51 protein-coding genes and 1 other RNA gene (2 of these 52 only partly in view) are annotated in these 56,820 nt (G+C 65.3%); 38 read left to right on the forward strand and 14 right to left on the reverse strand.

All coding sequences use genetic code 11. The features are described from left to right. A protein-coding gene (locus tag PU724_RS21805; RefSeq protein ID WP_127309669.1) for a lytic murein transglycosylase crosses the window boundary here: on the reverse strand, window positions 1-2 show a 2-nt sliver of it. Its footprint begins 1,177 nt before the window's first position; only 2 of the gene's 1,179 nt are visible here; the start codon is cut by the window's left edge — 2 of its three bases fall inside, at window positions 1-2; its stop codon lies beyond the left edge, outside the window. A 179-nt stretch (window positions 3-181) separates the two neighbouring features. Next, window positions 182-976, reverse strand: coding sequence for a glycoside hydrolase family 25 protein (locus tag PU724_RS21810; RefSeq protein WP_127285026.1), 795 nt, complete (start codon window positions 974-976; stop codon window positions 182-184). 223 nt (window positions 977-1,199) lie between these two features. Between PU724_RS21810 and PU724_RS21815 the strand changes: the two genes are divergently transcribed. Next, window positions 1,200-2,579 (forward strand): serine hydrolase domain-containing protein, encoded by a 1,380-nt coding sequence (locus PU724_RS21815; RefSeq protein ID WP_320320365.1) that lies wholly within the window; start codon window positions 1,200-1,202, stop codon window positions 2,577-2,579. Here the strand turns inward: PU724_RS21815 and PU724_RS21820 are convergent, their stop codons facing one another. From PU724_RS21820 to PU724_RS21830, 3 genes are all read right to left on the reverse strand, one after another. Next, window positions 2,580-3,245 carry a class I SAM-dependent methyltransferase gene (locus PU724_RS21820; RefSeq protein WP_320320364.1) on the reverse strand — a complete coding sequence of 222 codons (666 nt, stop codon included), beginning with the start codon at window positions 3,243-3,245 and terminating at the stop codon, window positions 2,580-2,582. After that, window positions 3,245-4,486 carry a BtaA family protein gene (locus PU724_RS21825; protein ID WP_320320363.1) on the reverse strand — a complete coding sequence of 414 codons (1,242 nt, stop codon included), beginning with the start codon at window positions 4,484-4,486 and terminating at the stop codon, window positions 3,245-3,247. The genes PU724_RS21820 and PU724_RS21825 overlap by 1 nt, the downstream gene beginning before the upstream one ends. Before the next feature lie 309 nt (window positions 4,487-4,795). Further along, window positions 4,796-8,407, reverse strand: coding sequence for a hydantoinase B/oxoprolinase family protein (locus tag PU724_RS21830; protein WP_354423709.1), 3,612 nt, complete (start codon window positions 8,405-8,407; stop codon window positions 4,796-4,798). Between the two features lie 189 nt (window positions 8,408-8,596). Between PU724_RS21830 and PU724_RS21835 the strand changes: the two genes are divergently transcribed. From PU724_RS21835 to rnpB, 5 genes are all read left to right on the forward strand, one after another. Beyond that, window positions 8,597-8,797, forward strand: coding sequence for a hypothetical protein (locus PU724_RS21835; protein WP_127285031.1), 201 nt, complete (start codon window positions 8,597-8,599; stop codon window positions 8,795-8,797). Window positions 8,798-8,942: 145 nt separating this feature from the next. Continuing rightward, entirely contained in the window at window positions 8,943-9,662 is a 720-nt protein-coding gene (locus PU724_RS21840) for a J domain-containing protein (protein WP_127311414.1), read from the forward strand. Next, window positions 9,659-10,426 carry an N-acetylmuramoyl-L-alanine amidase gene (locus PU724_RS21845; protein ID WP_354423706.1) on the forward strand — a complete coding sequence of 256 codons (768 nt, stop codon included), beginning with the start codon at window positions 9,659-9,661 and terminating at the stop codon, window positions 10,424-10,426. The genes PU724_RS21840 and PU724_RS21845 overlap by 4 nt, the downstream gene beginning before the upstream one ends. Before the next feature lie 186 nt (window positions 10,427-10,612). Next, window positions 10,613-11,326, forward strand: a complete 714-nt coding sequence (locus PU724_RS21850; RefSeq protein WP_127311416.1) for a lytic transglycosylase domain-containing protein — start codon at window positions 10,613-10,615, stop codon at window positions 11,324-11,326. Window positions 11,327-11,390: 64 nt separating this feature from the next. Continuing rightward, window positions 11,391-11,799, forward strand: an RNA gene (gene rnpB / locus PU724_RS21855) — RNase P RNA component class A. 68 nt (window positions 11,800-11,867) lie between these two features. On the opposite strand, the gene PU724_RS21860 is transcribed toward rnpB, so the two are convergent. Further along, window positions 11,868-12,983 carry a cystathionine gamma-lyase gene (locus PU724_RS21860; protein WP_354423704.1) on the reverse strand — a complete coding sequence of 372 codons (1,116 nt, stop codon included), beginning with the start codon at window positions 12,981-12,983 and terminating at the stop codon, window positions 11,868-11,870. 416 nt (window positions 12,984-13,399) lie between these two features. Here PU724_RS21860 and mraZ point away from each other — a divergent pair, with 416 nt between their 5' ends. From mraZ to PU724_RS21975, 23 genes are all read left to right on the forward strand, one after another. Beyond that, window positions 13,400-13,858 carry a division/cell wall cluster transcriptional repressor MraZ gene (mraZ, locus tag PU724_RS21865; protein ID WP_292105089.1) on the forward strand — a complete coding sequence of 153 codons (459 nt, stop codon included), beginning with the start codon at window positions 13,400-13,402 and terminating at the stop codon, window positions 13,856-13,858. After that, window positions 13,855-14,871: a 16S rRNA (cytosine(1402)-N(4))-methyltransferase RsmH gene (rsmH, locus tag PU724_RS21870; protein ID WP_128346608.1), complete on the forward strand. Its 1,017-nt coding sequence runs from the start codon at window positions 13,855-13,857 to the stop codon at window positions 14,869-14,871. Before mraZ ends, rsmH begins: the two co-directional genes overlap by 4 nt. 4 nt (window positions 14,872-14,875) lie before the next feature. Continuing rightward, a complete protein-coding gene (ftsL, locus tag PU724_RS21875; protein WP_127286716.1) occupies window positions 14,876-15,271 on the forward strand; it encodes a cell division protein FtsL in 396 nt (131 codons plus the stop codon). After that, entirely contained in the window at window positions 15,268-16,995 is a 1,728-nt protein-coding gene (locus tag PU724_RS21880) for a peptidoglycan D,D-transpeptidase FtsI family protein (RefSeq protein WP_127309915.1), read from the forward strand. The genes ftsL and PU724_RS21880 overlap by 4 nt, the downstream gene beginning before the upstream one ends. 54 nt (window positions 16,996-17,049) lie before the next feature. Beyond that, window positions 17,050-18,504, forward strand: a complete 1,455-nt coding sequence (locus PU724_RS21885) for a UDP-N-acetylmuramoyl-L-alanyl-D-glutamate--2,6-diaminopimelate ligase (RefSeq protein ID WP_354423702.1) — start codon at window positions 17,050-17,052, stop codon at window positions 18,502-18,504. Next, entirely contained in the window at window positions 18,501-19,934 is a 1,434-nt protein-coding gene (locus tag PU724_RS21890; RefSeq protein WP_127309913.1) for a UDP-N-acetylmuramoylalanyl-D-glutamyl-2,6-diaminopimelate--D-alanyl-D-alanine ligase, read from the forward strand. The genes PU724_RS21885 and PU724_RS21890 overlap by 4 nt, the downstream gene beginning before the upstream one ends. Window positions 19,935-19,960: 26 nt before the next feature. Continuing rightward, entirely contained in the window at window positions 19,961-21,043 is a 1,083-nt protein-coding gene (mraY, locus tag PU724_RS21895) for a phospho-N-acetylmuramoyl-pentapeptide-transferase (protein ID WP_127286005.1), read from the forward strand. Window positions 21,044-21,051: 8 nt separating this feature from the next. Then, window positions 21,052-22,452, forward strand: coding sequence for a UDP-N-acetylmuramoyl-L-alanine--D-glutamate ligase (murD, locus tag PU724_RS21900; protein ID WP_354423699.1), 1,401 nt, complete (start codon window positions 21,052-21,054; stop codon window positions 22,450-22,452). Beyond that, window positions 22,452-23,603, forward strand: coding sequence for a putative lipid II flippase FtsW (ftsW, locus tag PU724_RS21905; RefSeq protein WP_127286007.1), 1,152 nt, complete (start codon window positions 22,452-22,454; stop codon window positions 23,601-23,603). Before murD ends, ftsW begins: the two co-directional genes overlap by 1 nt. Before the next feature lies 1 nt (window position 23,604). Next, window positions 23,605-24,732 (forward strand): undecaprenyldiphospho-muramoylpentapeptide beta-N-acetylglucosaminyltransferase, encoded by a 1,128-nt coding sequence (murG, locus tag PU724_RS21910; protein WP_354423697.1) that lies wholly within the window; start codon window positions 23,605-23,607, stop codon window positions 24,730-24,732. After that, window positions 24,729-26,135 (forward strand): UDP-N-acetylmuramate--L-alanine ligase, encoded by a 1,407-nt coding sequence (murC, locus tag PU724_RS21915; protein WP_354423695.1) that lies wholly within the window; start codon window positions 24,729-24,731, stop codon window positions 26,133-26,135. Before murG ends, murC begins: the two co-directional genes overlap by 4 nt. Further along, window positions 26,132-27,097, forward strand: coding sequence for a UDP-N-acetylmuramate dehydrogenase (gene murB, locus PU724_RS21920; RefSeq protein WP_354423693.1), 966 nt, complete (start codon window positions 26,132-26,134; stop codon window positions 27,095-27,097). Before murC ends, murB begins: the two co-directional genes overlap by 4 nt. Window positions 27,098-27,468: 371 nt before the next feature. After that, window positions 27,469-28,395 carry a D-alanine--D-alanine ligase gene (locus PU724_RS21925; RefSeq protein WP_354423691.1) on the forward strand — a complete coding sequence of 309 codons (927 nt, stop codon included), beginning with the start codon at window positions 27,469-27,471 and terminating at the stop codon, window positions 28,393-28,395. Continuing rightward, entirely contained in the window at window positions 28,383-29,324 is a 942-nt protein-coding gene (locus PU724_RS21930) for a cell division protein FtsQ/DivIB (protein ID WP_354423689.1), read from the forward strand. The genes PU724_RS21925 and PU724_RS21930 overlap by 13 nt, the downstream gene beginning before the upstream one ends. Beyond that, complete coding sequence (gene ftsA, locus PU724_RS21935; RefSeq protein ID WP_127312041.1) at window positions 29,321-30,628, forward strand: cell division protein FtsA; 1,308 nt, start codon at window positions 29,321-29,323, stop codon at window positions 30,626-30,628. The genes PU724_RS21930 and ftsA overlap by 4 nt, the downstream gene beginning before the upstream one ends. Window positions 30,629-30,696: 68 nt before the next feature. Continuing rightward, the gene (ftsZ, locus tag PU724_RS21940; protein WP_354423687.1) at window positions 30,697-32,358 is read left to right on the forward strand and encodes a cell division protein FtsZ; all 1,662 of its coding nucleotides are present in this window, start codon (window positions 30,697-30,699) and stop codon (window positions 32,356-32,358) included. 338 nt (window positions 32,359-32,696) lie between these two features. After that, window positions 32,697-33,644, forward strand: coding sequence for a UDP-3-O-acyl-N-acetylglucosamine deacetylase (gene lpxC / locus PU724_RS21945; RefSeq protein ID WP_354423685.1), 948 nt, complete (start codon window positions 32,697-32,699; stop codon window positions 33,642-33,644). Window positions 33,645-33,860: 216 nt separating this feature from the next. Beyond that, entirely contained in the window at window positions 33,861-34,730 is an 870-nt protein-coding gene (locus tag PU724_RS21950) for an outer membrane protein assembly factor BamD (protein WP_354423683.1), read from the forward strand. Window positions 34,731-34,738: 8 nt separating this feature from the next. Continuing rightward, a complete protein-coding gene (gene recN, locus PU724_RS21955) occupies window positions 34,739-36,412 on the forward strand; it encodes a DNA repair protein RecN (protein WP_354423681.1) in 1,674 nt (557 codons plus the stop codon). Between the two features lie 285 nt (window positions 36,413-36,697). Beyond that, window positions 36,698-38,902 (forward strand): NAD-dependent DNA ligase LigA, encoded by a 2,205-nt coding sequence (gene ligA / locus PU724_RS21960; RefSeq protein WP_354423679.1) that lies wholly within the window; start codon window positions 36,698-36,700, stop codon window positions 38,900-38,902. Beyond that, on the forward strand, window positions 38,902-39,588 hold the full coding sequence (locus PU724_RS21965) for a DUF2461 domain-containing protein (RefSeq protein ID WP_127310970.1): 687 nt from the start codon (window positions 38,902-38,904) through the stop codon (window positions 39,586-39,588). The genes ligA and PU724_RS21965 overlap by 1 nt, the downstream gene beginning before the upstream one ends. Before the next feature lie 115 nt (window positions 39,589-39,703). Then, complete coding sequence (locus PU724_RS21970; RefSeq protein ID WP_354423677.1) at window positions 39,704-40,432, forward strand: AzlC family ABC transporter permease; 729 nt, start codon at window positions 39,704-39,706, stop codon at window positions 40,430-40,432. Continuing rightward, window positions 40,429-40,725, forward strand: a complete 297-nt coding sequence (locus tag PU724_RS21975) for an AzlD family protein (protein WP_127310966.1) — start codon at window positions 40,429-40,431, stop codon at window positions 40,723-40,725. Before PU724_RS21970 ends, PU724_RS21975 begins: the two co-directional genes overlap by 4 nt. Window positions 40,726-40,971: 246 nt before the next feature. On the opposite strand, the gene PU724_RS21980 is transcribed toward PU724_RS21975, so the two are convergent. The 3 genes from PU724_RS21980 to PU724_RS21990 all read right to left on the reverse strand — a co-directional run bounded on the left by PU724_RS21980 (window position 40,972) and on the right by PU724_RS21990 (window position 44,360). Continuing rightward, window positions 40,972-42,816, reverse strand: coding sequence for an aminopeptidase P family protein (locus PU724_RS21980; RefSeq protein ID WP_354423675.1), 1,845 nt, complete (start codon window positions 42,814-42,816; stop codon window positions 40,972-40,974). A gap of 83 nt (window positions 42,817-42,899) precedes the next feature. Further along, the gene (locus tag PU724_RS21985) at window positions 42,900-43,772 is read right to left on the reverse strand and encodes a 50S ribosomal protein L11 methyltransferase (RefSeq protein ID WP_354423673.1); all 873 of its coding nucleotides are present in this window, start codon (window positions 43,770-43,772) and stop codon (window positions 42,900-42,902) included. Between the two features lie 9 nt (window positions 43,773-43,781). Continuing rightward, window positions 43,782-44,360, reverse strand: a complete 579-nt coding sequence (locus PU724_RS21990) for an SCO family protein (protein ID WP_127392271.1) — start codon at window positions 44,358-44,360, stop codon at window positions 43,782-43,784. 188 nt (window positions 44,361-44,548) lie between these two features. On the opposite strand from PU724_RS21990, the gene PU724_RS21995 reads away from it, so the two are divergent. The 4 genes from PU724_RS21995 (at window position 44,549) to PU724_RS22010 (ending at window position 47,001) form a co-directional block, all read left to right on the forward strand. After that, window positions 44,549-45,046, forward strand: a complete 498-nt coding sequence (locus tag PU724_RS21995; protein ID WP_354423671.1) for a cytochrome b — start codon at window positions 44,549-44,551, stop codon at window positions 45,044-45,046. A 60-nt stretch (window positions 45,047-45,106) separates the two neighbouring features. Further along, entirely contained in the window at window positions 45,107-45,589 is a 483-nt protein-coding gene (locus tag PU724_RS22000) for a CreA family protein (protein ID WP_128274897.1), read from the forward strand. An 85-nt stretch (window positions 45,590-45,674) separates the two neighbouring features. Beyond that, entirely contained in the window at window positions 45,675-46,316 is a 642-nt protein-coding gene (locus tag PU724_RS22005; RefSeq protein ID WP_354423669.1) for a DapH/DapD/GlmU-related protein, read from the forward strand. A 253-nt stretch (window positions 46,317-46,569) separates the two neighbouring features. Next, the gene (locus PU724_RS22010; protein WP_187331272.1) at window positions 46,570-47,001 is read left to right on the forward strand and encodes a low affinity iron permease family protein; all 432 of its coding nucleotides are present in this window, start codon (window positions 46,570-46,572) and stop codon (window positions 46,999-47,001) included. Between the two features lie 9 nt (window positions 47,002-47,010). Here PU724_RS22010 and PU724_RS22015 read toward each other — a convergent pair whose 3' ends face one another. Beyond that, window positions 47,011-47,871 (reverse strand): SDR family NAD(P)-dependent oxidoreductase, encoded by an 861-nt coding sequence (locus tag PU724_RS22015; protein ID WP_354423666.1) that lies wholly within the window; start codon window positions 47,869-47,871, stop codon window positions 47,011-47,013. Between the two features lie 131 nt (window positions 47,872-48,002). Between PU724_RS22015 and PU724_RS22020 the strand changes: the two genes are divergently transcribed. Further along, window positions 48,003-48,284 carry a hypothetical protein gene (locus PU724_RS22020; protein WP_126053918.1) on the forward strand — a complete coding sequence of 94 codons (282 nt, stop codon included), beginning with the start codon at window positions 48,003-48,005 and terminating at the stop codon, window positions 48,282-48,284. 6 nt (window positions 48,285-48,290) lie between these two features. Here PU724_RS22020 and PU724_RS22025 read toward each other — a convergent pair whose 3' ends face one another. Then, on the reverse strand, window positions 48,291-48,866 hold the full coding sequence (locus PU724_RS22025; protein WP_127286176.1) for a TMEM175 family protein: 576 nt from the start codon (window positions 48,864-48,866) through the stop codon (window positions 48,291-48,293). A 146-nt stretch (window positions 48,867-49,012) separates the two neighbouring features. Between PU724_RS22025 and PU724_RS22030 the strand changes: the two genes are divergently transcribed. Beyond that, a complete protein-coding gene (locus tag PU724_RS22030) occupies window positions 49,013-50,221 on the forward strand; it encodes an MFS transporter (protein ID WP_354423664.1) in 1,209 nt (402 codons plus the stop codon). A 3-nt stretch (window positions 50,222-50,224) separates the two neighbouring features. Here PU724_RS22030 and PU724_RS22035 read toward each other — a convergent pair whose 3' ends face one another. Next, window positions 50,225-51,697: an MATE family efflux transporter gene (locus PU724_RS22035; protein ID WP_354423662.1), complete on the reverse strand. Its 1,473-nt coding sequence runs from the start codon at window positions 51,695-51,697 to the stop codon at window positions 50,225-50,227. Between the two features lie 186 nt (window positions 51,698-51,883). On the opposite strand from PU724_RS22035, the gene PU724_RS22040 reads away from it, so the two are divergent. Continuing rightward, complete coding sequence (locus PU724_RS22040; RefSeq protein WP_354423661.1) at window positions 51,884-52,675, forward strand: L,D-transpeptidase; 792 nt, start codon at window positions 51,884-51,886, stop codon at window positions 52,673-52,675. Between the two features lie 54 nt (window positions 52,676-52,729). On the opposite strand, the gene PU724_RS22045 is transcribed toward PU724_RS22040, so the two are convergent. Beyond that, entirely contained in the window at window positions 52,730-54,196 is a 1,467-nt protein-coding gene (locus tag PU724_RS22045; RefSeq protein WP_354423659.1) for an esterase-like activity of phytase family protein, read from the reverse strand. A gap of 212 nt (window positions 54,197-54,408) precedes the next feature. On the opposite strand from PU724_RS22045, the gene PU724_RS22050 reads away from it, so the two are divergent. Further along, on the forward strand, window positions 54,409-54,723 hold the full coding sequence (locus tag PU724_RS22050) for a ferritin family protein (protein WP_127286181.1): 315 nt from the start codon (window positions 54,409-54,411) through the stop codon (window positions 54,721-54,723). A gap of 27 nt (window positions 54,724-54,750) precedes the next feature. Here PU724_RS22050 and PU724_RS22055 read toward each other — a convergent pair whose 3' ends face one another. Beyond that, entirely contained in the window at window positions 54,751-55,776 is a 1,026-nt protein-coding gene (locus PU724_RS22055) for a LacI family DNA-binding transcriptional regulator (protein ID WP_354423657.1), read from the reverse strand. Between the two features lie 196 nt (window positions 55,777-55,972). Between PU724_RS22055 and PU724_RS22060 the strand changes: the two genes are divergently transcribed. Next, window positions 55,973-56,820: the 5' portion of a Gfo/Idh/MocA family protein gene (locus PU724_RS22060; protein WP_354423655.1), read on the forward strand. Its footprint extends 181 nt past the window's final position; only the first 848 of its 1,029 coding nucleotides appear in the window; its start codon is at window positions 55,973-55,975; its stop codon lies beyond the right edge, outside the window.

The following is a 56,820-nucleotide window of genomic DNA, read 5'->3' on the forward strand; positions in this document are numbered from 1 at the left end:
ATCGCTTCCCTTTCGAAACCGGCGCACGCCCCGCCGAACCCGAACCGGTTCTGGCCAGGACCATGCGTGAATTCAAAGCTCAGGAGCGTCCTCGGGCACCCGCCTGGTACGCCGCTCCGGACTGCCAGCAGCTCAATACATCGCCGCTGGTCGTGTCGAAAAGCAGGCAGGACGGCTTATGTCAACGGGTGTTCTGCCGCAGCCACCTGTTCCAGGCGGCTTCCGAGCCGTTGAAAACGTTGATATCGGATTTGCCGGTCATGCCCGGAACGATGCCGGTTCCGGTATATTGCCAGAAGGTGAAGGGGTGGCTGCCGTACTTCTGGCGCGGATGGCCGGCGACCGAGCGCAGCCAGTAAGGGTAGCCGCGGAAGTTCGCCAGGCCGTTGTCGTCGAAGAAGTCGATCGAGGTGTAGATGATCGGCTTCTTGCCGTAGTGCCGCTCGACCATTTCGAGGAAAGTCGTCATTTCCGCGCGCACGGTGGCCGGGTCGGGACGCAGCCGGCAGGTCGGCGATTTCGGGTTCCATTCCATGTCCAGCACCGGCGGCATCGCGGAACGGTCTTTCGGGACATTGGCGATGAACCAGCGCGCCTGGGTGGCGGCGGGCGTGCAGAAATAGAAGAAATGATAGGCGGCGCGCGGAATCGCCGAGGCCTTGGTGCGCGCCCAATGCTCGTTGAAATACTCGTCGAAGCGGTCGCCGCCTTCGGTCGCCTTGATGAACGCGAAGGAAATGCCGCTCGCCTTGGCCGCCGGCCAGTCCACGGATGTCTGGTATTTGGAGACATCGGTGCCGTGGATGGCGTAGTTCCACGGCGCGCCGCTGTCCCACTCGTGCGGCTTGGAGTCCTCGAAGCGCGGCGCGCGCACCGCAACCATCGGACTGCTCGAGGACATCACCGGCGTGAGGTCGTCGACGGTCGAGCAGGCGCCCAGCAGCGTCAGCATGATGAGAGCCGCAAGACGGCGCATCGCTACTCCTGAGCCGGGTTCAGCCGGCCGCTGATGGGTCGTTGCAGATGGCCCCCTTTGTCAGGCCCGCCGGACGATCGCCCCACAGGATCGTCCAGCCCTCTCCGTTGATCGCCGATCATGGTTGATATTCGGTTGACGGCGCTCGACAACAGCCGCGATTTTGAGGCAGCAATGGCGGCAAATCGATGGCATAAATCGGGCGCCACACGCAGGGGGTGAGATGCGGATCGTCGTCAAGATCGTCAAATGGCTGTTCGGCCTGGTCGTGCTGGCGATAGTCGCGCTGGTCGCCTGGCTCTATGTCGCGCCGCCCGAATTGATCCGCGTCGGTTCCGGCTATTCGGCCAAGATCGTGTGCTCGAACGTCTTCATCGCCGGGCGCGACGCCAACGAGGTGCTCGCCGTCGACGTCCAGGCGCCGGGTCATCCGCTGCTCAGGCTGATGAAGGTGTCGGTCGACAAGGAACGCGGCATGGTGTCGGCAGGCCTGTTCGGCGTGCTCGGCAAAAGTGTCGCCGTCGCGCGCGACGGACTGGGCTGCGCCGCGGTCCCAGACGGCAACACCGGCAAGGCGAGGCAGACGGCGATCTACGCCGAGCCGGCCGCCACCAGGCAGGGTGCGCTGTGGCCGGAGGGTGAGCGGGTGGACGCCTCGCAGAATCCAGAAATCGCGAAGATCGTCGACGACGCGGCCATGGCCGGCGCCGGCATGCGCGCCGTGGTCGTGGTGAAGAACGGCCATATCGTCGCCGAGCGCTATGGCGAGGGCTTTTCGGCAAAGACGCCGCTGCTCGGCTGGTCGATGACCAAGACGGTCAATGCCGCGATCGTCGGCACGCTGGTCAAGGACGGCAAGATGGCGATCGACAACAAGGGCCTGTTCGCGCCGTGGAAGGCGGACGGCCGCGACGCCATCAGCCTTGCCGATTTGATGGCGATGTCGAGCGGGCTGGAGTTCAACGAGGATTACGGCGACGTCGCCGATGTGACGCGCATGCTCTATCTCGAACCCGACATGGCCGGTTTCGCCGAGGCCAAGCCGCTGACGGGCGAGGTGGGCAAGGTGTTTTCCTATTCGAGCGGCACGGCGGTGATGCTGTCGCGGCTGTGGCAGGACGCCGTCGGCGACAAGGCGAAGGCGCTAACCTGGCCGCGGAAGGCGCTGTTCGAGCCGATCGGCATGCACAGCGCCGTGCTCGAGACCGACGAGCAGGGCAGCTTTGTCGGCTCGTCCTATCTCTACGCCACGGCGCATGACTGGGCGCGCTTCGGCCAGTTCCTGCTGCAGGGCGGGGCCTGGAACGGCAATCAGCTCCTGCCCGCCGGCTTCGTCGACTGGATGCGGGAGCCGGCGGCGGCTTCGAAGGTCTACGGCAAGGGCCAGGTATGGATCGAAGGGCCGGGCGATGAGGAGAACCCCGGAGCCGGCGCTGCGGCCGGCCTGCCCAAGGACACTTACTGGATGGAAGGCCATGACGGGCAGACGGTCGCCATCATTCCGTCGGAGCAGTTGGTGGTGGTGCGGCTTGGCCTGACGCCGGCCAAGCTTGGCTATCGACCGCAGGCGATGCTGGGAGCGCTGGTCAAGGCGCTGCACTGACTACTTGGCTGCGCCGATCACCCCAAGCCAGGCGTAGCCGCGATAAAGCGTTCTGAAATGGAAGCTTGCGCCGGTTCGCCGAGATTCCGATTCCAGGACTTCGCGCAGCGTCTCACGCGGCGTGACGTGGAATTTCTTGAGCCAGCCGCGCAGCAGCGCCCGGAACCAGCGCGGCAGGCCCTCCTGCTGGCCGAAATCGACGACATGCAGCGAACCGCCAGGCGCCAGGGCGGCGAGCGCCTCGGAAACTGTCTTTTCCCAGCCGGGGATCATCGACAGTGAATAGGACACGAAGACGCGGTCGAAACGCGCGACACCAAAGAGTGCGCCGGCGTCGAAATTGGTGGCGTCGCCGCGCTTGAGCGTGACGCGGCCGGACAGGCCTTCACGGGCGATTGCGGCCTCGGCCGTCTCCAGCATTTCCGCCGAAATATCGAGGCCGAAGAAGCGCGCCTCGGGATAGCGGCGGGCGGCAAGGATGATGTTGCGGCCGGTGCCGCAACCGAGCTCGAGCACCGTGCCGCCTTGCGGCACGTCCAGCCCTGATATCAGCCGGTCGCGGCCAAGCAGGTAGTATTTGCGGGTGAGGTCATAGATGTGGCGCTGCCGGCGATAGACACCGTCCATCAGTTCGGCATGGCTGGCGGGCAGTTCGGTGGTGCTCATCAGCGCTTCACATAGAGGTGGAAACCGCCATAGATGGCCGAACGGTCGCGCGCGGAGAAGTCGCGCGAGGCCTCGGCCTCGTAGCTCCACTGGTCAAGCAGCGAGTTGGAGACGCGACCGGGCAGCAGGCTGGGCTCGGCCGCCGTACGGAAGATGACACGGGCGCCGGCCGATGCCGTGCGGGTGATCTCCGACCACAGCGCGTTGAGCTGGTCGTCGGTCATCCAGTCCTGCGCGTCGAGCAGGATGAAGCGGTCGACCGCGCCCGCATCCCTGCCGGCGAGAAACTCGATCAGGTTGGTGTGGTTGATGGCGACGCGGTCGATGTTGTCGCGGATCACCTTGTAATTGCGCTTCTCCAGATAGGCGGGGAGTGCTGCCTCGCCGGGCTCGGGATAGCGGCGGGCAAAGGCCTGCCAGGCGAAATAATTGGTGTTCAGCGGGAAATCGCAGGCGAGCTTTTCCAGCCTGGCCTTGAGCACGCTCGCCATCGTGCCGTCGCCCGAGGTGATCAGCGAATCGTACTGCGCCGGCGGAATGCCGAGACCGAACAGCGAAGCCTTGCGCGACGTCGCCCATTTCAGCAGCGGCTTTTCGAAAACCGGCGCCAGCTCCTCGTTGAAGAAGCGGCGCTGCTCGCCGATGTTGCAGGCCTGCATGATGCCCGCGGGGTCGACGCCAAAGAACTTGCCGACGCGATGTCCCATGGCGATGAACAGGCCGAGCAGGCCGGTCTGGTAGAAATTGCGGTCGAAGACCTCGATGCGCCGGCGGCCGCGCCAGTTACGGCGCTCCCAGTAGTGGCGGCTGACCGGATCGAGATGCGGGGCGATGAAGCGGTCGTAGGCTTCCGAATTGTGGCTGGTGTCGGTGGCGCCGAAGAAGCGGAACAGGTCGCCCTGCGAGGGCAGGCGGCGCACCGCCTCGAGCTTCATGCGGTTCAGCGCGATATGGGCGGCGTTGAGGTCGACGGCGTCGATCCGTTCGGGCGAGCGGGTGAGATAGGCGAGGATGTTGCAGCCGCCCGAGGCGATGGTGACGATGCGGTGGCCGGCGCCGAGCTGCATGGCCTCCATGTCGACATCGGGGTCTTCCCAGATCTGCGGATAGACGAGGCCGGAAAACAGGAAGGCGAAGAGCCGCTCGGAGATGCCGGCCTTCGACAGCGGGCGATTCTGGTAGACGGCTTTTCCAACTTCCTTGCCGCGACGAAAAACCAGATCTCCGGAAACGTCCGTCATGGCAAGGTGATTCCCCGTTTGCATTGGCGCAAGCGGGTAGCGCAGCGTTATGACAGGCCGGTGACAGACGGAGGCCTCGATAATTCTACTGCGGCGGTCATCTGACGCGACTTTCTGCGCTTATTACAGCGCCGCGCGTCCACAAGGACGCGCAAAGGACGCTGTCGCATCTTTGTTTGCGCATGATCCTTTCCGAAATCGATTTCGATTTCGGGGTCATGCGCGAAGCCCACGGACTTATGTCCGCTCCGCTCCGGTTCTCGAAAGCCACGCCACCTGAAATAGCCGCAGCGAATTCTCGAAACTTCCTTATGCCTTGCCGAACCCTCCAGGCGTCGGCGTGGTGACGATGACGGCCTCGCCGGCGTCGAGCACGGTCTGGTCACAGGCCTTCAGCACGTCGACAGCACCGCCGTTTCGACGGACCTTGGTCGAGCCCGCTTCGCCGTCGCCGCCGCCGTCCAGGCCTTGCGGCGGCCGGTTGCGGTGTGAGGACAGGATCGCGCATTCCATCTTTTCGAGGAAGCGGATGGTGCGCTTCGTGCCGTCGCCGGCATCCCACTTGCCCTTGCCGCCGGAGCCTTCGCGGATGTGGAAATCCTCGAGCAGCACGGGGAAGCGCAATTCCAGCACTTCCGGGTCGGTGAGGCGGGAGTTCGTCATATGGGTATGGACGCCGGAGGTGCCGGCAAAGCCGCGGCCGGAGTTCATCCGGCCGGCGGGCGAGCCGGAGCAGATCGTCTCGTAATACTGGTACTGCTTGTTGCCGAAGGTGAGGTTGTTCATCGTCCCTTGCGCATTGGCCATCGCGCCCATGGCGCCGAACAGCGCATTGGTCACATGCTGCGAGGTCTCGACATTGCCGGCGACGACGGCCGCCGGATAGGCGGGCTTCAGCATGCAGCCATCGGGGATGACGATGTTGATCGGCCTGAGGCACCCCGCATTCATCGGGATCATGTCCTCGACCATGACGCGGAAGGCATAGAGCACGGCGGCGCGCGCGACGGGTTCCGGCGCGTTGAAATTGTTCTTCTCGACCGGCGAGGTTCCGGTGAAGTCGACGATCGCCTCGCGCTTTTCCCGGTCGACCGAGATCCTGACCTTGATCACCTGACCGGTGTCGGTCGGATATTCATAGTCGGAGGTGTCGGGCAGCCGTTCCAGCACGCGACGCACGCTTTCGGCAGCGTTGTCCTGGACGTGGCCCATATAGGCCTCGACGACATCGAGACCGAAATGCGCGACCATCTTGCGCAATTCGGCCACGCCCTTCTCGTTGGCGGCGATCTGCGCCTTGAGGTCGGCGATGTTCTGGTGCGGATTGCGCGCCGGGTAGGGGTGGTCGGTGAGCAGCGTCTCCAGCTCCTTCTCGCGGAAGCGGCCGCGATCGACGATGCGGAAATTGTCGAACAGCACGCCTTCCTCGTCGACGGTGGTGGCCAAAGGCGTCATCGAGCCGGGCGCGGTGCCGCCGACATCGGCGTGGTGGCCGCGCGAGGCCGCCCAGAACAGGATCTCCTTGCGCGCGTCATCGAACACCGGCGTCACCACGGTGATGTCGGGCAGGTGCGTGCCGCCATTGTAGGGCGCATTCAGGGCGAAGACGTCGCCCGGATGGATGTCGCCGGAATTGAGGCGAATGATGGTCTCGACCGAGCGGTCCATGGAGCCGAGATGCACCGGCATGTGCGGCGCGTTGGCGACCAGCGCGCCATGGCGGTCGAACACGGCGCAGGAGAAATCCAGCCGCTCCTTGATGTTGACCGAATAGGCGGTGTTCTGCAGCGTCACGCCCATCTGCTCGGCGATCGACATGAAGAGGTTGTTGAAGACCTCCAGCATGACCGGATCGGCTTCGGTGCCGAGCGCCGCCTGGCGGCGTTTCTTCTCGGTCCGTCGCAACAGCACATGGTTCCTGGCGGTGATCTCGGCCCGCCAGCCCGGCTCCACGACGATCGTCTGGTTGGGCTCGATGATCAAAGCAGGGCCAGCGACCCAGTTTCCGGGGGCGAGCGCCTCGCGGTGAAAGATGCCCGCCTCTCGCCATTCGCCTTCGGTGAAGATTTTGCGAGTCCTGGAAGGACTTGCGGCCAGATCCTCTGTTGCCGATTCGGTTTCATCACGGCCACCCCCGCCGGTATCGGTGCCTTCGACGCCGACGGTCTCGACGATCATTGGCTTGTCGTCATAGACGAAGCCGAACTGCGCCTTGTGGGCAGCTTCGAAATCGCGTCTGGCCTGGAAGATCGAACCATCGGCGAAATTCACCGGCAGCGCTGTGTCGGTGCCGTCATAGCGGATCTGCAGCACCGGCCGGGAGGCGACGGCGCCCTCGGCGATGCCTTGTGCCGCGAGCTCGGCGATGACGGCTTTCCTCAAGGTCGCGATGAGCGCGTCGATCTCCGTCCTGGATTCATCGGCGAGCGGCTTGAGCAGCGCCTGCTGGCGCGAGGCAAAGACCGACGACAGGCCGATGCCATAGGCCGAAAGCAGGCCGGAGAAGGGATGGATCAGCACCGCTTCCATGCCGAGCGCATCGGCGACCAGGCAAGCATGCTGGCCGCCGGCGCCGCCAAAGCAGTTCAAGAGATATTCGGTGACGTCATAGCCGCGCTGCACCGAGATCTTCTTGATGGCGTTGGCCATGTTCTCGACGGCGATGGTGACGAAGCCTTCGGCGACAGCTTCCGGCGTGCGGCCATCGCCGATCTCGGCGGCAAGCGCGGTGAATTTATCGCGCACGGTGTCGACGTCGAGCGGCTGGTCCTGGCCGGGACCGAAGATCGCCGGGAAGAAATCGGGCTGCAGCTTGCCAAGCATGACATTGGCGTCGGTCACGGCGAGCGGGCCGCCGCGCCGGTAAGCGGCAGGGCCGGGATTGGCGCCTGCGGAATCCGGACCGGCGCGGAAGCGGCCAGCCTCATAATGCAGGATCGAGCCACCGCCGGCGGCTACGGTGTGGATGCGCATCATCGGCGCGCGGATACGCACGCCGGCGACCTCGGTGTCGAAGGCGCGCTCATACTCGCCGTCATAGTGGGCGACGTCGGTCGAGGTGCCGCCCATGTCGAAGCCGATGACTTTGCCGAAGCCGGCGAGCATCGCCGTCTCGACCATGCCGACGACGCCGCCGGCCGGGCCGGACAACAGCGCGTCCTTGCCCTGGAACATATCGGCGGCGGTGAGGCCGCCTGAGGACATCATGAACATCAGGCGGGGGCCGGCGCCCAATTCGCCTGCCACCCTTTGCACATAGCGCGACAGGATCGGCGACAGATAGGCATCGACCACGGTGGTATCGCCGCGGCCGACCAGCTTGATCAGCGGCGACACTTCGTGGCTGACCGAGACCTGGCCGAAGCCGAGCTTGCGACAGACTTTCGCGACGGCCTTCTCGTGGTCCGGATATTTCCAGGCATGCATGAAGACGATGGCGACCGCATCGATGCCGTCGGCCTTGGCCTGTTCGATGGCCGGGCGGCAGGCGGCAATGTCGAGCAGGCGTTCGACGCGGCCGTCGGCGCGCACGCGCTCGTCGATCTCGATGACGCGCTCATAAAGCTGCTCGGGCAGCATGATTTCCTTGGCGAAGATATCCGGACGCGCCTGATAGGCGATGCGAAGCGCGTCGCGAAAACCCTTGCTGATGAGCAGGAGCACACGGTCGCCCTTGCGCTCCAGCAGCGCATTGGTGGCGACAGTGGTGCCCATCTTGATGTCGCCGATCAGGCCTGACGGAATGGCGGCGCCGGATTTCAGCCCAAGCAGGTCGCGAATGCCCTGGATGGCGGCGTCTGCATAGGCTTCGGGATTTTCGGACAGCAGCTTGCGGGGGTGCAGCCCGCCTTGCGGGTCGCGGCCGATGACGTCGGTGAAAGTGCCGCCGCGGTCGATCCAGAAATCCCACTTTTCAGTCATCGCGGCTCCCGGCATTTTCCCTGCGCAATCTGGTGCTTGGCCTGTCCTGTTAGTGTGCAATGCTGCGGCCGGCAACCGCCCGGATGATGTTACATGCGGAAATGCAACGTTACGAAACTCCAGGCCGGCTGATGCATTTCCCCTTCGACTGCTCACCACAATGTGAGCGTCAGGTGAAGGAGAGATATCATGAACAAGCTCATTCTGGCGTCCCTTTCGGCGCTAGCGTTGCTTGGGGTTGCGGCGTGCAGCGACAGCGGCACCGACAACACCACCACCCAGAGCACCAATCCGCCGGCCGCCGAGGAACCGATGAAGCCGGCGGCTCCGGCCGCTCCTGACGCAACGAAGCCTGCCGAGCCGGCTCCGGCAACACCCCCTGCGCAGTAATCTGATGCGTTGACGAAGAAGGCCGGCTTCATGCCGGCCTTCTCTTTTCGAATCGGGCGCCTTGTTGGGCGCCGTCGTCAAATCGGTTGGGCCTGCGGCACTGTCTTCGCTTGATAGCGGCGCCCGGTTCGCACTAAGAAGCCTCATGTCGATTTGGGACCGCCTTGGCGACTTCATAGCTCGTGTCACGGCTTCAACGTCATCGGGTGTCGCCGATGTCGTCGAAGCCGTGCGGACGGTTTTCTCCGGAGATGCCGATCTGCGCCGCCGCGTCGCTTTTTCGGTGGCGATGATCGCGCTCTCGGCCAAGATGGCCAAGGCCGACGGCGTGGTCACCCAGGATGAGGTGCGCGCCTTCCAGGAAATATTCGAGGTGCCGCCGAAAGAGACGCGGAACGTGGCGCGGCTCTATGACCTGGCCAAGCGCGACGTGGCCGGTTTCGAGATCTACGCGCAGCGCATGGCGCAGCTTTGCGGTTCCGGCCATACGAACTGCATGATGCTGGAGGACATACTCGACGGCCTGTTCCACATCGCCAAGGCCGATGGATTGATCCATGAGCGCGAAGGCCAGTTCCTGCACCGCATCGCCGAGATTTTCCGTATCGACGAGGCGCATTACCAGAGCATCCTGGCCAGGCACGTCAATCTCGGCGCCGGCGACCCCTATGTCGTGCTCGGCATCGAACGGGGAAAGCCCTTCGATGAGGTCAGGAAGCGCTACCGCAAGCTGGTCTCGGACAATCATCCCGACCGGCTGATCGCGCGCGGCCTGCCGCAGGAGTTCATCAAGATCGCCACGACCAGGCTCGCGGCGATCAATGCCGCCTATGAGATGATCGAACGGGGCCTCAGGCACGTATGAGCGGTTTCCTGCCCGACCAGCCGAGCGCCGAGGTCAGGGTATCGCCGAATTTCGGCCCGCGGCGCGATACGCTCAGACCCGACATGATCGTGCTGCATTACACCGGCATGGCCACCGGCGCGGGCGCCGAGGCATGGCTTTGCGATCCGGCCAGCGAGGTCTCTTCCCACTATCTCGTCCATGAGGACGGCCGCGTCGTGCAGATGGTGCGCGAAAGCGACCGCGCCTGGCATGCCGGCAAGAGCTCGTGGTTCGGGCGAACGGACATCAACTCCTGCTCGGTCGGCATCGAGATCGTCAATCCCGGTCATTCGCTCGGCTATCCCGGCTTTCCCAGGCGGCAGATCGATGCGGTGACCGACCTGTGCGCGGGCGTCGTGCAACGCCATTCCATCGCGGCACAGCGCGTGCTCGCCCATTCCGACGTGGCGCCGGGTCGCAAGGTCGATCCGGGCGAAAAATTCCCCTGGAAGACCCTGTTTGCGGCCGGCATCGGCCATCTCGTTCCGGCGGCGCCGATTCGGCGGGGCGCGGTGCTCAAGGCCGGCGACATCGGGGGCGATGTCGAGGCGTTGCAGTCGATGCTGTCGCTCTATGGCTATGGCGTGGAGATATCGGCTGCTTTCGACCGCCAGACCGAAATCGTCGTCGAGGCTTTCCAGCGGCATTTCCGGCCGCGGCTGGTCGATGGCGTGGCCGACGGCTCGACAATCCGGACGCTGCAAAGGCTGCTTGCTTCCGTAAAGGCAATCCCGGCCGCATAGTCCATCTCGCATCGCTAAATTACAATCTGTCACTTAAAGTGACTTGCGCCGCCTTGTTTGCCGCCAAATCGGTCGTCAAAGGCGATCTGTGCAATTTATCGGACGTCTAACCTCCCGAGATGTTCCGATATTGATTTGATGTCGCCGCGTGAAGTTCTTCGCGCGGTTCTAACAGAACAGGACCACATGCAAAATTTGACCGTCTTGACGGCAGCCGTTGCTGCCGGTGTAATGACTTTTGCCATCGGCGCCGCGAATGCCGCACCCCAGAGCCTGCGGGCCGACAACGGCTTTGTCGCCGCAGCCAGCAAAACCGCGCCGAAAGCCGCAGAGGCCCCGAAAGCAAAAAAGACGACCACCGCGAAGGTGCAGAAGGTCGCCCCGGTGAAAGCCAGGAAAGCGACGGCCAAGCGGCGTGTGCAGCGAAACAGGAAGACGATCGACCTGACCACCACGGCGTCGATCCGCCCGAGCACCGCAGCAGAGTCGACCGCGGCGGCGGCGAGCGCCGACGGTGGCCAGTACTCGGCGATCATCGCCCGCTATGCGGCGGCGGAAGGCGTGCCGGTGTCGCTGGCCAAGGCGGTCATCAAGATCGAGAGCAATTACCGGCCCAACATCGTCGGCAGCGCCGGCGAGATCGGCCTGATGCAGATCAAGCCGGCGACGGCACGGATGATGGGTTACAGCGGCTCGGTCAAGGGCCTGTTCAATCCCGACACCAACATCAAGTACGGCATGAAATACCTTGCCATGGCGCGAGGCCTCGGTGGCGGCACCACCTGCGGCACGATCCTGAAATACAATGCCGGCCACGCCGCGACGAGGATGAACCCGGTGTCGGCCGCCTATTGCAGCAAGGTCAAGGTGCAGATGGCCGCGCTCGGCTCTCCGGTGTGACGAAGCGGGCATAAGCCTGCTTTTTCATTTGCGTTTTCAGGCGCGAACCCCTTTATACGCCGTGCCAGCTGGCCGGGCGGCCGCACCCGCGAAGCCGAAAGGCTGTGGGTGAGGAAAGTCCGGGCTCCATGGAGACACGGTGCCGGTTAATGGCCGGCGGGGGCGACCCCAGGGAAAGTGCCACAGAAAGCAAACCGCCACGGCGTCCGGCATGCCGGTTCCGTGGCAAGGGTGAAAGGGTGGGGTAAGAGCCCACCGCGCGACTGGCAACAGGAGCGGCACGGTAAACCCCACCGGGAGCAAGACCGAATAGGGGCGGTGCGAGGGAAACCTCGAGGGCTGTTTCCGGCCCACCGCCCGGGTAGGTTGCGTGAGGCGCATGGCAACATGCGCCCAAGATGAATGGCCGCCACGTTCCCGTGCCGCAAGGCGCGGGGGCCATACAGAACCCGGCTTACAGGCCAGCTGGCAATTTTCTCCGCGATATCGGCGTGAAATCCCTTGCGATCAGTGGGTTGCGCCTTCCGGCGCACGCCCTGATTCAACCATCAAGTCTGTCGAGCGATGCCTCGATCGCTTGCCAAAGCTCTTCCACCGGCTCGCAGCCAATGGACAGGCGCACGAAGCCGGACGGCACGGCGTCGCCTCTTTTGGAGCGCCGTTCGGCCGAGGTGTGAACGCCGCCGAAAGAGGTTGCCGACTGCATCAGCGCGCAGTTGTCGATGAAATCCTCGGCCTTCTGCTCCGAAGCGAGTTCAAAGGAGATGAGGAAGCCGAAGCGCTCCATCTGCGCCCGCGCCAGATTGTGCGAGGGATCGCCGTCCAGGCCTGGAAAGCGCAGGGCGCCCACCGCATGGTGATTTTTGAGTCGCTTCGCGATCGTTTCCGCTGAAGAGCACATGCGGTCGAAGCGCACCTCCAGCGTTTCGAGCCCGCGATGCACGAGCCATGCTTCGAACGGTCCGGGAATGCCGCCGGCCATCTCGCGCCAGTCCCTCACCTTGGCGACGATGTCCGGATTGCGGCTCGCGACGTGGCCGAACAGCACGTCGGAGTGGCCGTTCACCGCCTTGGTGTCGGCGGAAACGACGATATCGGCACCGAGGTCGAGCGGGCGCTGGCCGTAGGGCGTCATCGTCGTGTTGTCGACGACGAGGAGCGCGCCATGCGCATGGACAGCGTTGGCGACGGCGGCGATGTCGCAAATGTCGAGCCGCGGGTTCGACGGGCTTTCGGCGAAGACCAACCGGTAGCCGTCGAACCCGCCGTCGAGGAAGGTTGGGGTCGGCCTGGTGTCGCAGGCGACGCCGAACGGCTTCAGGAAGCGTTCCGCCAGCGCGCGCGTGGCGTGATAGCCGTCGGCAGGCAGAAGGACGCGATCGCCGGATTTCAGCAGCGCGAAGAACACCGACGAGATCGCGCCCATCCCCGACGGGAAGGCGAGGCAATGCGCGTCTTCCAGATGACCGAGCGCATGTTCGACGGCGCGCCAGGTCGGATTATCGTAGCGGCCATACTGGTCGAAGCCCGCTTCTTCGCCCGGCGTGTGGAAGATCGAGGCCATGGTCAGCGGCAAGGGGATCGGATCGCCCTTGACGAAATCGCGGCTGCGCAAGTGGGCAAGTGCGGCGGCACGTGACTTCGCCGTTTCGGACATCGACCATTCACCTCCTGTTGGCTGCCAAAGGCAGCGGAGCATTGGCGCGACGCTATGCGTGGGCGCGGCCCGCAGCAAGCCGCGTCCCTTGGGCCACAGCCCTCTAAACGCTTCGTTAGGCTTAATAGAGGATAAAGATCAGACGTGCCGTCAGGCTGCTCTTTCTGGTTGTGGCGAGCGCGTTTGTGAAGCTCGTTCCCGTTGACGCCCATAGTGCCCCATGATATCCCATTCCGATACCAAAGCCTTCGTTCCGTGTCTGGGTGAAGCGTACGCCAATCGGGCAGCCGCTGGGGCTGCGCGTTTGCGAGCTTTCGCCTCGTTGAACGAAGCGGAATTTCGGCAAGGGACGCGCTGCGGCGGCGCGGACGGGATGATGGAAAGGGGTGCGGCGGCGGAAGCGGCTGTGGCGCGTGATGGACCGGTTTCTGTCGAACACGGTGAGCAGGATCGATGCGAAGGGACGGGTCTCCGTTCCGGCGCATTTCCGCGCCGTCGTTCAGAAGCGGGGCTATTCGGAGCTCTATGCGCTGCGCTGTCTGGATCTGCCGGCGATGGATGTCGGCGGTCTCGACCTGCTCGACCGCTACGAGCAGCGCATCGCGCAGGAGGATCCCTTCCTGCAGGCGGCGGACGACATGTCGTTCTTCTGCCATGGCGATGGTACGTTCCTGAAGCTCGATCAGGACGGGCGCATTACGATGACCGACTTCATTCGCGAGCACACCGGCATTTCGGCGGAAGCGGCCTTTGTCGGCCGCGGCAATTTCTTCCAGATCTGGGAGCCGGGACGGCTTGCCGCCTATGGGGCGCAGGCGCGCGCCCGGCTGTTGCAGCTTCGGCAGGGGACGAAGCCTGGGGAGCGACCGGAATGATGGCTGGCCACGGCGAGGATATCAACGCCGTTGGCGGACCGGCCCGCCACATTCCGGTCCTCCTTGCCGAAGTGCTGGAGGCGCTGTCGCCCAAGGCCGGCGATCTGATCGTCGACGGCACCTTCGGCGCCGGCGGCTATACCAGGGCCATCCTGGCAAGCGGTGCCTCGGTCGTGGCCATCGACCGCGATCCCGATGCCATCGCCGCTGGGCGCTCGCTGGAACAGCAATCCGGCGGCAGCCTGACTCTTGTCCAGGCGCCGTTTTCGATGCTCGATGAGCATGTCGAAAGCGCCGACGGCGTGGTGCTCGACATCGGCGTCTCCTCCATGCAGCTCGACCAGGCCGAGCGCGGCTTCTCGTTTCGCGCCGACGGACCGCTCGACATGCGCATGGCGCAGGCGGGCCTCAGCGCCGCCGATGTCGTCAACAGCTTCAAGGCGGGCGACCTTGCCCGCATCTTCGGCTTCCTCGGCGAGGAGCGCCATGCCGGCCGCATCGCCCGCATGATCGAGAGCCGGCGCGAAAAGCGGCCATTCGAGCGCACGCTCGATCTGGCCGACGCGATCGAGACGCATATCGGCCGCGCGCCGAAGGACAAGATCCATCCGGCGACCCGCGTCTTCCAGGCGTTGCGCATCTTCGTCAATGACGAGCTAGGCGAACTGGCCAAGGCGCTGTTCGCGGCCGAGCGCGCGCTGAAGCCAGGCGGCCGGCTCGCCGTGGTGACCTTCCATTCCCTGGAGGACCGCATCGTCAAGCGTTTCATCGCCGATCGGGCGGAGGCCGCGAGTGGCTCGCGCCATATGCCAGAGGCGCAGGCGCGTCCGGCGACGTTCAGGAAGTCGGGAGGCGGTGTGACGCCTGGCGAGGCCGAGATCGCCGCCAATCCCAGGGCGCGTTCGGCCAGGCTGCGCGCGGCTATCCGCAGCGAGGCGCCGGCGCGCGCTGGCGATTTTTCGATTTTCGGCCTTCCAAAGCTTCCCGCCGTCGAGCGGCCGGGGGAGAGGTAAGCACGTGTTTCGTACCAGCGACATAGTCCTGATCGCCGTCATGGTTTCGGCGGCGGCCTTGACCTACAAGACCAAGCGCGAGGCCGAGGAGCAATTGGCTTCGGTGCAGAAGATCGAGGCGCAGATCCGCTACGAGGAGGACACGATCGACCTGCTCAAGGCCGACTGGAGCCTGCTCACGCAGCCTTCGCGCCTGCAGAAGCTCGCCGAAATCTACAAGTCGCAGCTCGGGCTGGAGCCGGTCAATGCGCGCCAGATCGTCAATCTCGACGATCTGCCGGCAAAGCCGGTCACCATCGAGGACCTCTCGTCGCAGCGGCTGGGCGGCATGGCCGACAATTCCGACAATGGGCCCAAGGGGGCCAAGGACCCGGTCGTGACCGGAGGCATCGTGCAATGATCGCCAAATTCTCGACGCTCGGAAGTCTGCTGAAGCGCCGCAAGAAGCAGGGCGACGACGGCTCGATCGTCGTCGAGGGCGCCCGCAAGGCGACCGGCGGCAGGGCCAGGACCCGCATCGTGATGACGATGGCGGTGTTCTTCGGCATTTATTCGGCCATCGCCGGCAGGTTGGTCTATCTCGGCTTCCAGAGCCCCGACATGTCGGGCGGGCCGCAGAACCGTGTCACGGCCTCGCGGCCTGACATCGTCGACCGCAATGGCGAGGTGCTGGCGACCGACATCAAGACCGCCTCGCTGTTTGCCGAACCGCGCCGCATCGTCGACGCCGACGAGGCGATCGAGAAGCTGTCGACCGTGCTGCCCGAGATCGACTACGAGCAGACCTACCACAAGCTGAAGAGCGGAGCCGGCTTCGTCTGGCTTCAGCGGCAGCTGACGCCGAAGCAGCAGTCCGACATCATGCAGCTCGGCATCCCCGGCTTCGGTTTCCGCACCGAGAAGCGCCGCTTCTACCCGAGCGGCGAAACCTCGTCCTACATCGTCGGTCTCACCAACATCGACAATCAGGGCATCTCCGGCATGGAGAAATATATCGACGACCAGGGTCTGACCGACCTGCAGGCGTCGGGCCTGGCCGTGGCCAGGGACCTGAAGCCGGTGCAACTGTCGATCGACCTACGCGTCCAGAACGTCGTGCGCGACGAGGTGGCCAACGGCATGGAGCGGTTCCATGCGATTGCGGCGGGCGCCGTCGTCCTCAACGTCAAGACCGGCGAAGTGATGGCGATGGCCTCGGTGCCGGATTTCGATCCCAACAATCCCTACAATGCCCAGGACAAGGACCGGCTGAACCGCATGTCGGCCGGCCTCTATGAGATGGGCTCGACCTTCAAGAGCTTCACCACCGCCATGGCGCTGGATTCCGGCAAGGTGACGCTGGAAAGCCGGTTCGACGCTACGCGCCCGATCAGGATCGGCCGCCAGACGATCCACGACTTCCACAGCAAGGGCCGCGTGCTGTCGGTGCCGGAGGTGTTCATCTATTCCTCCAACATCGGCTCGGCCAAAGAGGCCGAGGCGGTCGGCATCGAGGGACACCGCGAATTCCTGCATCGCCTGGGCGTGCTCGAGAAGATGCAGACGGAATTGCCGGAAGTGGCGCGGCCGACCGAGCCCAAAGTGTGGAAGCAGGTCAATTCGATCACCATCGCCTTCGGCCATGGCGTGTCGACGACGCCGCTGCAGACGGCGGTGGGCTGCGCCGCGCTGATGAATGGCGGCTTCCTGATCGAACCGACTTTCCTGCCGCGCACGGCGCAGCAGGCGATGGAAGTTGCAAAGAAGGTGGTCAGCGAAAAGACCGTCGAAGGCATGCGCTATCTCTATGCGCTGAATGCCGAGAAGGGCTCGGGCAAGAGCGCCAGGGTGCCGGGCTACCGCGTCGGCGGCAAGACCGGCACGGCAGAGAAGGTCGTCAACGGCCGCTACTCCAAGGAGAAGAATTTCAACGCCTTCGTCGCCGCCTTCCCGATGGACGATCCGCAATACATTGTGCTGACGATCGCTGACGAGCCGAAGCCGGAAAAGCCCGGCATGGGAGCGACCGCGGCCTCGAATGCGGGCGTCATGGCGGGAAACATTATCCGCCGTTCGGCTGCCATGCTTGGCGTGAAGCCAGATTTCAGCCATGAAAATGGTGCAACGCTGGTTTCCTATCAGTGATTCTTGGGGCGCGCCGGCAACTGCGCGCTATTTTGTTGCTATGAACGGGACCCGATGCAGCTGAAAGAACTAGCCGGTATCCTGCCTGTCGAGGGAACAGCTTCCCCCGACCTGGAGGTCACCGGGATTTCCTCGGATTCCCGCACGGTCAAGACCGGCGTCGTCTTTTTCGCGCTCGCCGGCAGCAAGGCCGACGGCGCTGCCTACGCCGTTGATGCCGCAAAGCGCGGTGCTCTGGCCATCGTGGCGGGCAAGGGAAGCGCCATTTCCGGCCTATCCGTTCCGGTCTTTTCCGTCGACGACCCGCGGCTGGCATTGGCGCTGAGCGCCGCCCGCTTCTACGGCAAGCAACCTCAAACGATGGTGGCGGTGACCGGCACCAGCGGCAAGACCTCGGTCGCCGCCTTCACCCGGCAGATCTGGGAGCAGGCCGGCCTCGCCGCCGCCTCGATCGGCACCACCGGCGTCGTGGCGCCAGGGCGCAATGAGTATGGTTCGCTGACGACGCCGGATCCGGTGGCGCTGCACCTCCTGCTCAAGGAATTGGCCGATGCCGGCGTCACCCATGCGTCGATGGAGGCTTCCAGCCACGGCCTCGACCAGCGCCGGCTCGACGGTGTCAGGCTTGCCGCCGGCGGTTTCACCAATCTCGGCCGCGACCATATGGACTACCATCCGACGGTCGAGGACTATCACCGCGCCAAATTGCGCCTGTTCGACACGCTGCTGCCCAAAGGCGCGCCGGCCGTCATCTTCGCCGACGATCCATGGTCGGAACCGACGGCCCGTGCGGCAAAGGCCGCAGGGCTCGACGTGCTGACCGTCGGCCGCCATGGCGATTTCCTCAGACTGAAGCGGGTCGAGCACGAACGCCACCGGCAGCGGGCCGAGGTCGAGGTCGACAGCGTGCTCCACGAAATCGACCTGCCGCTGGCCGGGGACTTCCAGATCGCCAACGCGCTGGTTTCGGCGGGACTTGCCATATCCACTGGAACGCCTGTCGCCAAAGCCCTGATGGCATTGGAGAAATTGAAGGGTGCGCCGGGCCGGCTCGACCTCGTCGGCACGACTGCGAACGGCGCACCGGTCTATGTCGACTATGCCCACAAACCGGATGCGCTGGAAAACGTGCTGGCCTCGGTGAGGCCGTTCACCACCGGCCGGGTCATCGTCGTGTTCGGCTGCGGCGGCGACCGCGATCGCGGCAAGCGGCCGATCATGGGCGAGATCGCCACGCGGCTCGCCGACGTCGTCATCGTCACCGATGACAATCCGCGTTCGGAAGTGCCCGAGACGATCCGCGCCGCGATCCTTGCCGCCGCGCCCGGCGCCATCGAGATCGGCGACCGGCGCAAGGCGATCCACGAGGCGGTGGCCATGCTCCACGCCGGCGACACGCTGATCGTGGCCGGCAAGGGGCATGAAGAAGGCCAGACCATCGGCACCGAGACACTGCATTTCTCGGATCACGAGGAAGTTCGCGCGGCGCTCAGGGAGCGCGCCGCATGAGCCTGCTCTGGACCTCCGATGCGCTGGTCGATGCAATGGGCGGACGGCCGATCGGTGTCATGCCGCAAGGCATATCGGGCATTTCGATCGACAGCCGCAGCCTTGAGTCGGGGGACGCCTTCTTCGCCATCAAGGGCGAGACGATGGACGGCCATGATTTCGCGACCGCCGCCGTCAAGGCAGGCGCCGGCGTGCTGGTGGTCGCCGAAGGCAAGCTGCCGTCGCTCGGACGGCTGACGGCGCCGATGATCGTCGTTGAGGACGTGCTGGTGGCGCTGGAAAGACTGGGCGTCGCCGCGCGCGCCCGCTCCAAGGCCAGGGTCATCGCCGTGACCGGCTCGGCCGGCAAGACCACCACCAAGGAAGCGCTGCGTCATGTGCTGTCGGCGGTCGGCAAGGTGCATGCCTCGGCGCAATCCTTCAACAACCACTGGGGTGTGCCGCTGACCTTGGCGCGGATGCCCGAGGATTGTGACTACGCCGTGTTCGAGATCGGCATGAACCATCCGGGCGAAATCCGGCCGCTGGTCAACATGGTCCGCCCGCATGTCGCGATCGTCACGCTGATCGCCGCCGCGCATCTCGGGTTCTTCCGCAACCTCGACGAGATCGCCGAGGCCAAGGCCGAGATCTTCGAGGGGCTGGAGCCGGATGGCGCGGCCCTGCTCAACCGCGACGATTCCCGCTGGAAACTGCTCGACAAGATGGCGAAGGCGGCAGGGGTCGAGCATGTCTTTGGCTTCGGCGAGAATGCCCGCTCGACCTTTCGGCTGGTCAAATGCGAGCTCAATGCCGACCATTCCGTCATTGCCGCCAAGATCGGCGGGCGGGAGATCGTCGCCCGCGTCGGCGCGCCCGGCCGCCATATGGCGCAGAATGTGCTGGCCGTGCTGGGCGCCGCGCAGCTGGTCGGGGCCGATCTCGACAAGGCGGCCGCGGCGCTGGCCGATCTGTCGGCCGAGCGCGGTCGCGGCAAGCGCCATATATTGCGCCATCCGAAAGGACCGATCACGCTGATCGACGAGAGCTACAACGCCAATCCGGCGTCGATGGCCGCCGCCATGGCGCTGCTCAACGCGACGCCGGTATCGGGCGAGGGCAGGCGCATCGCCGTGCTCGGCGACATGCTCGAGCTCGGCAGCCATTCGGCGAAGCTGCATGCCGCGCTTGCCGAGCTGATCATCGGCACCGGCACGCAAACCGTCTTTCTCGGCGGTCCCGAAATGCGGGCGCTCGCCGACATACTGCCGAGCGACGTGAAGGCCGAATACCGCGCCGGCGCCGAGGAACTGAAGCCGCTGTTGCTGTCGGCGCTGCGGCCTGGCGACGTGGTGATGGTCAAGTCGTCGAAAGGCATCGGGTTTTCAAAGCTGGTCGAAGCGTTGCTCGGCAAATTTCCGGCGCAAGCCACAACCATTGAACAGACCTAGGGGTCGGGTCCGGGGGACAGAATTTCATGTTCACATTGCTCGTCGATTTTGCGGACAAGATTTCTGTCTTCAACGTCTTCCGCTACATCACCTTCCGCACCGGCGGGGCGCTGATCACCTCGGCGCTGATCGTCTTCATCTTCGGACCGACCATCATCAATTCGCTGCGGCTCCGGCAGGGCAAGGGCCAGCCGATCCGCGCCGACGGTCCGCAGACGCATTTCAAGAAGGCCGGCACGCCGACCATGGGCGGGCTGATGATCCTGTCGGGCATCATCGGATCGTCGCTTTTGTGGGCGAACCTCTCCTCGATCTATGTCTGGGTGGTGCTTCTGGTGACCATCGGCTTCGGCTCGATCGGCTTCTATGACGACTATCTGAAGGTCACCAAGCAGTCGCATCTCGGCTTTTCCGGCAAGGCGCGGCTGGCGATCGAATTCGTCATCGCCGGCATCGCTGCCTGGGTGATCATGCACAACGGCCAGGCGCCGTTCTCCTCGTCGCTCACCTTTCCCTTCGCCAAGGAATTTATCATCAACCTCGGCTGGTTCTTCGTGCCGTTCTCCTGCTTCGTCATCGTCGGCGCCGGCAACGCGGTCAACCTGACCGACGGCCTCGACGGGCTGGCGATCGTGCCGATCATGATCGCGGCGGCCTCCTTCGGGGTCATCGCCTATCTCTCCGGCAACGCGGTGTTCGCCGAATATCTGCAGATCCATTTCGTTCCCGGCACCGGCGAACTGGCGGTGGTGCTTGGCGCGGTGATCGGCGCCGGCCTCGGCTTCCTGTGGTTCAACGCGCCGCCGGCCGCCATCTTCATGGGCGACACCGGCTCACTGGCGATGGGCGGCCTGATTGGCACGGTCGCGGTCGCCACCAAGCACGAGATCGTGCTGGTCATCGTCGGCGGCCTGTTCGTGGTCGAGATCCTCTCGGTCATCATCCAGGTCGGCTACTTCAAGATGACCGGCAAGCGGGTGTTCCTGATGGCGCCGATCCACCATCACTTCGAAAAACTCGGCTGGACCGAAAGCCAGGTGGTGATCCGCTTCTGGATCATCGCGGTGATCCTGGCGCTGGTCGGCCTCTCCACCCTCAAGCTCCGATAGGCCGCCGCTTGATCCCCGCCTCATCCTTTTCAGGCAAGCGCCTTTCGCTCTTCGGGCTCGGCGGTTCGGGGATCGCCACCGCGCACGCGCTGATCGCCGGCGGGGCCGACATCCTTGCCTGGGACGACAATCCGGACAGCGTCGCCAAGGCCTCGGCCGCCGGGATCGCGACCGGCGACCTGCGCGGCGCCGACTGGTCGCGCTTCTCCGCCTTCGTGCTGTCGCCCGGCGTGCCGCTGACGCATCCGAAGCCACACTGGACAGTGGAGCTGGCGCGCGGCGCCGGCGTCGAGGTCATCGGCGACATCGAGCTGTTCTGCCGCGAGCGCGTCCTGCGGGCGCCGGCGGCGCCTTTCGTCGCGATTACCGGCACCAACGGCAAATCGACGACCACGGCGCTGACCGCCCACATCCTGAAATCGGCAGGTCGCGACACGCAGATGGGCGGCAATATCGGTCGCGCCATCATGACGCTCGATCCGCCGGCAGAGGGGCGGCACTATGTCGTCGAATGCTCCTCATACCAGATCGACCTCGCGCCCTCGATCAATCCGACGGCCGGCATCCTGCTCAACCTGACGCCCGATCACCTCGACCGTCACGGCACCATGGCGCACTACGCCTCGATCAAGGAGCGGCTGGTGGCCGGCAGCGAGACGGCAATCGTCGGCGTCGACGACTCCTGGTGCGCGCAGATCGCCGACCGGCTGGAGCGGGCGGGCAGGGAGGTCATCCGCATTTCCAAGCGGCTGCCGCTGACCGACGGCTATTTCGCCGATGGCAGCAACCTTATGGAAGCCGTGCATGGCCGCTACAGCCGCGTCGCCTTTCTGGAAGGCATCGGCTCGCTGCGCGGCCAGCACAATGCGCAGAACGCGCTGGCCGCGGTCGCCGCCTGCCTCAAGGTCGGGCTGGACCTCGGCGAGATCCAGGCGGGGTTGGAAAGCTTTCCGGGGCTGGCGCATCGCATGGAGCAGGTCGGCCGCAAGGACCATGTGCTGTTCATCAACGATTCCAAGGCGACCAATGCCGATGCGGCGGCTCCAGCCCTGTCGAGTTTCAGCCGTATCTACTGGATAGCCGGCGGCCTGCCCAAGGAGGGCGGCATCGAGCCGCTGCGCGGCTTCTTCCCGCGCATCGCCAAGGCCTATCTGATCGGCGAGGCGGCGCCCGCCTTCTCGGCGACGCTGGGCGAGGCGGTGCCCTACGAGATCTCCGGCACGCTGGCGGCGGCGGTCGAGCATGCCGCCCACGATGCCGCCCTTGACGATGGCGGCGAGGCGGTGGTGCTGCTGTCGCCCGCCTGCGCCAGTTTCGACCAGTTCAAGAATTTCGAAGTGCGCGGCGAAGCCTTCAGGCAAGCTGCGAGCGCTATAGATGGCGTGAAACCCATCGGAGGGCCACGTTAATGCAAAGCCGTCTCGACAAAAGTCCGGTAGCCACCTGGTGGTGGACGATCGATCGCTGGTTCCTGGCGGCGTTCCTGTCGCTGATGGGTCTGGGCATCGTGCTCTCCTTCGCGGCGAGCCCGGCGGTGGCCGAACGCATCGGCCTCGACAGCTTCCACTTCGCCACCAGGCAGATCATTTTCACCGTGCCTGCGCTCGGCGTGATGCTCGCGGTCTCGTTCCTGGAATCGCGGCAGATCCGGCGCATGGCGCTGGTGATCCTGTGCATCATGCTGGTGCTGATGGTGGCGGTGCTCTATGTCGGCGTCGAGGTCAAAGGCGCGCGGCGCTGGGTCTCGCTCGCCGGCCTCTCCATCCAGCCGTCGGAATTCCTGAAGCCGGCCTTCGTCATCGTCTGCGCCTGGCTGTTCGCCGAGCACAAGCGCCAGCCCGACATTCCCGGCAATCTGTTTGCCCTGCTGCTCCTGGTCCTGGTCGTCTCGCTGCTGGTCGCCCAGCCCGACCTCGGCCAGACCATGCTGGTGACCGGCACCTGGGGGGTCATGTTCTTCATGGCGGGCCTGCCGTGGCTGTGGATCATCGCGCTCGGCGTCACCGGCGTCAGCGGCCTGTTCGCCGCCTACACCGTGTTTCCGCACGTCGCTGCCCGCATCGACAAGTTCCTGACCGGCGAGGGCGACACCTTCCAGGTCGACATGGGGCGCGAGGCGCTGATCAACGGCCATTGGTTCGGCGTCGGTCCGGGCGAAGGCACGGTCAAGCGGGTCATTCCCGACAGCCACGCCGACTTCGTCTTTTCGGTCGCCGGCGAGGAGTTCGGGCTGGTGATGTGCTTCTTCATCATGTCGATCTTCGCCTTCATCGTGCTGCGCGGCCTCAACACCGCGCTCAAGGAGCATGACGACTTCACGCGCTATGCCGTTGGCGGTCTGGTCACGGTCTTCGGCCTGCAGTCGGCCATCAACATGTGCGTCAACCTGCAGCTGATGCCGGCCAAGGGCATGACGCTGCCGTTCATCTCCTATGGCGGCTCCTCGCAGATCGCCATCGCCATCTCGATGGGCATGGTGCTGGCCTTGACGCGCAGACGGCCCGAGAAGCGCAAGCAGATGGGTTTTTCCTTCCCGCAGCGCGCCATGCCGGCGGAGTGAAATGTCGCGGGGTGTGATTCTTCTGGCGGCGGGCGGCACGGGCGGACATCTCTTCCCGGCCGAAGCGCTGGCGCATGAGCTCAACGAGCGCGGCTGGAAGGTGCATCTGGCCACCGATCATCGCGCCGAGCGCTATTCCGGCCAGTTCCCGGCCGTCAGCATCCATCCGATCCAATCGGCGACCCTCGGCTCGAAGAACCCGCTGGCGGTGCTGTCGGCCTTGTGGGCGATCTGGCGCGGCGTGCGGCAGGCCTCCGCCGTCATCACCAGGATCAAGCCGGAAGCCGTCGTCGGCTTTGGCGGCTATCCGACATTGCCGCCGCTTTACGCAGCGACACGGCGCAAGGTGCCGTCATTGATCCATGAGCAGAACGCGGTGATGGGCCGCGCCAACAGGGCGCTGGCCGGGCGCGTCGACGCCATCGCCGGCGGCTTCCTGCCGGAGGACGAAAGTGCTGCCGGCGCCAAGACGGTGACCACCGGCAATCCGGTCAGGCCGCAGATCCTGGAGGCGGCGAAGACGCCTTACGTGGCTGCGACCGGCGAGGAGCCGTTCCGCTTCCTGGTGTTCGGCGGCAGCCAGGGCGCGCAGTTCTTTTCCGACGCGGTGCCGACGGCTGTCGGACTCTTGCCGGAGGCTCAGCGCAAGCGGCTGGCGATTACCCAGCAGGCGCGGGCCGAGGACGTGGCGCGGGTCAAGGCGGCCTACGCCGCGCTGGGCGTCGACGCGCAGGTGTCGCCCTTCTTCACCGACATGGCGGCGCGGATCGCGGCGGCGCATCTGGTGATGTCGCGCTCCGGCGCCTCGACCGTGTCGGAAATCGCTGTCATCGGCCGGCCGGCGCTGCTGGTGCCCTATCCGCACGCGCTCGACCACGACCAGGCGGCGAATGCCGCGGCGCTGGCCGCCGCCGGTGGGGCCGAGGTGCATCCGCAATCCACACTGTCCGCCGAGCGCATCGCGGCGCTCGTCGGCGGGCTGATGGGCGATCCCGACAGGCTGTCGGCCATGGCCACGGCCGCCCGGTCGGCCGGAAAACCGAACGCGGCGCGGTTGCTCGCCGATCTGACAGAGGCTATTGCGTCCAAAAAAACCGTTTCGGACTTCAGGAAGGGGACGCAAGCATGAAGATGCCGCAGACCATCGGCCTTGTGCATTTCATCGGCATTGGCGGCATCGGCATGAGCGGCATTGCCGAGGTGCTGCACAATCTGGGCTACAAGGTGCAGGGTTCCGACCAGGCCGACGGCGCGAATGTGCAGCGGCTACGCGACAAGGGCATCGAATGTTTCGTCGGCCACAAGGCGGAAAACCTTGGCGATGCCGAGGTGGTTGTCGTCTCGACCGCGATCAAGAAATCCAACCCTGAGCTCAAGGCTGCGCGCGAGAAGCTGCTGCCGGTAGTGCGCCGCGCCGAGATGCTGGCCGAACTGATGCGCTTCCGCCAGGCGGTGGCGATCGGCGGCACGCACGGCAAGACCACGACGACCTCGATGGTGGCGACGCTGCTCGAGGCCGGCGGGCTCGACCCGACGGTCATCAATGGCGGCATCATCAACGCCTATGGCACCAATGCCCGCATGGGCGACGGCGAATGGATGGTGGTCGAGGCCGACGAGAGCGACGGCACCTTCCTGAAGCTGCCGGCCGACATCGCCGTCGTCACCAACATCGATCCCGAGCATCTCGACCACTACGGCAGTTTCGACAATGTCCGCGAGGCGTTTCGCCAGTTCGTCGAGAATGTGCCGTTCTACGGCTTCGGCGTGATGTGCACCGACCATCCGGAGGTGCAGGCGCTGGTCGGCCGCATCGAGGACCGGCGCGTCATCACCTATGGCGAAAACGCGCAGGCCGAGGTGCGCTTCACCAATCATCGCATGGCGGGCGCGACTTCCGAGTTCGACGTGGTGATCCGCGACCGCAAGGGGCGTGGCCAGACGACGATCGCCGATCTGCGTCTGCCGATGCCCGGCCGCCACAATGTCTCCAACGCGACGGCGGCGATCGCGGTCGCGCATGAGCTCGGCCTGTCCGCCGAGGCGATCAAGAAGGGCCTGTCGTCCTTCGCCGGCGTCAAGCGGCGCTTCACCCATACCGGCACCTGGAATGGCGTCGACATCTTCGACGATTACGGCCACCATCCGGTCGAGATCACGGCAGTGCTGAAGGCGGCGCGCAGCGCCACCAAGGGCCGCGTCATCGCCATTGCGCAACCGCACCGCTACACCCGCCTGCACGACCTGTTCAATGAGTTCTCCGTCTGCTTCAACGACGCCGACACGGTAATGGTGGCGCCGGTCTATGCGGCAGGCGAGGAGCCGATCGAAGGGGTGACGTCGGACGCGCTGGTGTCGCGCATCCGCGCCGGCGGCCATCGCGATGCGCGCTATGTCGAAGGCCCGGCGGCGATCGCGCCGGCCATACGCGATCTGGCAAAGCCCGGCGACTTCGTCGTCTTCCTCGGCGCCGGCAACATCACGCAATGGGCCTATGCGCTGCCCAAGGAACTCGGTGGAAGCGTCTCATGATGCGCGGCCAGCCCCTGATCGACAAGCTTGGCGACCGGCTGGCCGGCCTGCGCGGGCGCGTCACGCCCAACGCCGAGATGGACAAGATCACCTGGTTCCGCGCCGGCGGCCTGGCGGACGCGCTGTTCCAGCCGGCCGACGAGGAGGACCTCGCCGCCTTCCTGCGCGCCGTGCCGGAGGAAATCCCGCTGACCATCGTCGGCGTCGGCTCGAACCTCCTGGTGCGCGACGGCGGCATTCCCGGTTTCGTCATCCGGCTCTCGGCCAAAGGCTTCGGCGAGGCGGAAGTCGTTTCGCCGACCACGATCAGGGCCGGCGCCGCAACGCCCGACAAGCGCCTCGCGGCCGTCGCCTATGAGGCGGGGATCGGCGGCTTCCATTTCTACCACGGCATTCCCGGCGCCGTCGGCGGTGCGCTGAGGATGAACGCCGGCGCCAATGGCGTCGAGACGCGCGAACGCGTCGTCGAAGTGCGGGCGCTCGACCGCAAGGGCAATCTTCACACGCTCAGCAATGCCGAAATGGGCTATGCCTATCGGCATTCGGCGGCGCCTTCGGGGCTGATCTTCACCTCGGCGCTGTTCGAGGGGCATCCGGAAGACCAGGCGACGATCAAGGCGGCGATGGACGCGGTGCAGAATCATCGCGAGACGGTGCAGCCGATCCGCGAGAAGACCGGCGGCTCGACCTTCAAGAATCCGGAGGGCACCTCGGCCTGGAAGGAGATCGACAAGGCCGGCTGCCGTGGCTTGATGATCGGCGGCGCGCAGATGTCGCCGATGCATTGCAATTTCATGATCAACACGGGCACCGCGACCGGCTACGACCTCGAATATCTCGGCGAGACCGTACGCGCGCGGGTGCTCGAGAATTCGGGCGTCCGGCTGCATTGGGAAATCAAGCGCCTCGGCGATTTCCGGCCGGGCCACGCCGTGCAGGAATTCCTGGGACAACTGCTCTAGTCTAAGCCTCGCCGGCATCCAGGCGAGCCGGCCAAAGCCCGATCCCAGCGGATCTCTGCCGCGTGCCGAAGTTCAAGTAATACTTTAACTCCGGCGTCGGCAATGGCCTCCGAACCGTTGCCGCAAAGACTCTACGGCACACTTTTCGCGGCCGTTTTCACGGAAAGTGAATCTCTCGGAATCTTAAGGACTTGCCAGCGAATCAACTCTCTGATTCTCTGGCCTCAAGCGTTTCCTGATTTGAGTCGTTCGACGCGTCGGTCGCGTTTTCCGTCTGGGGGGCAACCTGCCGGAAGACTCGGACTCACTGTGCGGGAATGCTGGTGTGGAAATGTCAGTCGCGGCTCCGCCGTGAGAGGGGATGACGGGAGATGAAGAACAAGCATGTGGCCGTCCTGCTCGGTGGTTTTTCGTCGGAGCGGCCCGTGTCCCTGTCCTCGGGGAAGGCATGTGCGGATGCGCTCGAGAATGAAGGTTATCACGTCACCCGGGTCGACGTTGCGCGCGATGTCGGCTCCGTGCTTGCCGCGCTCAAGCCTGACGTTGCCTTCAATGCGCTGCACGGTCCGTTCGGTGAGGACGGCACCATTCAGGGTGTCCTCGAATATCTCGAAATCCCCTACACGCATTCCGGCGTGCTTGCCTCGGCGCTGGCCATGAACAAGGAGCAGGCCAAGAAAGTCGCCAAGGCAGCCGGCATCCTAGTGGCGGAATCGAAGGTGGCCAACCGCTTCGCCATTCAGAGCAAGCATCCGATGAAGCCGCCCTACGTGGTCAAGCCGGTCAACGAAGGATCGAGCTTCGGCGTCGTCATCGTCCATGAAGGCCAGTCGCATCCGCCGCAGGTCATCGGCTCGTCCGAGTGGAAATATGGCGACACCGTCATGGTCGAGCGCTACATCCATGGGCGTGAACTGACCTGCGCCGTGATGGGCGACGTCGCGCTCGGAGTCTGCGAGATCATCCCGACCGGCCATTCCTTCTACGACTATGATTCGAAATACGTGGCGGGCGGATCAAAACACGAAACCCCTGCTAAAATTTCACCGAATATTTACCAAAAAATACAGACACTGGCGCTTAAGGCTCACCAAGCTATCGGTTGCCGGGGCGTCTCCCGGTCGGACTTCCGTTACGACGACCGTCACTCCGAGAACGGCGAGGTTGTCTGGCTCGAGATCAACACCCAGCCGGGCATGACGCCGACGTCTCTGGTGCCTGAAATCGCCGCTCATGCGGGGCATTCGTTCGGCGAACTGTTGAGTTGGATGGTGGAGGACGCTTCGTGTCTGCGTTGAGGTGGGGACAGGGCAAGGGGGCGGGCGCCGGGTCGGCGCCGTTCGGCCTTTCGCTGTCGTTCGACCATTTCGTGCTGCCGCGCATGCTGCGCCGGCCGGCGCGCCTTCTGGCGCGTCTTGGTGGGGGTGAATTCACCGCGCCGCCTTTTTCCGCGGCAATCCTTTCGGCTGTGCTGATCGCGTCGAGCAGCGCCTATGGCGCCTATCTTGGCGGACAGGTCGACGGCGTCGTCCAGGGCATCACCGCGCGCACCGGTTTCGCGGTCGATCAGATCAAGGTGGTCGGCAACCACGAAACCTCCGAGATCGACATACTGGACCGGCTGGAGCTCGACGGCTGGACCTCGCTGATAGGCTTTGATGCCGAGGCCGCGCGCGAGCGGATCAGGGCGCTGCCCTGGGTCGAGGTCGCGGCGGTGCGCAAGGTCTATCCGCATACGCTGGAGGTGCGCGTCGAGGAGCGTGAGCCTTTCGCGCTTTGGCAGCAGGGCGATTCGCTTTCGGTCATCGAGCGTGACGGCCAGGTCATCGCGCCGTTCTCGGGCGGCAAGCAGGCGCTGCTGCCGCTGATCATCGGCACCGGCGCGCCGGCCAAGGCGCCGGATTTCCTTGCCGAGGTGAAGCGCTATCCCGAACTCGCGGCGCGGGTCAAAGGCTATATCCGCATCGGCGAGCGGCGCTGGGACCTGCGGCTGGAGAACGGCATCACGGTCAAGCTGCCTGAGGACGGCGAAGACCAGGCGATCGCCGATCTCGTCAGGATGGACCACGACAACGGGCTCTTGAGCCGCGACATCGCCGCCGTCGACATGCGCCTGTCCGATCGCCTCGTCGTGCAACTGACGCCGGAGGCGGCGACGCAGCGCGAAGCGGCGCTCAACGAAAAGCCGAAGAGCCTGACGAAGCGTAAGCCGGAGACGAAGATATGAGCTGGCTTGGCGGCAACAGCGATGCCTCCTCGCGCCGGTCGGGCACCTTGACGGTGCTCGATGTCGGTTCGAGCAAGGTTTGCTGCGTGGTGGCGAAGCTGAAGCCGCGCGACGACGGCAAGCTCTTGCGCGGGCGCTCGCATCGCATCCAGGTGATCGGCATCGGCCACCAGAAATCGCAAGGCGTGAAGTCGGGCGTGGTCGTCGATCTCGACCGCGCCGAACACGCCATCCGTCTGGCCGTCGACGCCGCCGAGCGCATGGCCGGGCTGACGGTGGATTCGCTGATCGTCAACATGACCGCCGGGCGGCTGAAGAGCGAGGCCTTCTCGGCCACCATCAATCTCGGCGGCCATCAGGCCGACGAGGCCGACATCAAGCGGGTGCTGGCGGCCGGCGCCAAGCAGGCGCTGAAGGCCGAGCGCGAAGTGATCCACTCGCTGCCGGTCGGTTTCTCGCTCGACGCCGAGCGCGGCGTGCGCGATCCGCGTGGCATGGTCGGCGATGCGCTTGGCGTCGACATGCACGTGCTGACGGGCGATGCGGCGCCGTTGCGCAACCTGGAGCTCTGCATCAACCGCTCGCATCTGTCGGTCGAGCGCATGGTGGCGACGCCCTACGCCAGCGGGCTCGCGGCACTGGTCGACGACGAGCTCGAAATGGGCGCGGCCTGCATCGACATGGGCGGCGGCACGACGACGATCTCGGTGTTCTCGGAAGGCAAGTTCGTTCACGCCGATGCCATCGCCATCGGCGGCAACCATGTGACGCTCGACATGGCCAAGGGCCTGTCGACCTCGCTCGATGCCGCGGAGCGCCTGAAGGTCATGCACGGTTCGGCGCTGCCGGGCAGCGCGGACGACCGTGACCTCGTCTCGATCCAGCCGATCGGCGAGGAAGGCGAGCTGCCTGTGCAGGTGCCGCGCTCGATGATGACGCGCATCATCCGCGCCCGCATCGACGAGACGCTGGAATTGCTGCGCGATCGGTTGAACAAGTCGGGCTACGGCAACGCCGTCGGCAAGCGTGTCGTGCTCACCGGCGGCGCCAGCCAGCTTGCCGGCCTGCCGGAAGCGGCACGCCGCATCCTCGGCCGCAATGTGCGCATCGGCCGGCCGCTCGGCGTGGCCGGCCTGCCCGAGGCGGCGAAGGGGCCGGCGTTCTCGACCCCGGTCGGGCTCTTGATCTATCCGCAGATGGCGAGCTTCGAGAGCCATTCTGTGAAAGGAATTTCCGGTCTCAGGATGACCGGGACGGGCGGAAAACTGCATCGCATGAGTCAGTGGTTGAGAGACAGTTTCTAAAATTGACGGGGACAGCCCCATAGGCGGCCGCAGCGGCGAAGCGGCGGGAAAGGCAAAGGACGGAGACAATGACCATCAATCTGCAAAAGCCGGACATCACCGAGCTGAAGCCACGCATCACCGTGTTCGGTGTCGGCGGCGGCGGCGGCAATGCCGTCAACAACATGATCACCGCCGGCTTGCGCGGTGTCGAGTTCGTGGTGGCGAACACCGACGCGCAGGCGCTGACCATGTCGAAGGCGGAGCGGCTGATCCAGCTCGGCGCGCATGTGACCGAGGGGCTCGGCGCCGGCTCGCAGCCGGAGGTCGGCCGCGCGGCGGCTGAGGAATGCATCGACGAGATCATCGATCACCTGTCCAACACCCATATGTGCTTCGTCACCGCCGGCATGGGCGGCGGCACCGGCACCGGTGCTGCTCCGGTCGTCGCCCGCGCCGCGCGCGAGAAGGGCATCCTGACGGTCGGCGTCGTCACCAAGCCGTTCCATTTCGAAGGCCAGCGCCGCATGAAGACGGCGGACCTCGGCATCGAGGAACTGCAGAAATGCGTCGACACCCTCATCGTCATCCCCAACCAGAACCTGTTCCGGCTGGCCAATGACAAGACCACCTTCGCCGATGCCTTCGCCATGGCCGACCAGGTGCTCTACTCCGGTGTCGCCTGCATCACCGACCTGATGGTCAAGGAAGGCCTGATCAACCTCGACTTCGCCGACGTCCGCTCGGTCATGCGCGAGATGGGCAAGGCGATGATGGGCACCGGCGAGGCTTCGGGCGAGGGCCGCGCGATGGCCGCGGCGGAAGCCGCCATCGCCAACCCGCTGCTCGACGAGACCTCGATGAAGGGCGCCAAGGGCCTGCTGATTTCGATCACTGGCGGCCGCGACCTCACCCTGTTCGAAGTCGACGAAGCCGCGACCCGAATCCGCGAGGAGGTCGACCAGGACGCCAACATCATCCTCGGCGCGACTTTCGACGAAGAGCTGGAAGGCGTGATCCGCGTCTCGGTGGTCGCCACCGGCATCGACAAGTCGGCGGCCGAAATCGCCGCGGCGCCGATCTCGATCCGCGCGGCACCGCAGAAGCCGGTCAGCCGTCCGGCCGCTCCGGTCGCGGAAAGCCGTCCGGCGCCGGTGCAGCAGCAGGTCTATGAGCCGCGCGCCGCCGATCCGGTCGCCGAGGCGATCCAGCTCGCCGAGGCCAATGCGGCGGCGATGGCGCAGGCCCGCCCGGCGCCGATGGCGCATGCGGAAGAGTTCCGTCCGCAGAGCAAGATCTTCCAGGCGCCGCCCGCCCAGCCGCAGCCGGTCGTCCAGCAAGTGGTGCCGCAGCCTGCGCCGCTGCGGGAAATGCCGCAGCCGGTTGCCGCCGCGCCGCAGCGCATGCCGCGCGTCGAGGACTTTCCGCCGGTCGTGAAGGCCGAGGTGGAAGCCAAGAGCCGTCCTGCCGACCATGAGAATGGTGGACCGATGGGACTGCTGAAGCGCCTGACCAACGGACTGACCCGCCGCGAGGAAGAGCCTGCGCGGCTGCAGCCGGCGCAGCCGCGCGAGCCGAAACTGCGCCAGGCGGCACCGGAAGTGCGCCGTCTCGCCAGCCAGGACCCGCAGCTCTACGCGCCGCGCCGCGGCCAGCTTGACGACCAGGGCCGGCTGACGCCGCAGAGCCGGGCCGTGCAGGAAGACGACCAGCTGGAGATTCCGGCGTTCCTGCGGCGCCAGGCCAACTGACCGTTAACGGTTCGTAACAGTTGTTAACAGGCAGACAAGCGATTGTTTGCCTGTTAACGTATAAAGAGATGTAAAAACAAGGTGTTGCGAGCGTCGCTTCGCACCGGATTGCGGTTACAGTGGGTAAGAAACCGTGATTTGGACTCTCCCAGCCGGACCACTATCTTCGCCCGGAGCACTATCGGCTTGCCGGGATTCGGGGAGTTGGCCCAGCCTGCCGATCATATCAAGAGCCGCACGGCCTTGTTTATTTTGCCGCATCCATGCGCACACCGGGTGATCCATCCGGCAGCAGAATACGCCAGGAACCGATGAAGCGGACGTAGGCAGTATGGGCCATGGGGTTTGTCTTGCACGACTATCAGACGACACTTAAATCGCGTGCGACGCTGACGGGCACCGGCGTTCACAGCGGCAAGCCGGTCACCGTCAACTTCCTGCCAGCGGATGCCGATACCGGCATCGTCTTCCAGCTTTCCAATGGTGGCGAGAGCCGCGAGTTCCGCGCGCTGGTCTCCGAAGTCGGCGCGACCGACCTCTGCACCATGCTCGGCGACCCGGCCGGCGAGCACATCGGCACCGTCGAACATCTTATGGCCGCGGTTTTCGGGCTCGGCGTCGACAATCTCGTCATCGAGATCGACGGCCGTGAGGTTCCGATCCTCGACGGCAGCGCCGTGCCCTTCGTCGAGGCCTTCGACCAGGCTGGTATCGAGATGCTGCCGGTCAAGCGCCGCTATATCAGGGTGGTCAAGCCTGTCCGCATTGAGAACGGCGCCTCATGGGCCGAGTTCAGGCCCTATGACGGCACGCGCTTCGAGATCGAGATCGATTTCGAAAGCCCGGCAATCGGCCGCCAGCTGTTCGCTTCCGACATCAATCCCGACATTTTTCGCCGCGACATCGCGCGCGCCCGCACCTTCGGGTTCATGAAGGACGTCGAGCGGCTGTGGGCGGCCGGCTATGCGCTGGGCTCGTCGCTGGAGAACTCGCTGGTGATCGGCGACGACAACCGCGTCATCAACATCGGCGGGCTTCGCTACGCCAATGAGTTCGCGCGCCACAAGACGCTGGACGCGATGGGCGACCTTGCGCTCGCCGGCGCCCGCTTCATCGGCTGCTTCCGCTCCTATCGTGGCGGCCACCGGATGAATGCGGCGGCTTTGCGTCGGCTTTTGTCCGACCGGTCCGCCTTCGAGATCGTCGAAACGACGCGCCGCGACCGCGGCCGCAGCGCAGAGATGATTGCCGTCAGCGCGCCCCTCTACGCGCCCTGGATGATTTGATTCTTAACGATTTTCTGGCTTTGTAGCGCCCGGCCCGTGTTGCATGGATGCATCACCGGTTGGTGAAATCGTGCCATTCTTAGATCTGTGCCGAACCGCCACAAAAATGTGCGATTGGCCGGAGATAGCGTTGCCGGGCAAGGCGGTTATGGTTTATGGCTGCTGCCCCAGAGCGAAATGACGACTGAAATGACGCCGAAAGGGCGGAATCCAATCATGTTCTTCAAGCGAGTTGGTCAATCGAAAGCGCCGCACCGGGTCGTTTTCCTGGCGCTTTCGGTGGTTGTTCCATCGCTCGTCCTGTCGGCCTGCATGTCCTCCGAGAAGGATGTCGACCTGTCGACCTATGTCGACCAGACCGAGCCCGCGGACGTCCTCTACAATCAGGGCCTCGCCAATCTGAATGCCGGCCGCCTGGACGAGGCGAGCAAGAAGTTCGACGCGGTCGACCGCCAGCACCCGTATTCGGAATTCGCCCGCAAATCGATGGTGATGGGCGCTTTCGCCGACTATCGCGCCGGCCACTACGACGAGGCGATCGGCTCAGCCAAACGCTACCTGACGCTCTACCCGTCGACGGATGACGCCGCCTACGCCCAGTACATCATCGGGCTGAGCTACTACCGGCAGATCAAGGACGTCACGCAGGACCAGAAGGAAGCGCGCCTGACCGTGCAGACGATGCAGGATCTGGTGACGCGCTGGCCGACCTCCGAATATGTCGACGACGCCAAGGAGAAGGTCCGCTTCGCCACCGACCAGCTCGCCGGCAAGGAGATGCAGATCGGCCGCTACTATCTCGAGCGCCGCGAGTATATCGCCGCGGTCAAGCGCTTCCGCACCGTGGTCGAGACCTATTCCAACACCCGCCATGTCGAGGAGGCGCTGGCGCGCCTGACCGAAAGCTACTACGCGATGGGCCTGACATCGGAAGCGCAGACCGCCGCCGCGGTGCTCGGCACCAATTATCCCGACAGCCAGTGGTACAAGGATTCCTACAAGCTCCTGCAGAGCAACGGGCTTGAGCCGCGCGAAAATGCGGGGTCGTGGATCTCCAAGGCCGGGAAGCTGATCACCGGCGCCTGACATCCGCGATGCTGTCCAGGCTGTCGATCCGCGATATCGTCCTGATCGAGAAGCTGGACATCGACTTCTTGCCCGGCCTCTCGGTGCTGACCGGCGAAACCGGCGCCGGCAAATCCATCCTGCTCGACGCGCTGTCGCTGGCGCTCGGCGCGCGCGGCGACGCGGCACTCGTGCGCCATGGCGCCACGCAAGGCCAGGTCATCGCCGTGTTCGACGTGCCGCGCAACCATCCGGCCCGCGCGCTGCTCGCCGACAACGCCATCGAGGATGACGGCGACATCATCCTGCGCCGCGTGCAGACGGCCGACGGCCGCACGCGCGTTTTCGTCAACGACCAGCCGTCCAGCGTCACGCTGATGCGCGATATCGGCCATGCGCTGGTCGAGATCCACGGCCAGCACGACGAGCGGGCGCTGGTCGATCCGGGCGCGCACCGCGAATTGCTGGACAGTTTCGGCGGCCATCTCGGCGCCGCGCGCGCGACGGGCGAAGCCTGGCGTTACTGGCGCGGCTGCGAGCAGGACCTTGCCAAGCATCGCGCCAAGGTCGAGGCCGCGGCGCGCGAAGCCGACTATCTGCGCGCCTCCGTCGCCGAACTGGCGAAGCTCGATCCGCAGCCGGGCGAGGAGAGCGAGCTTGCCGAACTGCGCGCCATGATGATGCGGGCGGAAAAGATCGCCTCGGAAATCCATGACGCGCAGGATGTGCTATCGGGACCGTCCTCGCCGCTGCCGCAGCTGGCCAGCCTGCTCAGGCGCCTGCAGCGCAAGGCGGGAGAGGCGCCGGGCCTGCTCGACGATGTGGTGAAGTCGCTCGACGAGGCGATGCTGTCGCTCGATGCCGCGCAGTCGGGCGTCGAAGCGGCACTGCGCGCCACCGAATATGATCCGCAACGGCTGGAGAAAGCGGAAGAGCGGCTTTTCGCGCTGCGCGCCGCCTCGCGCAAGCACAGCGTCGCGGTCGACGATCTGGCGCAGTTGCGCGACACGATGGCCGCCGACCTCGCCGACCTCGACGCCGGCGAGGAACGCTTGCACGCGTTGGAGAAGCAGGCGGCCGCGGCGCGCGAGGCCTACGACATCTCGGCCGCGCAACTGTCCTCGCTTCGCCATGCCGCCGCCGTCGGCCTGACCAGGGCGGTAATGGCCGAATTGCCGGCGCTCAAGCTTGAACGCGCCGAGTTCATCGTTGAGATAACGAGCGATGCCGAAAGCCGGATGGAAGAGGGCATCGACCAGGTCGAGTTCTGGGTGCGCACCAATCCGGGCACCAGGCCCGGCCCGATGATGAAGGTCGCCTCCGGCGGTGAGCTGTCGCGCTTCCTCCTGGCGCTGAAAGTTGCGCTGGCCGATCGCGGCTCGGCGCCGACGCTGGTCTTCGATGAAATCGACACCGGCGTCGGCGGCGCCGTGGCCGATGCCATCGGCCAGCGGCTGGCCAGGCTGTCGAAGCGGGTGCAGGTGCTGTCCGTCACCCACGCGCCGCAAGTGGCGGCGCGCGCGGCAACGCATTTCCTGATCTCCAAATCCGGCGGCACCGACAGGGTCGCCACCGGCATCGCCGAGATGGACCGGACGGCGCGCCAGGAGGAGATCGCGCGCATGCTGGCCGGCGCCACGATCACCGACGAGGCGCGCGCGGCGGCAGAGCGTTTGCTGCGCGAGAACACGGCCGCAGCCTAGGCTGCGTCGATATTCAGGCGAGGCCGGCCTGCGAACGGCGGCTTCCTGCGCTTCCGGTGCTCACGTACCCAAAAGTACGCTCCGCTCCGGTTCTCGGAAGCCACCATTCTCGACTCGGCCTGACCTGAATCTCAACACATCCTGGGTGCTTGATTCTCTGTGCTTGGAATCTGAGTCAGGATATGGCTGCATCTTGCTGTTCGGGAATGATTTTTGCGCAAGCCGACTCCCGGTCGGCGAATCCTGATTTATAGTGGCGCGCCATAACTCAGGGACTTGCCAAGCATGTCGGAAAAACCAGTCGATTCGCTGAGCGAAAGAGAGGCCGCGGACGAGCTGAAGCGGCTGGCGGCGGAGATCGCCGAGCACGACCGGCGCTACCATACCGAGGACGCGCCGATAATCTCCGACGCGGAGTACGACGCGCTGACGCGCCGCAACCTCGCCATCGAGGATCGCTTCCCGGACATGGTGCGCGAGGATTCGCCGTCACAGCGGGTCGGCGCGCCGCCGGCGGAGGGCTTCGCCAAGGTTCGCCACGCCGTGCCGATGCTCAGCCTCTCCAAGGCCTATACCGACCAGGACGTCGCCGACTTCATCGAGCGCGGCCGGCGCTTTTTCGACCGCGACAAGGATCTGGACATCGCCTTCACGGCCGAGCCGAAGATCGACGGGCTGTCGGCCTCGCTGCGCTACGAGCGCGGCGTGTTCGTGCAGGGCGCAACGCGCGGCGACGGCGCCGTCGGCGAAGACATCACCGCCAACCTCAAGACGATCGCGGATATCCCGAAAACCCTGAAGGGCTCGGGCTGGCCCGATTCGATCGAGATACGCGGCGAGGTCTATATGACCTATGCCGAGTTCGAGGCGCTGAAGCAACGTTCAGCGGCTGCCGGCGGCCAGGACTACGTCAATCCGCGCAACACCGCCGCCGGGTCGCTGCGCCAGAAGGATCCCTCGGTCACCGCCAGCCGCAACCTGAAGTTCTTCGCCTATGCCTGGGGCTACACGACGGCGGATCCGGCTCCCACCCAATATGATTCGGTGCAGAAATTTGCCGAGTGGGGGTTCAAGGTCAGCCCGCTGATGGTGCGGGCGAAATCGATCGAGGAACTGATCGCGCACTATCATCGGATCGAGGAGCAGCGCTCGTCGCTCGGCTACGACATCGACGGGGTCGTCTACAAGGTCGACCAGCTGGAATTGCAGCGCCGGTGGGGGTTCGTCACAGGCGAGCCGCGCTGGGCGGTCGCGCACAAATTTCCGGCCGAGCAGGCGATGACGACCGTGCAGAAGATCGACATCCAGGTCGGTCGCACCGGCACGCTGGCGCCGGTGGCGCGGCTGGCGCCCGTCACCGTCGGCGGCGTCGTGGTCGAGAACGTCACGCTGCACAACGAGGACTATATCAAGGGTCTCGACAGCAACGGCCTGCCGATCCGCGACGGCATCGACGTCCGCATCGGCGACACTGTGGTCATTCAGAGGGCAGGGGATGTCATTCCGCAGATCGTCAGCGTGGTCATCGACAAGCGCCCGTCGGATGCCGTGCCTTATGAATTCCCGCATACCTGCCCGATCTGCGGTTCGCCGGCGACGCGCGAGATCAACGAGAAGACCGGCAAGGAAGATTCCCGCCGCCGCTGCACCGGCGAGCTGATCTGCGCGGCGCAGGCCGTGGAGGGATTGCGCCACTTCGTCTCGCGCGGCGCTATGGACATCGAGGGGCTGGGCGCGGAAAACATCGATCTCTTCTTCAACGCCGGATTGATCAAGACGGCCGCCGATATCTTCACGCTCAAGGATCGTCGTCCCGACGTCACCAGGGCGCTGGCCGGGCGGCGCGAGGAGCAGGCGAGGTTGCGTGAGGCCGCATCGGGCAAGACGCGCAAGAATGTGCGCAGCGCCGAGGATCGCAACTATGAAGGCCTCGACAAGTTGTTCGCGGCCATCGACGCGCGCCGCGAGCCGGAGCTCGACCGCTTCATCTTCGCGCTCGGCATCCGCCATATCGGCGAAACGACAGCCGCCGTGCTGGCCCGGACCTTCTCGACCATGGAGGAGCTGATCCGCATCGGCAAGGAGACGGCAAAGGCCGACGATCCGCACAGCGTTTTCCCCTCGATCAACGGCATCGGCGATACGGTGATCGGCGCGCTGCGCGATTTCTTCGGCAATGAACGCAACGACGACGTGCTTGAGAAGTTGCTCGAGCAAGTCAAGCCAAAGCCGTATATCGTCACGGTCTCGGCCGACAGCGAGGTCGCCGGCAAGACGATCGTCTTTACCGGTTCATTGGAAAAGATGACGCGCTCCGAAGCCAAGGCGATGGCCGAAAGGCTTGGCGCCAAGGTGGCGGGCTCGGTGTCGGCGAAAACCGATCTGTTGGTGGCCGGTCCGGGCGCGGGCTCCAAGCTGAAGCTTGCCAGTGAACTCGGCGTCGAAGTCATCGACGAGGACACATGGTTGCAACGGGTTGGCAAGGCGTGATGGCCGGCCCATTCAAGGGGTTTGGCCAAAAGGCCATTCCGTTCCTCAAGGCGCTCGACTTCCACCAGAACCGCGAGTGGTTCCAGGAGAATCGCGACCTCTACGAGAGCGAACTGCACGAGCCGTTCTGCGATCTCGTCGAGACGCTGACCGAGCGTTTTGCCGCGGCCGGACTTGGCCTGCGCGGCGACCGCAAGAAGTCGCTGTTCCGCATCAATCGCGACGTGCGTTTCTCCAAGGACAAGCGGCCCTACAACCGGCATCTGTCGGCCATCCTGTCGCCCGACGGCACCAAGATGGAGCAGGGCGTGTTCTACGTGCATATCGGGCTCGAGCGGTGCTTCTCGGGCGTCGCCTGGTGGCAGCCCAGTCCCGAACTGCTGCTCGCCATGCGCAACGCCATCGCGACGAAGCCGGAGAAGTATCGCGCGCTGGTGGCGGCCTTGAAGAAGACCCGTCTCGAATTCGAGACCGAGGATCGCATGAAGCGCACGCCGCGCGGCTTCGAGCATGTCACTGACAGCGACTTGGCCGAAGCCATCCGCAACCGGCACTTTTACGTCCAGCAGGCAATTGACCCGGCCGGCATCCACTCGCCGGCGCTGGTCGGCGAGCTCGTCGATTTCACCTTGCGGGCCAAGCCGCTGCTCGACTGGGGCAGGGCCATCCAGGGCAAGGCGCAATAGCGCGAGCCATGCTTGCTCGCGCCGGCGATCATTTCCGCTGATCGTTCGGCTCAAGCGAATTGGTGTGACAAGGAAGGCGACGCTCCCTACATCAGGCCGTCAAAGGGAGCGACCCATGTCGGCGGAAGCGATTTCCGAAAACAGTGCGAAGAGCGATTTCTGGGACGGCGTTCGGCTCTCGATGCCGGTCGTGGTCGCTTCGGCGCCATTCGCGCTGCTGTTCGGGGCAATCGCCGTCGACAATGGTTTCTCGGTCCTTGAAGCCTTCCTGATGAGCGCCCTGATCTTCGGCGGCGCCAGCCAGATGGTCGGCATCGAACTGTTCGGCCAGCATGTCGCGCCGTGGCTGATCGTGCTGTCGATCTTCGCCGTGAATTTCCGCCACGTGCTTTATTCCGCCGGCCTTGGCCGGCGCATCGCGCACTGGCCGGTGGTGCAGCAGGCGTTCGGCTTCTTCATCATGACCGATCCCCAATACGCCGTGTCGGAGGCGAGGGCGCAATCCGGCGAGACCGTCGGCTTTGCCTGGTATCTCGGCCTTGGCCTGCCGGTCTATGTGTTCTGGGTGATCGAAAGCGCGCTTGGCGCGGTGTTCGGCAAGCTCATTCCCGAAACGCATGCGCTGGGCATCGACTTCCTGCTGCCGATCTATTTCCTCGGCCTCGTCATGGGCTTCCGCAAGCGGCCGCTGTGGCTGCCTGTGGTCGTTGCGAGCGCCGTTGCCTCCACCATCGCCTACAAGACGGTAGGCTCGCCCTGGCACGTTTCCATCGGCGCCGTCGCCGGCGTGCTGCTCGCCGTCATATTGCCGCCGCATCACAGCGGCGTGGGGGATCGGCCATGAGCACCACCTTCTGGATCATCATCGCTGGTGCTGTCGCCACCTATCTCACCCGCGTCGGCGGGCACCTGGTCATCTCGCGCTTCGACAACGTCCATCCGCGCGTCGAGGCTGGCTTGAACGCCGTGCCGGCGGCGGTGCTGACGACGCTGGTGGCGCCGGCGGCGCTTGGCGCCGGTCCCGCGGAATGGGCGGCGCTGATCGTCGCCGCGGCCGTGTCGCTGCGCGGCGGGTTGATGTCGATGTTTTTGGCCGGTGCCGCCGTGCTGATACTGGCCAGGCAGTTCGTAGGGTAAGTTTCTGGTCCGAGCTGACTACCGGTTCAATTTCGTTGTGCGCGTCGGTGCCGCCCCTCATTGCCCTGCCGGGTATTTCTCCCCGTATAGTGACGGGGAGAAAGACGCCCTCATCGACGGTTTCGCCAATCGCTGTCGTTGCAAGATAGCGCCGACGTCACGGTCAGCCCCTTCTCCCCGTCCCTATACGGGAGAAGGTGCCGGCAGGCGGATGAGGGGCAGCGCTGACCTTCCAAGTTGTTGGATTCAGATCTTGGCATCGTGTGGCAGCGGCGCGGTCGCCTTCTCCAGCCAGGCCAGCGTCTCGCCGTCCAGCATAGGGCCGATCTCGGCCAGCACCCGGGCGTGATAGGTGTCGAGCCAATGCAACTCGTCGCGTGTCAGCAGATCGGTGCGAACAAGACGCTTGTCGATCGGCGCCAGCGTCAGCGTCTCGAAACCGTGCATGGCGATGTCGCCGCCTTCTATTTGCTCGGCGGCCGTGACCAGCACGAGGTTCTCAATGCGGATGCCGTAGGCGCCTTCCTTGTAGTAGCCAGGCTCGTTGGAGAGCATCATGCCGGCGAGCAGCTTCTCGGTGCCGGTGCGGGCGATGCGTTGCGGGCCTTCATGGACGGCAAGGTAGGAGCCGACGCCATGGCCGGTGCCGTGGGCGAAGTCGCAGCCGTGCCTCCACAGCGCCACGCGCGCCACGGCGTCGATCTCCGAGCCGCGCGTGCCGGCGGGAAAGCGCAGCATGGAAATGCCGATCATGCCCTTCAGCACCAGGGTGAAGCGCTCGCGCATCTCCTCGGTGGGTTGGCCGACCGGCACGGTGCGGGTGATGTCGGTGGTGCCGTCCTGATACTGGCCGCCGGAATCGAGCAGGAACAGTTCGCCGTCGGCGAGCTTGCGACTGGTGGCGCGGGAGACACGGTAGTGCATGATGGCGCCGTTCGGGCCGGCGCCGGAAATGGTGTCGAAGGAGACGTCGCGCAGCGGCATCTGGGTTTCCTCGCCGGTCTGCCGGCGGGTTTCCTCGAGCCTGGTGACGACGGCGATCTCGTCGAGCGTGCCCGGCTGTTGCCGGTCGAGCCAGCACAATAGCTTGGCCACCGCCGCGCCGTCGCGACGGTGCGCGGCGCGGCTGCCGTTGATCTCGGCCTGGTTCTTGGTGGCGCGGGGGATGCGGGCCGGATCGGGCGCTGAAACCACCGAACCGCCATTGTCCTCGACCAGCATTCTCAGCCTTTCGGCCGTCAGAACAGGGTCGAGCGCGATCCTGGCGCCGCCCTTGGCCAGCGCGACAACGGCGGCTTCGAATTCGCCGGGCTCGTGCAGGTCGGCAAGCTGGGTGAGATAGGCGGCGACCATGCGCGGGAATTTGCGCTGATCCATGAAGAGCTGGTGCTTGCCGTCGGCGGCAAGGATCGCGAAACCCAGCGCCAGCGGCGTGTGCGGCACGTCGCCGCCGCGGATGTTGAAGACCCAGGCTATCGAGGACGGGTCGGTGAGCACCGCATGGGTCGCGCCGTCCTTGTCGATCGCTGCCGCCAGCCGCGCCAGCTTGTCCTTGGCCAGTTCGCCGGCGAAACCGATCGGATGGATTTCGACCGGCGCCACGGGCGGCTCGGGCTGGTCTTTCCAGATGATGTCGATGGGATTCCGGCCGAGCGGCACCAGGGTCGCGCCGGACTGCTCGGCCGAGGCCTTCAGGGCCTTGACTTCGCTCAGCGTGTGCAGCCATGGGTCGAAGCCCAAGCGTGCACCCTTGCCGAGATTGTCCTTGATCCAGGTGGCAGGCGGGTTGTCGATGAGGCTCTCGATGGCGAAGATGTCGAGATCGACTTCGCTGCGCACCTGCAGCGTGTAGCGCCCGTCGACGAAGACGAAGGCGCGGTCGCTAAGGACGATGGCGACGCCGGCCGAGCCGCTGAAGCCGGTCAGCCATTTCAGCCGCGCCGACCGGTCGGCGACATACTCGCCCTGGTGCTCGTCGGCGCGCGGCACGATGAACCCGTCGAGGCCGTTCTCAGCCAGCCATTGCCGCAGCAGCGCCAGGCGTGGCTTGCCGACAGACGGATCGCCCGCCGAGTCGAAGGTCTGGAACATGATGGGCCTCCTCTGTCGACGCGACCGTAGCGCATGGCCCCGAAAACCGGAATCGATTTCCGGAAGGACGGATTGGTCCAGTTTCAGCGCTTGAGATGGATCGTCACCCAGCCCTCGCGGTGCAGCGTGCGAACGTGGCGGAAGCTCTGGCCGACATAGGCCGAGACCACGGCGTCGCGCTGGCGATCGAGAATGCCGGACAGCACGAGCGAGCCGCCGAGCCTGATGTGCTTCGCCATCTCCGGCGCCAGGCGCATCAAAGGCCGCGCCAATATGTTGGCGACGATGAGTTCGAAGGGCGCGCGCCTGCCGAAGATCGGGTGGTGGAAGCCCGGCGCGGTCACGGTTTCGACCAGCGCCTTGACATGGTTGAGGCGGGCATTGGCGGCGGCGACCTTGACGGCGACCGGGTCGATGTCGGTCGCCAGCACCGGGATATGTGCCAGCCTCGCCAGCGCGATCGCCAGCACGGCGCTGCCGGTGCCGAGGTCGAGGGCGTTGCGCGGCCGCTCGCGCCGCACGACCTTCTCCAGCATTTCGAGGCAGCCGGCGGTGGTGCCGTGATGGCCGGTGCCGAAAGCAAGGCCGGCCTCGATCTCGATGGCGAGGTCGCCGCTGTGGCGCCTGTCGCGGTCATGCGCGCCATGGACGAAGAAGCGGCCGGCGCGCACCGGCTTCAAGCCCTCCAGCGAGCGCGCCACCCAGTCGATTTCGGGCAGCGTTTCGCGTTCGATCGGCTTCGTCAGCGCGAGGCCGGCAAGGATGTCCTTCAGTCGCGCCTCGACCGCATCGACGTCGCCATCGGCATAGAGCGAGACTTCGTGGATGTCGCGGTCCTCGTCGACCTCCAGCACGGCAAGCGGCAGGCCCTCATCCTCGAAGGCCGCATCGAGCGCGGCGAAGATGCGATCGGCCTCGATCTTGCCGGTGGTGAAATGGAGCCGCGTCTGCGCCATCGGACGGTGTCAGCCTTCGTTCGCCAGGCGCTTCAGCTTGGCAACGGCCGCGTCGGCGCTTTCGCCATAGGCGATGGTGCCGGAGAACTCGCCCTTGCCATTTAGCAGCAGTACCGAGGCGGTGTGGTCCATCGTGTAGTCGCCATCGCCGGTGTCGACCTTCTTCCAGTAGATGCCGAAGGATTTGGCCATGGCATGGACCTTGTCGGGGTCGCCGCTGATGCCGACGATGCGGTCGGAGAAATTGCCGACATAGGCCTTGATGATCTCGGGCGTGTCACGCTCGGGGTCGACGGTGACGAAATAGGCGTTCAGGTTCTTGCCGCCGTCGCCAAGCGTCTTCAGCCAGCCGGACAGCTCGAAGAGCGTGGTCGGGCACACTTCGGGGCAATGGGTGAAACCGAAGAAGACGACGCTGGGATGGCCCCTGAAGGCGGCTTCGGTGATCGGCGCGCCCTTCTGGTCGACCAGCGCGAAGGGCGCGCCGTAGGGCTCGCCGCTATAGTGGCCGCGGTACCAGTCGAAGGTCAGCCAGCCGATGCCGGCCGCCATCAGGACGAGAATGCCGACCAGAATTGAACGCATCATCGGGAAATGTCCGTCATGATCTTCATTGGGCGCCCAATCGGACGCCTTGTTCGAGCAGTCTTAGCGGGTAGAGGCGGCGGAGGCAAAGATGCCGCGTTGCCGCAACCGATGCATATTGCCAATCCTTAATTTGACCGCGTTTTCCGCCGACCTATCTTCGCGACAGACACGCCAGCGATGGACCGGACATGCAAGCAGCCTCCTATTCGAAGACCCAGATCTGGCTGCATTGGGGCATCGCCGCGCTGATTCTGATCCAGTTCCTCGCCCATGACGGCATGGAGCATGTCTGGCGTGCCTTTCGCAGAGGGCAGGGGGCTGCCGCAGGGGACATACCGCTGGCCTATATGCATGTCGTGCTCGGCCTTGCGGTACTCGTTCTCGCGACGTGGCGGCTTTGGCTGAGGGCGACGCGCGGCGTGCCGCCGGTCTCGGGCATGGAGCATCCGGCGCTGCGGCTGCTGGCCAAGGCAGCGCATCTCTTGATCTATGCACTCATCTTCGTCGTGCCGCTTTCGGGCGCTGCCGCCTGGTTCCTGCAGGTGCCGGGGGCAGGGCTGGTGCATGTGGTGGGCAAGAACATCCTGCTCTATGTCGTGCTGCTGCATATCGCCGGCGCGCTGGTCCAGCACTTTGTCCTCAGGAGCGACGTGCTGCGGCAGATGTTGAGGTTCCGCCAGGCCTAGCTTGTAAACAAGCCACCTCAGTCCCACCTGAGACCGGCAACTCGAACCGAGGAGGCTCCCTTGCGAAAACTGATCGGCGGCGCGCTTGCCGCATGCCTTGTCGTCGGCGCGGCGGCGGCCGAGGAGGTCGGCAAGGTCGGCGTCGACTGGGTCGGCAACGACATCATGGTCGAGGCGATCAAGGATCCGAAAGTCGAGGGCGTCACCTGCCACGTCGCCTATTTCGATCGCAGCGTCATCGATCGGCTGCACAAGGGCAACTGGTTCGAGGATCCGTCAGATTCGTCGATCTCCTGCCGCCAGACCGGACCGATCACCATCGGTGACATCGACATGGGCGAAAGCGGCGAGGAGGTGTTCAAGCAGGGCATCAGCCTGATCTGGAAGAAGCAGGTGGTGAACCGCATCTACGACAAGAAGAACGAGACGCTGATCTACCTCTCGCATTCACGCCAGGTGCAGAACGGTTCGGCCAAGATGTCGGTCACGACGATCCCGCTCTACGGCCAGAACGTGGTTTGGACCAAGGGAAAGCCGCAATAGGCGGGGCAGACCCTCTCGGGCTGTTTGACGGCGCGACAATTGCTCCCGCCTTGCGGCAGCAGTTGCGCGGGGGTAAAGCCGCCGCATGGACCGTGCCGAAGACCTCGTCCTGAAAGACCCTGAACCGCGCATCCATCCGACCGCGGAACTGAAGGCATGCAAGCTCGGCCGCTACGCCTCGATCGGCGAACGGGTGGTCCTGCGCGAGGTGACGGTCGGCGACTTCTCCTATTTCGAACGCCACGCCGAAGCGATCTACACGACGATCGGCAAATTCTGCTCGATCGCCGCCAACAGCCGCATCAATGCGCTCGAGCATCCGATCGAGCGGCTGACGCAGCACAAGGTCAGCTACCGGCCGAACGAGTATTTCCGCTGGCTGGGCGTCGACGCGGCCTTTCGGGAGCGGCGGCAGGCAAGGTCCGTCAGCATCGGCCACGACGTCTGGATCGGCCATGGCGCGGTGATCATGCCGGGCATCACCATCGGCAATGGCGCCATCGTCGGCGCCAACGCGGTGGTGACGCATGACGTGCCGGCCTACACGATCGTCGCCGGCGTGCCGGCCAGGCCGCTGCGCCAGCGTTTCAACGCCGGCATCGCGGCCCGCATCGAACGCCTCGGCTGGTGGGACTGGCCGCCCGAGAAACTGGCCAGGGCCGTTCCCGACATGCAGGCCATGCCGATCGAGGCCTTCCTCGACCGCTGGGAAAACGACGCGACCTGATCCTGGGGAACAAAACCCCTTCCGCCATGCGGGGGTGGCGCAGCGGAAGGGGCTGGAGGTAAACCGCCGTGAAGCGGACGGAGCAGGCTTTTCTTGCCTGCTCCCGCACTATGACAACAAAGCCATAAGGTGTTTTTTCTTGAGCCTGCGCTTTCCGCGTGTGCCGGATTGCACGTGCGAATCGGTTCAGCGGGAACCGGGAGCGTGCGTTGTCTGTTTCTCTCGGAGTTCGCACGACGGTCGAGAGATTCCGATGATCGAGAGACTTTTCACCAGGATTGCCAATTGGGTGGCTCATGTGGCCGGCCTGCCGCCCACCTTCGCCGCCTGCATTCTGATCGTCGTCATCTGGGCCGCGAGCGGGCCATTCTTCGGCTTTTCCGATACCTGGCAGCTCGTCATCAACACCGGCACCACGATCGTCACCTTCCTGATGGTGTTCCTCATCCAGAACACGCAGAACCGCGACGGCGCGGCGATCCAGGCCAAGCTCGACGAGCTGATTCGGGTCAGCCGCGCCCACAACCACTTCATCGGCATCGAGCACCTGACGGAATCGGAAGTCGAGGAAATCCGGGCCAAGTGCGAGCAGGCGGCGAAGCGCCACGATCGAAAGATTGCCGACGCCGCCGCCAAGAAGGCGGTAACGCCGAAACCCGGCTCGAAGAAGCAGGCAGCCGCTTGAGCCCGACCGTCAGCCGTTCATGAAGGTCGCGAAGGCGTCCTTGTGGTCAGGGTGCCAGCGCGACAGGGCAGGGCGGTTCTCGATGATGTCGCCAATCGCCCAGGCCATGCGCTTTTCGTCCGTCGGCCGCGCCACCTCATTGTCGGGGCAAAGGATGTAGAAATCGCCGCGCTTGAGCGAGGCGAGCATGAAGTCGATGACCTGCTCTCCCGTCCAGGCGCCGGCCGGCTTCTCGGTCGCGCCTTCGGTCAGGCCGGTATAGGTGAAGCCCGGGATGAGCAGGTGGGCGGAGATCCTGGCGCCGGGCTCGTTGCGCAGGGCGTGCGCCAGGCCTTCAGTGAAGGTCTTCACGCCGGCCTTGGAGACGTTGTAGGCGAGATTGCCGGGCGGCGTGGTGATGCCCTGCTTGGAGCCGGTGTTGATGATCAGGCCGGGTTTGCCCGAGGCCAGCATGGCCGGCGCGAAGGCCTCGACGCCATGCACGACGCCCCAGAAATTGATGGCGAGAAGCCGCTTCCAGGCATCGCGGTTTTCCCACGGTTTGCCGGGATTGTTGCCGACACCGGCATTGTTCATCAGCAGCGACACGTCGCCGAAGGCGCCTTGCGCCGTTTCCGCCAGTCGATCGACTTCGTCGGCCGCGGAAACATCCGTGGCGACGGCAAGCACGTCGCCGCCGATCGCGGCGACCGCCCGGCTTGCCTCGTCGAGGCGCGGCCCGCCGATATCGGCCAGCACGATCTTCATGCCCATGGCCGCAAACCGCTTCGCGGCGGCAAGGCCGATACCGCTGGCGGCGCCGGTGATGACGGCGACGTTGCCGGAGGCGAGGGCGGGGAGGGCGGACTGGAATTCGGCGTCGGCGGTCATGGCAGGGTCCTTGTTCGAGGTTGCGCCGAACTTAACGCCGGATCAGGCTCAGGCAAGTCCACTTCGACGTCGGCGGGTTGACCGCATGGGCGGCCGCTGCGCATGTTGCCCCCATCGAAGGAGACTGCCGATTGACCGACTGGGCCGAAATCCTGAAGGAGCAGACCGCCACCGGTGACCAGATGGGCCGCGAGGTGCCGAAGATGCTGGCCAATCCCGACATCAGCGAGGCGCAGGTCAAGACACTGTTCTCGGCTTTGGAGAAACAGGCCGACTTCGTCGAGAAGCTGCGCATGGCGCTGGAAAAATTCGACCATGACTTCCCCGTCATCAAGGCGGCCGAGCGGCTGGAGGAGCGCTATGCCGACCTCGCGGCGTCGGTCGCCGAAAAGCTGAAGGCGATGCGGACGTAGCGTCGTCTATTTTTCGATAAGCTTCTCGAATCGCCGGTCTGGCACGAACCAGGTTATCGCCACCGCCACATAGAGGGCGACGCCGATCCATTGGTTGACGAAGGTGAGCAGCACGCCAGCTATGTAGATCGCCAGCGAGATCTTGCCCTTCCTGTCTTGGCCCACCGCCTTGGCGAAGGTCGTGTCCGCTCCGTGCAGGTGGCGCAGCTTGGTGACCAGGATCGTGTAGGCGACGGCGCAGAGCGCCAGGTCGGCGCCGTAGACGGCGACCGGGACCGGCGCGAAATGGTTCTCGCCCATGAAAGCGGTCGTCACCGGCATCAGCGACAGCCAGAACAAAAGGTTGAGGTTCGCCCACAGGACGTATCCGTCGACGCGCTGCACGGTGTGGAACATGTTGTGCAGATTGTTCCAGTAGATGCCGACATTGATGAAGGACAGGACATAGCTGAAGAAGACCGGCCACAACGGCGCAAGGGCGGAAAAATCCTCGCCATGCGGCACCTTCAGCTCCAGCACCATTATGGTGATGATGATGGCGACGACGCCATCGGTGAATGCTTCGACACGTCCTTTGCCCATCGATTCTCCCCTTGAACTGGCGAAGGGTACGAGAGGATTTCGCGCGGCGCCATACTGACCATCCCGTCAGGAGCGTATTGGGCGAGCGGAACGGCCGTCGCCACCTACACGTTAGGCGGGCATCCCCCTAAGAGAAGGACGTCGACATGACGACCTACGCTCAAGCCATGACGCGCGACAATGAACTCGGCGGCGGCGCCGCGACCACCGCCGTCGCCGCCATGATCGCGGCGCTGTTTGCAGGCAGCACGGTGCTGACGCCGCTCTACATCATCTACAAACAGGCCTTCGGCTTCTCCCAGCTGACGCTGACGCTGGTCTATGCCGTCTATGTCGTCGGCAATCTGGCGGCACTGCTGGTGTTCGGACGGCTGTCGGATGCCATCGGCCGCCGTCCGGCCGCCCTGGCGGCGATGGCGACCGCTCTTGTCAGCGCGCTGGTCTTCCTGTTCGCCGAGAATGTCGCCTGGCTCGATATCGCCCGCATCCTGAGCGGTCTTGGCATTGGCGTCGGCGCGGGAACAGGCACCGCCTGGCTCGCCGAGCTGATCGACAGTGAGGACAAATCGCGCGCCGCAACCATCGCCACCAGCACCAATTTCGTCGGCCTCGGCCTCGGCGCACTGGTGTCGGGGGTGCTTGCCGAATACGCGCCCTGGCCGCTCAGGCTGACATTCGCCCTCTATCTGGCGCTGCTTGCGCTGGTCACGCTCTTGATCTGGCGCACGCGGGAAACCGTGCTGCGGCCAGGGCGGCTCTCGGATGTCTCGATGCGGCCACGGCTGTCGGTGCCCGCCGACATCCGCGCGGCCTTCGTGGCGCCGGCGGTGACCGGCTTCGGGGCCATGGCGCTGGTCGGCTTCTATGCTGCGCTGGCGCCGAGCATCCTGGCCCAGCAGCTGCATGTCACGAACCACGCCGAGGCCGGCGCGCTGTTCTTCGAGCTGTCGATGGTGGCGGCCGCGACCATCCTGCTGACGGTGCGACTGTCCAGCCGCATCACCATGCTGGCGGCGCTGGCGCTGATGACCCCAACCGTGGCGCTGGTCGTTGCCGCGCAAGTCTATGCGTCCATGGCAATCATGATCGCCGCAACCGGCTTGTGTGGCGTGGCGGCGGCGCTCGGCTATCGCGGCGGCCTGCAGGTGGTGAAACCGATCGCGCCGGACGACCGGCGCGCCGAAGTTGTGTCGGCCTTCTTCATCTGCTGCTTCTGCGGCAACGCGCTGCCGGTCATCGGCATCGGCATCCTGTCGAACTGGACGAGCGCGACGGCAGCAAGCCTGGCCTTTGCCGGCATGATCACGGTCTTTGCGCTGGTGGCGCTGGGGTTCGGCGCGAGATACGCGCGCTAGGGTTCAGCCATTCGGTGTCTCGGGCGCCATGTTCGCCCGCTGGCGCGGCACGCCGAGACCAGTGTCCGGCGGTTCGCCGGCGGCCGGCCTGCCCTCGATCATGTGCAGGGTGCGCCAGCCGCCGAAACGGTAGTAGCCGGCGGCCAGCGCCAGTGAAGTGATCGAGCCGGCCGGAAAGCTCCACCAGAGCGCCTCCTCGCCGATCACGCTCCGGAAGAAATAGGCAAAGCCGGTGCGCACGATCAGCACCGAGATCACCAGGATGATCAGCGGCGGCATCACCGCGCCGGTTGCGCGCACGGTGGCGAACAGCACGATGGTGACGCCGAACAGGATGAACGACCAGGACGCGACATTGTTGATGTGGGCGGCGATGTCGATGGCCGCGCTGTCGGTGCTGAGGAACAGGCTGAGGATCGAACGGTCGAAGAAAAACAGCAGAAAGACCAGCGCGCCGGTCAGCACCAGGTTGAAGCCGACGCCCGAAGCCGCGACCTTGCCGATCCGGTCCCAGCGCCCGGCGCCGACATTTTGCGCCGCCATCGAGGAGACGGCGGCGCCGATGGCGAGCGCCGGCATCTGGATATAGGTCCAGAGCTGCGCGGCGATGCCGTAGGCGGCGGCGACCTGCGAGCCGTAGGAATTGACGATGCCCATGACCGTCAGCGCCGCGGCGGAAATCACGATCATCTGCAGGCCCATCGGCACGCCCTTGAAGACGACGATCCTGAGCAGCGCCGGATCGGGCCGCAGCAGGGCGAGGTTGGCGCCGGCGAGCCTCAGCGGATGCTTGCGGGCATAGAGCACGATCAGGATGGCGATCACGCTCACCGTCTGGCCGATCAGCGTGGCGGTGGCAGATCCGGCGATGCCGAGCTCCGGGAATGGCCCGAGGCCGCGGATCAGCAGCGGGTTGAGCACGATGTCGAGGACGACCGCCAGCGCCATGAAGACGAACGGCGTGCGCGAATCGCCGGCACCGCGCAGCACCGTCATGACGAAGGACAACAGGTTCATCATCGGCACGGCGACGAAGATGATGCGCAGGTAGGAGCGCGCCAGCGGCAGCGCGTCGGCCGGCGTGCCCAGCGTGTTGAGTATGGCGTCGACCCAGATCCAGCCGCAGACGGCGAACACCACCGAGACGAGGAAGAAGAAGGTGGCGCTGGTGCCGACGATGCGCCGCGCCTCCGGCAGGTCGCGGGCGCCGACCGACTGCGCGACCAGAATGGTGGCGGCCATGCCGATGCCGAACACCGTGCCGAGGATCAGGAACAGCACCAGATTGGCGTTGGAGGTCGCGGTCAGCGCCGCCTCGCCGAGGAAGCGGCCGACCCATACCGCATTGATCGAGCCGTTGAGCGACTGCAGCACGTTGGAGCCGAGCACCGGCAAGGCGAACAGCAGCAGCGTGCGCGGGATCGGGCCGCTGGTGAGGTCGCCGGTGCGCCGGCGGGCAGGCGTCTTGTCGTCCATGGTGGGCTGCTCAGCGCTGGTCTTTGGGTGCGGTCGGCGATGATCGCCGATTTGAGGGGACAGGTCGATGCGACGCCCGAAAATTCCGCCTTGATCCAGTCATGTTCTCAAAGCTTGCGGAATGGGCTATTGATCCCGGGTGCGTGGGGCCGCACTCCTTAGATCTTATCGATAGCCGGGGGGATGATGTCCGATAGTCCGCTGTTTTTTGAGCGCCTGAACCGGCGCGCGTTTCTCGGTGCGTCCGCTCTGGGAGCTGCCTCCGTGGCTCTTTCGGCCTGCACCACCACCGACGTGGCGCCGCCGGCGGCAGCGCCGCCGCCGCCAAGCGATTCGGCTTTCGGCGCTGCCGAGAGCATGTATGCGGCACGCGTCGACGAGGGCTATCAGCTGCCGGCAATCCCGGTGGACAAGCTCGATCCGAAGTTCGTGCGCCAGATCGTGCCGGATCCGACCGGGGAAAAACCCGGCACAATCGTCGTCGATACCTCCGAGCATTTCCTCTATCTGGTGCGCGACGGCGGCGAGGCCATCCGCTATGGCGTCAGCCTCGGCAAGGCCGGTTTCGGATGGACCGGCAGTGCCGTGGTTCAGGCGCGTAAGAAGTGGCCGGTCTGGACGCCGCCGCCGGAAATGATCCAGCGCCGGCCTGAACTGGCGAAATACAAGGACGGCATGCCGCCCGGCCCGCAGAGTCCGCTCGGCGCCCGCGCGCTCTATCTCTTCCGCGACGGCAAGGACACGATGTACCGGCTGCACGGCACGCCGGAGTGGGATTCCATCGGCAAGAACGCTTCGTCCGGCTGCGTGCGCTTCATGAACCAGGACATCATCGACCTCTACGGCCGCGTCAATGGCGTCGCGCAGGTCTTCGTGCGCCCGAACCTGTCGCCCGCCGGCAAGCTCACGGCCGTGTCGAACAGGACCGCCGAGCCGATCGATGCCGGCGTGCCGAGGGACGCGGAGATCTTGAAGTAGATCGTCGGCAAATGGCCAGAAGGCGGACGCGCCGCGTCCGCCTTCTGTCCGCGGCTAGTTCGTGGCGAGGTTCGGCAGCGTCACCTGATAGACCAGGAACATGGTATCGACATCGGCGCCGTCCTCGGCCTTGTAGGGCGCGCCGACCTGGAAGCCGTCCTGAGTCAGGAAATCGTTGTCGTTGGCGACGAACAGGAAATAGTCGTCGGGCAGCTTGGGATCGAGCACGCTGACCAGCGACATCGCCTCCCACTTCTCCGAGAGATTGTCCTTGTCGTTCGGCTTGCCATTGTGCAGACCGAAGCGGCCAAGCTGGGCCTTGTCGTTGATGTCGATGAACGGCGTGACCTTGGCCGGGGTAACCGACGCATCGAGCACGCCCTTCGGCGCCAGCGGCTTGTCGGCGGCGTCGAACGGGCCGCCGGCGATGTCGGTCGCGCCGGACAGGTCGACGATGTTGATCTTTCGATAGAGCGACTCTTCGCCCTTCACGCCCTGGCCATTGCCGCTGTCGCGCGTCAGCATCAGGAAGCGGTTGCTGGAAAGCGCGACGATCTCACTCTGCGCCGCCACCTTGGTCTTGTCCTTGGCGTCCTTGAACACCGGCAACGGCACGACATATTCATGCGCCAGCTTGAGATGGGCGAGGTCGGATGCGTCATAGACCAGCGCCCTGGTGTTCTGGCGCGTCGAGCCGGAATCGCCGCCATCCTGGCGCGGCGCCGACTGCAGCACGGCGATCAGGAACTTGCCGTCCGGCGTCAGCGACATGCCTTCGAGGCCCTGGTTGTTCTGGCGGCCGGTCTCGGGATCCTTCGGATCGGGCTCGGCGGCGCCCGGGCCCGGATTGTCGGAGGCGAAGTTCGGCTTGCCGTGGCGCATCGGCACCAGGGCCGCCGGCGGCTGGGTGGCCGACATCAGGCGGCCCTCGGCCGAGAAGCGATAGATGTTCGGGCCGTACTCGTCGGAGATGAACATGCTGGCGTCGGGCAGGCGCACGATGGCTTCGTCATCCAGCGCCAGCTTGCCATTGTCGGCCTGCGGCAGGATCGGCATGTCGCCGGCGGCCGGGCGGACGCCGTTCAGCGGGTCGAGGCCGGTGGCGTCAGCGCCCTTGTCGTCGGTGAGCAGCAAGGTGTCGGCGAGCGTCGCCTTGACGCCCGACTGTTCCTGGCCGGCTTCGGGCGCGGCGCCCGGAACGGTCGGGGCAAGCTCGATCGAAACGGTGTTGAGGCGCGCCCGGTAGTCGGTGGTGCCGACGACGTTGTAGCCGCGGTCCGGCAGCAGCCAGAGCGAGCCCTTGTAGGCGTTGCCGTCGCGCGACCAGCCCTTGGTGTCGATCGCCATGCCAGAGCCCGAGCCGAAGGTCTCGCCGAACTTGTCCTTCTGGTTGGCAGGAATGCGGCCGACGCCGACCAGGCCCTTGTTGACATAGGCGACGCCATCGGCGAGCGCCGGGGTGAGGGCGGTGAACAGCGCAAGTGCCGCGCCAAATGCGACGGTCGGGTTGAGATGTTTCATGGATATCCCCTTGTGACAGAGCAGGCCGGAGCGGATGTCGCATCGACATGCCGCCGGCACCTTCCGCCAAGCGGTCTAGGACTCGAACATGATACCTGCGTGACAGGCCCGCGCCGGCGCGTGCCCCGGAACCATTTTCCAATCGCAACCGTTGCAGGCGAGCCCAGGCATCGCCTGCGATGGTCGGTCGAGCCATGGGCTCAGGAGGACAGATGGGTTTCGATCAGTATCACGAGCCGGCGGAGGAATTGACGCAGAAGGTGCGGACATTTGCCCGCATGATCACTTCGCTGATCGAGGAGGCGGAGGCGATCAGCTGGTACGAGCAGCGCATGTCGGTGGAAAAGGACGCGCAGGCGCGCGCCATCATGAAAAATGCGCAAGGCGAGGAGTTCAAGCATTTCGGCATGAATCTCGAATTCCTGCTGCGTCAGAAGAAGGACTGGCGGGCGGAGCTGAAGGAAATCCTGTTCACGACCGGCGACATCGTAAAGGCTGGCGAGAAGGGCGAGGAGAAAGTGGACTGAGGTCGGTGCGGCTACCCTCGGCGATTATCAGTCGCTCTCTCGCGCGATCAGTTCCAGCGGCCAGACCTCGCGCATGATGCGCGTGCCTTCCGGACCGGCGAAGGCGGGGAGCGATGCGAGCAGCATCTCGGCCAACCGCCGGCCCATGGGCTGCAGCGCCGGGCGGAAGGCGGTCAGCGCCGGCGAGAAATAGCGGCAGAGCGGCGTGTCGACGATGACCGTCACGGCGATGTCGTGGCCGGGTCTGATGCCCATCTCGGCCAGCGCCTTGCAGCCGCCGAGCGCCATAGCGTCGTTGTTGTAGATGATCGCCGTCGGCCGGTCCTTGGAGAGCATCACGCGCGGCGTTACCTGGTAGCCGCCGCCCTCGTTGATGAAGCCGTCGGCAATCAGGCCGGGATCGATCTCGATGCCGTGCCGCTTCAGGGCCTTGCGGTAGCCGTCGAGGAACAGGTAGCCGAAATTGAGATTGAGGGCAGGGCGGACCGCGGCGATGCGGCGGTGGCCGCGCGCCACCAGCCGGTCGACGGCGTCGCTGCCGGCCTTCTCGAAATCGAGGTCGAGGGAAGGGTAAGACTTGCCGCCGGAACGGCTGCGGCCGAGCGTGGCGAAGGGGAAGCCTCTCTCGGTCAGATAGTCGATGCGCTCGTCCTCGCGCCGCGTCCAGGCCAGCACCACGGCGTCGGCGCGGCGGGTCTCGACGACGCGGCGCAGGCGCTCCTGTTGGTAGTCGCCCGGCGCGCCCATGACCACGATCAGGTCGAGGCCGCTTTCGGCGAGCCTGCCCTGCAGGCCGGTGAGGAACGGGATGAAGAAGGGCTCGCCATATTGCTGGTCGCCTGGATGCGGCTGCAGCATGAAGGCGATCGAGTGGGTGGCGCCTTGCCGGAGGCTGCGGCCGGACTGGTTGGGCGCGTAGTTGAGCTGCTTGGCGGCTTCCAGCACGCGCTGGCGTGTGTCGGCATTGACATCGGCGCGGCCGTTCAGCGCCCGCGACACGGTGCCGATCGAAATGTTCAGGTGACGCGCAAGGTCGTGGATGCTGGACGCCAAGGACGGTTCTCCCCCTGCCTTGGCTAGCACTGGCTGCCGCTCAGGCCAAGGCTTTGGGATGATTTTCGCAAACAGCCGATTGACATTCTACGCTATCGGGTGTGTTCTCGTAAACGTTTACGGAAAAACGTTTACGGTGCTGCCGTGGATGCCGTGACGATCGGCCTGGAGGGGTCGAGCGGAGGAGGAGCGCTGGATGAAGGTCGTCCTGGCCGGCTGCGGAGCGATGAGCAGGCAGTGGCTCGATGCCGCGAGGCAGATCGACGGGCTGACGATTGTCGGCCTTGTCGATCTCGACGCCGAGCGGGCGCAGGCGAGAGCGCGCGAATACGGGCTTGCCGGGGCCGTCATCGGCACCAGCCTCGATGCCGTCCTCGATGAGACCAAGCCTGACGCAGTGTTCGACGTCGTCGTTCCCGCCGCCCGCCGTGACGTTGCGCTTTCGGCCTTTGACCACAATTGCCATCTGCTAACCGAGAAGCCGCTCGCCGACAGTCCGGAAAATGCGCGCGCCATCATCGAGGCCGCGCGCCGGGCGGGGCGCGTCCATGCCGTCGTGCAGAACCGCCGCTACGTCGCCAATGTCCGGCGCATCCGCCGCTTTCTCGACTCGGGCGCCATCGGCAAGCCGACCAGCATCCATGCCGACTTCTTCGTCGCGCCGCATTTCGGCGGCTTTCGCGAGGAGATGGCCCATGTGCTGCTGCTCGACATGGCGATCCACACCTTCGATGCCGCCCGCTACATGGCCGCCGGCGAGCCGGCCAGCGTCTACTGCCAGGAGTGGGAGCCGGCCAGTTCCTGGTACCGGCAGGGATCGTCGGCGAGCGCCGTCTTCGATTTCGGCGGCGGCAAGGTCTTCACCTATGCGGGCAGCTGGTGCGCCGACGGCTTCCGGACCAGCTGGGAAGGGAGCTGGCGCATCGTCGCCGAGCGCGGCAGCCTGCTCTGGGACGGCTTTGATGGGCTGAAGGCGGAGGTTGTCATTCCGGGCCGCGACGGTCTGTTCGACAAAATCCAGCCAATCGAGGTGCCGCCACTCGA

The organism is Mesorhizobium abyssinicae (assembly GCF_049887195.1).
Taxonomy (GTDB): domain Bacteria; phylum Pseudomonadota; class Alphaproteobacteria; order Rhizobiales; family Rhizobiaceae; genus Mesorhizobium; species Mesorhizobium abyssinicae.

What these genes read in the sequence shown, in the direction of transcription:
- PU724_RS21840 (WP_127311414.1), top strand. Translation starts at nt 8,943, where the DNA reads ATGTCGATTTGGGACCGCCTTGGCGACTTCATAGCTCGTGTCACGGCT.
- PU724_RS21995 (WP_354423671.1), top strand. Translation starts at nt 44,549, where the DNA reads ATGCAAGCAGCCTCCTATTCGAAGACCCAGATCTGGCTGCATTGGGGC.
- PU724_RS21825 (WP_320320363.1), bottom strand. Translation starts at nt 4,486, where the DNA reads ATGACGGACGTTTCCGGAGATCTGGTTTTTCGTCGCGGCAAGGAAGTT.
- PU724_RS21970 (WP_354423677.1), top strand. Translation starts at nt 39,704, where the DNA reads ATGTCGGCGGAAGCGATTTCCGAAAACAGTGCGAAGAGCGATTTCTGG.
- PU724_RS22005 (WP_354423669.1), top strand. Translation starts at nt 45,675, where the DNA reads ATGGACCGTGCCGAAGACCTCGTCCTGAAAGACCCTGAACCGCGCATC.
- PU724_RS21835 (WP_127285031.1), top strand. Translation starts at nt 8,597, where the DNA reads ATGAACAAGCTCATTCTGGCGTCCCTTTCGGCGCTAGCGTTGCTTGGG.
- PU724_RS22040 (WP_354423661.1), top strand. Translation starts at nt 51,884, where the DNA reads ATGTCCGATAGTCCGCTGTTTTTTGAGCGCCTGAACCGGCGCGCGTTT.
- PU724_RS21980 (WP_354423675.1), bottom strand. Translation starts at nt 42,816, where the DNA reads ATGTTCCAGACCTTCGACTCGGCGGGCGATCCGTCTGTCGGCAAGCCA.
- PU724_RS21830 (WP_354423709.1), bottom strand. Translation starts at nt 8,407, where the DNA reads ATGACTGAAAAGTGGGATTTCTGGATCGACCGCGGCGGCACTTTCACC.
- PU724_RS21965 (WP_127310970.1), top strand. Translation starts at nt 38,902, where the DNA reads ATGGCCGGCCCATTCAAGGGGTTTGGCCAAAAGGCCATTCCGTTCCTC.
- ftsW (WP_127286007.1), top strand. Translation starts at nt 22,452, where the DNA reads ATGCAAAGCCGTCTCGACAAAAGTCCGGTAGCCACCTGGTGGTGGACG.
- PU724_RS22015 (WP_354423666.1), bottom strand. Translation starts at nt 47,871, where the DNA reads ATGACCGCCGACGCCGAATTCCAGTCCGCCCTCCCCGCCCTCGCCTCC.
- ftsZ (WP_354423687.1), top strand. Translation starts at nt 30,697, where the DNA reads ATGACCATCAATCTGCAAAAGCCGGACATCACCGAGCTGAAGCCACGC.
- PU724_RS21985 (WP_354423673.1), bottom strand. Translation starts at nt 43,772, where the DNA reads ATGGCGCAGACGCGGCTCCATTTCACCACCGGCAAGATCGAGGCCGAT.
- PU724_RS21820 (WP_320320364.1), bottom strand. Translation starts at nt 3,245, where the DNA reads ATGAGCACCACCGAACTGCCCGCCAGCCATGCCGAACTGATGGACGGT.
- ftsA (WP_127312041.1), top strand. Translation starts at nt 29,321, where the DNA reads ATGAGCTGGCTTGGCGGCAACAGCGATGCCTCCTCGCGCCGGTCGGGC.
- PU724_RS22035 (WP_354423662.1), bottom strand. Translation starts at nt 51,697, where the DNA reads ATGGACGACAAGACGCCTGCCCGCCGGCGCACCGGCGACCTCACCAGC.
- PU724_RS21810 (WP_127285026.1), bottom strand. Translation starts at nt 976, where the DNA reads ATGCGCCGTCTTGCGGCTCTCATCATGCTGACGCTGCTGGGCGCCTGC.
- PU724_RS21975 (WP_127310966.1), top strand. Translation starts at nt 40,429, where the DNA reads ATGAGCACCACCTTCTGGATCATCATCGCTGGTGCTGTCGCCACCTAT.
- PU724_RS22045 (WP_354423659.1), bottom strand. Translation starts at nt 54,196, where the DNA reads ATGAAACATCTCAACCCGACCGTCGCATTTGGCGCGGCACTTGCGCTG.
- PU724_RS21925 (WP_354423691.1), top strand. Translation starts at nt 27,469, where the DNA reads ATGAAGAACAAGCATGTGGCCGTCCTGCTCGGTGGTTTTTCGTCGGAG.
- PU724_RS22030 (WP_354423664.1), top strand. Translation starts at nt 49,013, where the DNA reads ATGACGACCTACGCTCAAGCCATGACGCGCGACAATGAACTCGGCGGC.
- lpxC (WP_354423685.1), top strand. Translation starts at nt 32,697, where the DNA reads ATGGGGTTTGTCTTGCACGACTATCAGACGACACTTAAATCGCGTGCG.
- ligA (WP_354423679.1), top strand. Translation starts at nt 36,698, where the DNA reads ATGTCGGAAAAACCAGTCGATTCGCTGAGCGAAAGAGAGGCCGCGGAC.
- murG (WP_354423697.1), top strand. Translation starts at nt 23,605, where the DNA reads ATGTCGCGGGGTGTGATTCTTCTGGCGGCGGGCGGCACGGGCGGACAT.
- PU724_RS21845 (WP_354423706.1), top strand. Translation starts at nt 9,659, where the DNA reads ATGAGCGGTTTCCTGCCCGACCAGCCGAGCGCCGAGGTCAGGGTATCG.
- PU724_RS21990 (WP_127392271.1), bottom strand. Translation starts at nt 44,360, where the DNA reads ATGATGCGTTCAATTCTGGTCGGCATTCTCGTCCTGATGGCGGCCGGC.
- rsmH (WP_128346608.1), top strand. Translation starts at nt 13,855, where the DNA reads ATGATGGCTGGCCACGGCGAGGATATCAACGCCGTTGGCGGACCGGCC.
- mraY (WP_127286005.1), top strand. Translation starts at nt 19,961, where the DNA reads ATGTTCACATTGCTCGTCGATTTTGCGGACAAGATTTCTGTCTTCAAC.
- murC (WP_354423695.1), top strand. Translation starts at nt 24,729, where the DNA reads ATGAAGATGCCGCAGACCATCGGCCTTGTGCATTTCATCGGCATTGGC.
- PU724_RS22050 (WP_127286181.1), top strand. Translation starts at nt 54,409, where the DNA reads ATGGGTTTCGATCAGTATCACGAGCCGGCGGAGGAATTGACGCAGAAG.
- PU724_RS22010 (WP_187331272.1), top strand. Translation starts at nt 46,570, where the DNA reads ATGATCGAGAGACTTTTCACCAGGATTGCCAATTGGGTGGCTCATGTG.
- murB (WP_354423693.1), top strand. Translation starts at nt 26,132, where the DNA reads ATGATGCGCGGCCAGCCCCTGATCGACAAGCTTGGCGACCGGCTGGCC.
- recN (WP_354423681.1), top strand. Translation starts at nt 34,739, where the DNA reads ATGCTGTCCAGGCTGTCGATCCGCGATATCGTCCTGATCGAGAAGCTG.
- PU724_RS21880 (WP_127309915.1), top strand. Translation starts at nt 15,268, where the DNA reads ATGATCGCCAAATTCTCGACGCTCGGAAGTCTGCTGAAGCGCCGCAAG.
- PU724_RS21890 (WP_127309913.1), top strand. Translation starts at nt 18,501, where the DNA reads ATGAGCCTGCTCTGGACCTCCGATGCGCTGGTCGATGCAATGGGCGGA.
- PU724_RS21885 (WP_354423702.1), top strand. Translation starts at nt 17,050, where the DNA reads ATGCAGCTGAAAGAACTAGCCGGTATCCTGCCTGTCGAGGGAACAGCT.
- PU724_RS22025 (WP_127286176.1), bottom strand. Translation starts at nt 48,866, where the DNA reads ATGGGCAAAGGACGTGTCGAAGCATTCACCGATGGCGTCGTCGCCATC.
- PU724_RS21815 (WP_320320365.1), top strand. Translation starts at nt 1,200, where the DNA reads ATGCGGATCGTCGTCAAGATCGTCAAATGGCTGTTCGGCCTGGTCGTG.
- PU724_RS21950 (WP_354423683.1), top strand. Translation starts at nt 33,861, where the DNA reads ATGTTCTTCAAGCGAGTTGGTCAATCGAAAGCGCCGCACCGGGTCGTT.
- mraZ (WP_292105089.1), top strand. Translation starts at nt 13,400, where the DNA reads ATGGACCGGTTTCTGTCGAACACGGTGAGCAGGATCGATGCGAAGGGA.
- PU724_RS21850 (WP_127311416.1), top strand. Translation starts at nt 10,613, where the DNA reads ATGCAAAATTTGACCGTCTTGACGGCAGCCGTTGCTGCCGGTGTAATG.
- PU724_RS21860 (WP_354423704.1), bottom strand. Translation starts at nt 12,983, where the DNA reads ATGTCCGAAACGGCGAAGTCACGTGCCGCCGCACTTGCCCACTTGCGC.